This is a genomic window from Thermocrispum sp. (genome assembly GCF_002919275.1).
GTDB classification, from domain to species: Bacteria; Actinomycetota; Actinomycetes; order Mycobacteriales; family Pseudonocardiaceae; genus Thermocrispum; species Thermocrispum agreste.
On the sequence record NZ_PKFA01000059.1, the window covers coordinates 1 to 57,671 of the forward strand.

Annotated in this window: 52 protein-coding genes and 1 pseudogene (1 of these 53 running past the window's edge); 34 read left to right on the forward strand and 19 right to left on the reverse strand. The window is 70.7% G+C overall.

What is annotated here, in order from left to right:
* From sufB to CXP56_RS15345, 12 genes are all read left to right on the forward strand, one after another.
* Positions 1–843 (forward strand): Fe-S cluster assembly protein SufB (sufB, locus tag CXP56_RS15290; protein WP_286901627.1); only part of this gene is annotated, 843 nt, incomplete at its 5' end.
* Positions 843–2,033, forward strand: coding sequence for a Fe-S cluster assembly protein SufD (gene sufD, locus CXP56_RS15295; RefSeq protein ID WP_286901629.1), 1,191 nt, complete (start codon positions 843–845; stop codon positions 2,031–2,033). The genes sufB and sufD, both read left to right, overlap by 1 nt.
* A gap of 51 nt (positions 2,034–2,084) precedes the next feature.
* Positions 2,085–2,855, forward strand: coding sequence for a Fe-S cluster assembly ATPase SufC (gene sufC / locus CXP56_RS15300; protein ID WP_028846117.1), 771 nt, complete (start codon positions 2,085–2,087; stop codon positions 2,853–2,855).
* Positions 2,856–2,890: 35 nt separating this feature from the next.
* The gene (locus CXP56_RS15305; protein ID WP_286901632.1) at positions 2,891–4,177 is read left to right on the forward strand and encodes a cysteine desulfurase; all 1,287 of its coding nucleotides are present in this window, start codon (positions 2,891–2,893) and stop codon (positions 4,175–4,177) included.
* A 46-nt stretch (positions 4,178–4,223) separates the two neighbouring features.
* Positions 4,224–4,688, forward strand: coding sequence for a Fe-S cluster assembly sulfur transfer protein SufU (gene sufU, locus CXP56_RS15310; RefSeq protein ID WP_028846115.1), 465 nt, complete (start codon positions 4,224–4,226; stop codon positions 4,686–4,688).
* Complete coding sequence (locus CXP56_RS15315) at positions 4,685–5,089, forward strand: metal-sulfur cluster assembly factor (protein ID WP_028846114.1); 405 nt, start codon at positions 4,685–4,687, stop codon at positions 5,087–5,089. The genes sufU and CXP56_RS15315 overlap by 4 nt, the downstream gene beginning before the upstream one ends.
* A gap of 406 nt (positions 5,090–5,495) precedes the next feature.
* Positions 5,496–6,095, forward strand: a complete 600-nt coding sequence (locus CXP56_RS15320) for a LemA family protein (protein WP_028846113.1) — start codon at positions 5,496–5,498, stop codon at positions 6,093–6,095.
* A 45-nt stretch (positions 6,096–6,140) separates the two neighbouring features.
* Positions 6,141–8,246, forward strand: a complete 2,106-nt coding sequence (locus CXP56_RS15325) for a M48 family metallopeptidase (RefSeq protein ID WP_286901635.1) — start codon at positions 6,141–6,143, stop codon at positions 8,244–8,246.
* Positions 8,247–8,334: 88 nt separating this feature from the next.
* Positions 8,335–9,897 (forward strand): deoxyguanosinetriphosphate triphosphohydrolase family protein, encoded by a 1,563-nt coding sequence (locus CXP56_RS15330; protein ID WP_286901638.1) that lies wholly within the window; start codon positions 8,335–8,337, stop codon positions 9,895–9,897.
* Positions 9,894–10,565 (forward strand): acVLRF1 family peptidyl-tRNA hydrolase, encoded by a 672-nt coding sequence (locus tag CXP56_RS15335; RefSeq protein ID WP_286901641.1) that lies wholly within the window; start codon positions 9,894–9,896, stop codon positions 10,563–10,565. Before CXP56_RS15330 ends, CXP56_RS15335 begins: the two co-directional genes overlap by 4 nt.
* 224 nt (positions 10,566–10,789) lie before the next feature.
* Positions 10,790–12,418: an ABC-F family ATP-binding cassette domain-containing protein gene (locus CXP56_RS15340; RefSeq protein WP_028846109.1), complete on the forward strand. Its 1,629-nt coding sequence runs from the start codon at positions 10,790–10,792 to the stop codon at positions 12,416–12,418.
* Positions 12,419–12,878: 460 nt separating this feature from the next.
* Positions 12,879–13,091 (forward strand): helix-turn-helix domain-containing protein, encoded by a 213-nt coding sequence (locus CXP56_RS15345; protein WP_028846108.1) that lies wholly within the window; start codon positions 12,879–12,881, stop codon positions 13,089–13,091.
* 7 nt (positions 13,092–13,098) lie between these two features.
* On the opposite strand, the gene CXP56_RS15350 is transcribed toward CXP56_RS15345, so the two are convergent.
* Positions 13,099–14,343, reverse strand: a complete 1,245-nt coding sequence (locus CXP56_RS15350) for a glycosyltransferase 87 family protein (protein ID WP_286901647.1) — start codon at positions 14,341–14,343, stop codon at positions 13,099–13,101.
* Between the two features lie 253 nt (positions 14,344–14,596).
* Here CXP56_RS15350 and CXP56_RS15355 point away from each other — a divergent pair, with 253 nt between their 5' ends.
* The 3 genes from CXP56_RS15355 to CXP56_RS15365 all read left to right on the forward strand — a co-directional run bounded on the left by CXP56_RS15355 (position 14,597) and on the right by CXP56_RS15365 (position 18,538).
* On the forward strand, positions 14,597–16,468 hold the full coding sequence (locus tag CXP56_RS15355; RefSeq protein WP_286901649.1) for an ABC transporter ATP-binding protein: 1,872 nt from the start codon (positions 14,597–14,599) through the stop codon (positions 16,466–16,468).
* Positions 16,469–16,475: 7 nt separating this feature from the next.
* Entirely contained in the window at positions 16,476–17,177 is a 702-nt protein-coding gene (locus CXP56_RS15360) for an alpha/beta hydrolase (protein ID WP_028846106.1), read from the forward strand.
* 302 nt (positions 17,178–17,479) lie between these two features.
* The gene (locus CXP56_RS15365) at positions 17,480–18,538 is read left to right on the forward strand and encodes an LCP family protein (RefSeq protein ID WP_342665082.1); all 1,059 of its coding nucleotides are present in this window, start codon (positions 17,480–17,482) and stop codon (positions 18,536–18,538) included.
* 30 nt (positions 18,539–18,568) lie between these two features.
* On the opposite strand, the gene CXP56_RS15370 is transcribed toward CXP56_RS15365, so the two are convergent.
* From CXP56_RS15370 to CXP56_RS15380, 3 genes are all read right to left on the reverse strand, one after another.
* Positions 18,569–19,030, reverse strand: a complete 462-nt coding sequence (locus CXP56_RS15370) for a peroxiredoxin (protein ID WP_286901655.1) — start codon at positions 19,028–19,030, stop codon at positions 18,569–18,571.
* A gap of 293 nt (positions 19,031–19,323) precedes the next feature.
* Complete coding sequence (locus tag CXP56_RS15375; RefSeq protein WP_286901656.1) at positions 19,324–21,081, reverse strand: GGDEF and EAL domain-containing protein; 1,758 nt, start codon at positions 21,079–21,081, stop codon at positions 19,324–19,326.
* 252 nt (positions 21,082–21,333) lie between these two features.
* Complete coding sequence (locus tag CXP56_RS15380; RefSeq protein ID WP_502694578.1) at positions 21,334–22,755, reverse strand: cytochrome P450; 1,422 nt, start codon at positions 22,753–22,755, stop codon at positions 21,334–21,336.
* A 142-nt stretch (positions 22,756–22,897) separates the two neighbouring features.
* On the opposite strand from CXP56_RS15380, the gene CXP56_RS15385 reads away from it, so the two are divergent.
* From CXP56_RS15385 to CXP56_RS15425, 9 genes are read left to right on the forward strand one after another with little or no spacing between them, the layout of a single operon-like run.
* Complete coding sequence (locus CXP56_RS15385) at positions 22,898–23,689, forward strand: TIGR03084 family metal-binding protein (protein ID WP_028846103.1); 792 nt, start codon at positions 22,898–22,900, stop codon at positions 23,687–23,689.
* On the forward strand, positions 23,686–25,398 hold the full coding sequence (locus CXP56_RS15390) for an acyclic terpene utilization AtuA family protein (RefSeq protein WP_286901658.1): 1,713 nt from the start codon (positions 23,686–23,688) through the stop codon (positions 25,396–25,398). The genes CXP56_RS15385 and CXP56_RS15390 overlap by 4 nt, the downstream gene beginning before the upstream one ends.
* A complete protein-coding gene (locus CXP56_RS15395; RefSeq protein WP_028846101.1) occupies positions 25,395–26,543 on the forward strand; it encodes an acyl-CoA dehydrogenase family protein in 1,149 nt (382 codons plus the stop codon). The genes CXP56_RS15390 and CXP56_RS15395 overlap by 4 nt, the downstream gene beginning before the upstream one ends.
* Positions 26,540–28,138, forward strand: coding sequence for an acyl-CoA carboxylase subunit beta (locus CXP56_RS15400; RefSeq protein WP_286901659.1), 1,599 nt, complete (start codon positions 26,540–26,542; stop codon positions 28,136–28,138). Before CXP56_RS15395 ends, CXP56_RS15400 begins: the two co-directional genes overlap by 4 nt.
* Positions 28,119–30,143 carry an ATP-binding protein gene (locus tag CXP56_RS15405; RefSeq protein WP_245566510.1) on the forward strand — a complete coding sequence of 675 codons (2,025 nt, stop codon included), beginning with the start codon at positions 28,119–28,121 and terminating at the stop codon, positions 30,141–30,143. The genes CXP56_RS15400 and CXP56_RS15405 overlap by 20 nt, the downstream gene beginning before the upstream one ends.
* Entirely contained in the window at positions 30,140–31,300 is a 1,161-nt protein-coding gene (locus tag CXP56_RS15410) for an acyl-CoA dehydrogenase family protein (protein WP_028846098.1), read from the forward strand. Before CXP56_RS15405 ends, CXP56_RS15410 begins: the two co-directional genes overlap by 4 nt.
* Positions 31,301–31,335: 35 nt before the next feature.
* Positions 31,336–32,232 (forward strand): SDR family oxidoreductase, encoded by an 897-nt coding sequence (locus tag CXP56_RS15415; RefSeq protein ID WP_051309445.1) that lies wholly within the window; start codon positions 31,336–31,338, stop codon positions 32,230–32,232.
* A 1-nt stretch (position 32,233) separates the two neighbouring features.
* Positions 32,234–32,860 (forward strand): TetR/AcrR family transcriptional regulator, encoded by a 627-nt coding sequence (locus CXP56_RS15420; protein ID WP_028846096.1) that lies wholly within the window; start codon positions 32,234–32,236, stop codon positions 32,858–32,860.
* Between the two features lie 11 nt (positions 32,861–32,871).
* Positions 32,872–33,324, forward strand: a complete 453-nt coding sequence (locus tag CXP56_RS15425; protein WP_028846095.1) for a MaoC family dehydratase — start codon at positions 32,872–32,874, stop codon at positions 33,322–33,324.
* A 4-nt stretch (positions 33,325–33,328) separates the two neighbouring features.
* Here the strand turns inward: CXP56_RS15425 and CXP56_RS15430 are convergent, their stop codons facing one another.
* Entirely contained in the window at positions 33,329–34,306 is a 978-nt protein-coding gene (locus CXP56_RS15430) for a helix-turn-helix transcriptional regulator (protein WP_028846094.1), read from the reverse strand.
* A gap of 409 nt (positions 34,307–34,715) precedes the next feature.
* Between CXP56_RS15430 and CXP56_RS15435 the strand changes: the two genes are divergently transcribed.
* Both CXP56_RS15435 and CXP56_RS15440 read left to right on the forward strand, forming a co-directional pair.
* Positions 34,716–35,903 (forward strand): hypothetical protein, encoded by a 1,188-nt coding sequence (locus CXP56_RS15435; RefSeq protein WP_156899041.1) that lies wholly within the window; start codon positions 34,716–34,718, stop codon positions 35,901–35,903.
* A 96-nt stretch (positions 35,904–35,999) separates the two neighbouring features.
* Positions 36,000–36,269 (forward strand): annotated as a pseudogene (locus tag CXP56_RS15440) (helix-turn-helix domain-containing protein).
* 12 nt (positions 36,270–36,281) lie between these two features.
* On the opposite strand, the gene CXP56_RS19150 reads toward CXP56_RS15440, so the two are convergent.
* From CXP56_RS19150 to CXP56_RS15460, 4 genes are all read right to left on the reverse strand, one after another.
* Positions 36,282–36,560, reverse strand: coding sequence for a hypothetical protein (locus CXP56_RS19150; protein WP_286901662.1), 279 nt, complete (start codon positions 36,558–36,560; stop codon positions 36,282–36,284).
* 373 nt (positions 36,561–36,933) lie between these two features.
* Positions 36,934–37,365 carry a heavy metal-responsive transcriptional regulator gene (locus tag CXP56_RS15450; protein ID WP_028846091.1) on the reverse strand — a complete coding sequence of 144 codons (432 nt, stop codon included), beginning with the start codon at positions 37,363–37,365 and terminating at the stop codon, positions 36,934–36,936.
* Positions 37,366–37,400: 35 nt separating this feature from the next.
* Positions 37,401–39,512: an acyltransferase family protein gene (locus CXP56_RS15455; RefSeq protein WP_286901663.1), complete on the reverse strand. Its 2,112-nt coding sequence runs from the start codon at positions 39,510–39,512 to the stop codon at positions 37,401–37,403.
* Between the two features lie 88 nt (positions 39,513–39,600).
* Positions 39,601–40,677 carry an AraC family transcriptional regulator gene (locus CXP56_RS15460; protein ID WP_286901665.1) on the reverse strand — a complete coding sequence of 359 codons (1,077 nt, stop codon included), beginning with the start codon at positions 40,675–40,677 and terminating at the stop codon, positions 39,601–39,603.
* A gap of 106 nt (positions 40,678–40,783) precedes the next feature.
* On the opposite strand from CXP56_RS15460, the gene CXP56_RS15465 reads away from it, so the two are divergent.
* Both CXP56_RS15465 and CXP56_RS15470 read left to right on the forward strand, forming a co-directional pair.
* On the forward strand, positions 40,784–41,737 hold the full coding sequence (locus tag CXP56_RS15465; protein WP_028846089.1) for a beta-ketoacyl-ACP synthase 3: 954 nt from the start codon (positions 40,784–40,786) through the stop codon (positions 41,735–41,737).
* Positions 41,738–41,797: 60 nt separating this feature from the next.
* Positions 41,798–42,046, forward strand: coding sequence for a hypothetical protein (locus tag CXP56_RS15470; protein WP_156899039.1), 249 nt, complete (start codon positions 41,798–41,800; stop codon positions 42,044–42,046).
* 15 nt (positions 42,047–42,061) lie between these two features.
* On the opposite strand, the gene ligD (CXP56_RS15475) is transcribed toward CXP56_RS15470, so the two are convergent.
* Positions 42,062–42,973: a non-homologous end-joining DNA ligase gene (ligD, locus tag CXP56_RS15475; RefSeq protein WP_286901670.1), complete on the reverse strand. Its 912-nt coding sequence runs from the start codon at positions 42,971–42,973 to the stop codon at positions 42,062–42,064.
* Positions 42,963–44,381: a non-homologous end-joining DNA ligase gene (gene ligD, locus CXP56_RS15480; RefSeq protein WP_038044216.1), complete on the reverse strand. Its 1,419-nt coding sequence runs from the start codon at positions 44,379–44,381 to the stop codon at positions 42,963–42,965. Before ligD (CXP56_RS15480) ends, ligD (CXP56_RS15475) begins: the two co-directional genes overlap by 11 nt.
* Positions 44,382–44,565: 184 nt before the next feature.
* On the opposite strand from ligD (CXP56_RS15480), the gene ku reads away from it, so the two are divergent.
* Positions 44,566–45,438, forward strand: a complete 873-nt coding sequence (gene ku / locus CXP56_RS15485; RefSeq protein ID WP_028846085.1) for a non-homologous end joining protein Ku — start codon at positions 44,566–44,568, stop codon at positions 45,436–45,438.
* A 129-nt stretch (positions 45,439–45,567) separates the two neighbouring features.
* Here ku and CXP56_RS15490 read toward each other — a convergent pair whose 3' ends face one another.
* The 3 genes from CXP56_RS15490 to CXP56_RS15500 form a co-directional block, all read right to left on the reverse strand.
* Positions 45,568–45,768 (reverse strand): hypothetical protein, encoded by a 201-nt coding sequence (locus CXP56_RS15490; protein WP_028846084.1) that lies wholly within the window; start codon positions 45,766–45,768, stop codon positions 45,568–45,570.
* 81 nt (positions 45,769–45,849) lie between these two features.
* Positions 45,850–47,565 (reverse strand): GAF domain-containing sensor histidine kinase, encoded by a 1,716-nt coding sequence (locus tag CXP56_RS15495; RefSeq protein WP_286901672.1) that lies wholly within the window; start codon positions 47,563–47,565, stop codon positions 45,850–45,852.
* 90 nt (positions 47,566–47,655) lie between these two features.
* Complete coding sequence (locus CXP56_RS15500) at positions 47,656–48,129, reverse strand: tRNA (cytidine(34)-2'-O)-methyltransferase (RefSeq protein WP_028846082.1); 474 nt, start codon at positions 48,127–48,129, stop codon at positions 47,656–47,658.
* Positions 48,130–48,264: 135 nt separating this feature from the next.
* On the opposite strand from CXP56_RS15500, the gene fabG reads away from it, so the two are divergent.
* From fabG to CXP56_RS15515, 3 genes are all read left to right on the forward strand, one after another.
* Positions 48,265–48,969 carry a 3-oxoacyl-ACP reductase FabG gene (fabG, locus tag CXP56_RS15505; protein ID WP_028846081.1) on the forward strand — a complete coding sequence of 235 codons (705 nt, stop codon included), beginning with the start codon at positions 48,265–48,267 and terminating at the stop codon, positions 48,967–48,969.
* Positions 48,970–48,993: 24 nt separating this feature from the next.
* Entirely contained in the window at positions 48,994–49,764 is a 771-nt protein-coding gene (gene fabI, locus CXP56_RS15510) for an enoyl-ACP reductase FabI (protein WP_028846080.1), read from the forward strand.
* 119 nt (positions 49,765–49,883) lie between these two features.
* Positions 49,884–50,909: a ferrochelatase gene (locus tag CXP56_RS15515; RefSeq protein ID WP_286901674.1), complete on the forward strand. Its 1,026-nt coding sequence runs from the start codon at positions 49,884–49,886 to the stop codon at positions 50,907–50,909.
* Between the two features lie 239 nt (positions 50,910–51,148).
* Here the strand turns inward: CXP56_RS15515 and CXP56_RS15520 are convergent, their stop codons facing one another.
* From CXP56_RS15520 to CXP56_RS15530, 3 genes are all read right to left on the reverse strand, one after another.
* Positions 51,149–51,934, reverse strand: a complete 786-nt coding sequence (locus tag CXP56_RS15520; RefSeq protein WP_028846078.1) for an Rv1486c family protein — start codon at positions 51,932–51,934, stop codon at positions 51,149–51,151.
* A gap of 67 nt (positions 51,935–52,001) precedes the next feature.
* Positions 52,002–52,244 (reverse strand): hypothetical protein, encoded by a 243-nt coding sequence (locus CXP56_RS15525; protein ID WP_286901676.1) that lies wholly within the window; start codon positions 52,242–52,244, stop codon positions 52,002–52,004.
* 56 nt (positions 52,245–52,300) lie between these two features.
* Entirely contained in the window at positions 52,301–53,503 is a 1,203-nt protein-coding gene (locus CXP56_RS15530; protein ID WP_286901677.1) for a S8 family serine peptidase, read from the reverse strand.
* Between the two features lie 219 nt (positions 53,504–53,722).
* Between CXP56_RS15530 and CXP56_RS15535 the strand changes: the two genes are divergently transcribed.
* Positions 53,723–54,325, forward strand: coding sequence for a TetR/AcrR family transcriptional regulator (locus tag CXP56_RS15535; RefSeq protein WP_028846075.1), 603 nt, complete (start codon positions 53,723–53,725; stop codon positions 54,323–54,325).
* 111 nt (positions 54,326–54,436) lie between these two features.
* Positions 54,437–55,675 (forward strand): cysteine--1-D-myo-inosityl 2-amino-2-deoxy-alpha-D-glucopyranoside ligase, encoded by a 1,239-nt coding sequence (mshC, locus tag CXP56_RS15540; protein WP_028846074.1) that lies wholly within the window; start codon positions 54,437–54,439, stop codon positions 55,673–55,675.
* 6 nt (positions 55,676–55,681) lie between these two features.
* On the opposite strand, the gene CXP56_RS15545 is transcribed toward mshC, so the two are convergent.
* Both CXP56_RS15545 and CXP56_RS15550 read right to left on the reverse strand, forming a co-directional pair.
* The gene (locus tag CXP56_RS15545; protein ID WP_038044215.1) at positions 55,682–56,923 is read right to left on the reverse strand and encodes a GDSL-type esterase/lipase family protein; all 1,242 of its coding nucleotides are present in this window, start codon (positions 56,921–56,923) and stop codon (positions 55,682–55,684) included.
* A gap of 3 nt (positions 56,924–56,926) precedes the next feature.
* On the reverse strand, positions 56,927–57,671 hold the 3' portion of the coding sequence (locus tag CXP56_RS15550) for a PAC2 family protein (protein ID WP_028846072.1). Its footprint extends 131 nt past the window's final position; only the last 745 of its 876 coding nucleotides appear in the window; its start codon lies beyond the right edge, outside the window — the gene reads right to left on this strand; it ends in the stop codon at positions 56,927–56,929.

Genomic DNA, 57,671 nt, shown 5'->3' on the forward strand with positions numbered 1-57,671 from the left:
ATCTACGTGCCGCCGGGCGTGCACGTGGAGATCCCGCTGCAGGCCTACTTCCGGATCAACACCGAGAACATGGGCCAGTTCGAGCGGACGCTGATCATCGTCGACGAGGGTGCCTACGTGCACTACGTCGAGGGCTGCACCGCGCCGATCTACAAGTCCGACTCGCTGCACGCGGCGGTGGTGGAGATCATCGTCAAGAAGAACGCCCGGTGCCGCTACACCACGATCCAGAACTGGTCGAACAACGTCTACAACCTGGTGACCAAGCGGGCGCGCGCGGAAGAGGGCGCGACCATGGAATGGATCGACGGCAACATCGGTTCCAAGGTCACCATGAAGTACCCGTCGGTCTTCCTCACCGGCGAGCACGCCAAGGGCGAGGTCCTGTCGGTGGCGTTCGCCGGCGAGGGACAGCACCAGGACGCGGGCGCGAAGATGGAGCACCTGGCCCCGCACACGTCGTCGACGATCATGTCCAAGTCGGTGGCGCGCGGCGGCGGCCGGACGTCCTACCGCGGTCTGGTGCGAGTGGCCAAGCGTGCGCACCACTCCAAGTCGTCGGTGATCTGTGACGCCCTGCTGGTGGACACGATCAGCCGGTCGGACACCTACCCGTACGTGGACATCCGCAACGACGACGTGTCCATGGGGCACGAGGCGACGGTGTCCAAGGTGAGCGAGGACCAGCTGTTCTACCTGATGTCGCGCGGGCTGAGCGAGGAAGAGGCGATGGCGATGATCGTCCGCGGCTTCGTGGAGCCGATCGCGCGCGAGCTGCCGATGGAGTACGCGCTGGAACTCAATCGACTCATCGAACTGCAGATGGAAGGGTCCGTCGGCTGATGACGGTGGCAGAGAACACGACCGAGAACAACGTCCGCTCGGCCCTGCGCGAGGGCGCCGTGGTCCCGCCGAGCTCCCGCGGCGAGCGGTTCACCGGCTACGACGTGGAGGCCTTCGAGGTGCCCACCGGCCGCGAGGAGATCTGGCGCTTCACGCCGATGAAGCGGCTGCGCGGCCTGCACCAGGGCGGCGACGCCGTGGTGCCGACGGGCAAGGTGACGCTGTCGGTGGACGCCCCGCCGGAGGTCACCGTGGAGACCGTGGGCCGCGAGGACGAGCGGCTCGGCCAGGCGGGCGCGCCGGGTGACCGGGTGGCCGCGCAGGCCTACAGCTCGTTCACCGAGGCCACGATCGTCAGCGTCGGCGCGGAGACCACGCTGTCCCGGCCGGCCGTGATCACCGTGACCGGCCCGGGCAAGGACCTGCTGGCCTACGGGCACCTGCAGATCCGGCTCGCCCCGTACGCGCAGGCGTCGCTGGTGCTCGACCACCGCGGTTCCGGCACCTACGCGGACAACGTCGAGTTCATCACCGGTGAAGGTGCGCGGCTGACCGTGGTCAGCGTGCAGGACTGGGACGACGACGCGGTCCACGTCAGCGAGCACCACCTGCAGCTTGGCAAGGATTCCACGGTCAAGCACACCGTCGTGACATTGGGCGGTGATCTGGTGCGCCTGTCGCCGACGGCGCGGTTCGCCGCGCCGGGCGGTGACGTGGAGCTGCTCGGCCTGTACTTCGCCGACGCCGGCCAGCACCAGGAGCACCGGCTGTTCGTCGACCACGCTCAGCCGCACTGCAAGTCGCACGTGACCTACAAGGGCGCGCTGCAGGGCGAGGGCGCGCACAGCGTGTGGATCGGCGACGTGCTGATCCGGTCCGCCGCCGAGGGGACCGACACGTACGAGCTGAATCGCAACCTGCTGCTCACCGACGGCGCGCGGGCCGACTCGGTGCCGAACCTGGAGATCGAGACCGGCGAGATCGAAGGCGCCGGCCACGCCAGCGCCACCGGCCGGTTCGACGACGAGCAGCTGTTCTACCTGCAGTCCCGCGGCATCGACGAGGCCACCGCACGGCGGTTGGTGGTGCGCGGCTTCTTCTTCGAAATCCTCAACCGCATCGACGTTCCCGAGCTGCGCCAGCGGCTGGAAGCGGAGATCGACGAGGAGCTGCAGGCCATCGGCCACTGACCGGCCGCGTGACCCGACCACACCGCCCACGACAAGCAACAAAGGAACACCATGGCCACTCTGGAGATCAAGGACCTGCACGCGTCGGTCACCACCGACGAGGGCACCAAGGAAATCCTCAAGGGCGTCAACCTCACGGTCCGTTCCGGTGAGGTGCACGCCATCATGGGCCCCAACGGCTCCGGCAAGTCGACCCTGTCGTACGCCATCGCCGGTCACCCCAAGTACGAGGTGACCTCCGGCGAGGTGCTGCTGGACGGTGAGAACGTACTGGAGATGAGCGTGGACGAGCGGGCCCGTGCGGGTCTGTTTCTCGCCATGCAGTACCCGGTCGAGGTGCCGGGCGTGTCGATGTCCAACTTCCTGCGCTCGGCGGCCACGGCCGTCCGCGGCGAGGCGCCCAAGCTGCGCGAGTGGGTCAAGGAAGTCCGCGAGGAGATGGCGAAGCTGGACATCCCCAGCGAGTTCGCCGAGCGCAGCGTGAACGAGGGCTTCTCCGGCGGGGAGAAGAAGCGGCACGAGATCCTGCAGCTGGCGCTGCTGAAGCCGAAGATCGCGGTGCTCGACGAGACCGACTCCGGCCTGGACGTCGACGCGCTGCGGGTGGTGTCCCGCGCGGTGAACGAATTCACCGCCGGCAACGACGCTGGCGTCATGCTGATCACCCACTACACCCGCATCCTCAAGCACATCAAGCCGGACGTGGTGCACGTGTTCGCCGACGGCCGGATCGCCGAGTCCGGTGGCACCGAGCTGGCCGACGAGCTGGAGGAGCACGGCTACGTCAAGTACGTCGGCAAGGCGGAGGCGGCGGCGCTGTAAGTCCCGGGGCCGGCGAGGAAATGGAGGCACCTGCGATGACTGCGACACCACTTCGGGCGGCGCTGGACGTGGCCGCCGTGCGGGGCGACTTCCCGATCCTCACCCGCACGGTCCGCGACGGCAAACCGCTGATCTACCTGGATTCCGGGGCGACGTCGCAGCGGCCGCGGCAGGTACTGGAGGCCGAGCGCGCCTACGTGGAGAGGTCGAACTCGGCAGTTCATCGCGGTGCCCACCAGCTGGCCGAGGAAGCCACGGACGCCTACGAGCACGCGCGGGAACGCGTCGCAGCATTCGTCGGCGTGCAGCCCGGGGAAGTGGTGTTCACCAAGAACGCGACCGAGGGCGTGAACCTGGTCGCGTACGCGATGAGCAACGCGGCCACCGCGGGCAAGGAAGCGGAGCGTTTCCGCGTCGGCGAGGGCGACGAGATCGTGGTGACCGAGATGGAGCACCACGCCAACCTGGTGCCGTGGCAGCAGTTGTGCCAGCGCACGGGCGCCACGCTGCGCTGGTTCGGCGTCACCGACGACGGCCGCCTGGACCTGTCGGACATCGACACGCTGATCACCGAGCGCACCAAGGTGGTGGCCTTCACCCACCAGTCGAACGTGCTCGGCACGGTGAACGACCCCGCCCCGCTGGTGGAGCGGGCCCGCCGGGTCGGCGCGCTCACCGTGCTGGACGCCTGCCAGTCGGTGCCGCATCAGCCGGTGAACCTGCGCGAGCTGGGGGTGGACTTCGCGGTGTTCTCCGGGCACAAGATGCTCGGACCGTCCGGCGTCGGCGTGCTCTACGGCCGCCGGGAGCTGCTCGAGGCGATGCCGCCGTTCCTCACCGGCGGCTCGATGATCGAGACGGTGACCATGGAGCGGTCAACGTTCGCCCCGCCGCCACAGCGGTTCGAGGCCGGTGTGCCGATGACGTCGCAGGCGGTCGGCCTCGGCGCGGCGGTCGACTACCTGACCAAGATCGGCATGGGTGCGGTCGCCGAGCACGAGAAGCAGCTGACCGAAGCGGTGTTGTCCGCGCTCGGCGAGATCGACGGCGTGCGCATCGTCGGCCCGACGACGGCCGACTCGCGCGGTGCGGCGGTGTCGTTCGTGGTCGACGGCATCCACCCGCACGACGTCGGCCAGGTGCTGGACAGCCTGGGCATCGCGGTGCGGGTCGGCCACCACTGCGCGTGGCCGCTGCACCGGCGGATGGGAATACCCGCGAGCGTGCGGGCGTCGTTCTACCTGTACAACAGCGTGCACGAAGTGGAGGCGCTGGCGGCGGGTGTCCGCGAGGCCCAGCGGTTCTTCGGAGTGGGTAAGTGAACGCGGCGGCCCAGTGCCGTCCTGACAGCTGCCGGAGCCGACGGCGATGAACTTGGATGCGATGTACCAGGAGATCATCCTGGACCACTACAAGAACCCGCACGGCCGTGGCCTGCGTGAGCCGTTCGACGGCGAGTCGTACCAGGTCAACCCCACGTGCGGTGACGAGTTGCAGCTGCGGGTGCGGCTGGACGGCGAGCAGGTCGCGGACGTGTCCTACACCGGGCAGGGCTGCTCGATCTCGCAGGCGTCGGCTTCGGTGCTGACCGACCTGGTGGTCGGCCGTTCGGTGGACGAGGCGCTGAGCAAGCTCGCCGCGTTCACCGAGCTGGTCAAGGGCCGCGGCAAGGTGGAGCCGGACGAGGACGTTCTCGAGGACGGCGTGGCGTTCGCCGGGGTGGCGAAGTACCCGGCCCGGGTGAAGTGCGCGCTGCTCGGCTGGATGGCGTTCAAGGCCGCGCTGGTGCAGGCTGGAGTCGACAAGGCGCGAGAGGGAGCTGAGATTTCGTGACCGAGAACCCGACCCGCGACGGCCGGACCGCGGCCGATCTGCCCGAGCAGCAGGAGCCGGCCGCCGGCTCGCCCGGCGGTGTGGCCACGGTCGACGAGGTCGAGGAAGCCCTGCGCGACGTGGTCGACCCCGAACTGGGCATCAACGTCGTCGACCTCGGCCTCGTGTACGACATCCGGGTCGGCGAGGACAACGTCGCCACCATCGACATGACGTTGACTTCTGCGGCGTGCCCGTTGACCGACGTGATCGAGGACCAGACCCGGTCGGTGCTGCTCGGCGGGCAGAAGCCGATCGTGTCCGACTACAAGATCAACTGGGTGTGGATGCCGCCGTGGGGGCCGGAGCGGATCACCGACGAGGGCCGGGAACAGCTGCGCGCCCTCGGCTTCACGGTCTGACGGGGACCGCTCTCCGGCGAGCAGGCGCATCGGTAAGCAGGAAAGGCCCGCGCACCCGCGCACTGATCCCGTCCGGGCCCCATGGCCCCTGCGCCGCCTCGCCGAAAGGCCCGCGCGCCCGCGTACTGATCGGGCTGCGCGCTCGCCGGCATTCGCTTTCCGTTCAGTCGATGTGCGGTGGCTTCCGGTGCGCTGTCGTGCCGAACACCGCGGCGGCGATACCCCACGTTTCGGCGTGTGGCGCAGTCGCATTGCGGCAGGTGTACGTATCACCCAGCCGCGCAGATCACGATCTGGCGGTTCGTCCACCAACGCCCGGCCCGATGAGTATGCTGACGCCCGAATCCGGTGGGCCCGGGGCGCGGCCTGGGGGAAGCCGGTCCGGAATCGTTCAGGAGGGTCTTCGTTGAGTACCGGAGCGATCATCGCGATCGTCGTCGTGGCGATCTTGCTGATTCTGATCATCTATGCCATCTCGACCTACAACGGCCTGGTCAAGCGGCGCAACGCGTTCAAGAACGCGTTCGCGCAGATCGACGTGCAGCTGACCAGGCGGCACGACCTGATCCCGAACCTGGTCGAGGTGGCCAAGGGCTACATCAAGCACGAGCGCGAGACCCTCGAAGCGGTCATCGCCGCCCGCCAGGGCGCGGTGCAGGCGCAGCAGGTCGCGCGCGCCAACCCTGGTGACCCGCAGGCGATGAACCAGCTCGGCCAGCAGGAGAACATCCTCACCCAGACGCTCGGCAGGCTGTTCGCGCTGCAGGAGAGCTACCCCGACCTGAAGGCGAACCAGAACATGATGCAGCTGTCCGAGGAACTGACCTCGACGGAGAACCGCGTCGCGTTCGCCCGCCAGGCCTACAACGACTCGGTCATGGTCTACAACAACAAGCGCGAGTCGTTCCCGGCGAACATCTTCGCCGCCATGTTCGGCTTCCAGCCCGCGGCGCTGCTCGAGGTGGACCGCCCGGAGATGCGGCAGGCGCCGCAGATCTCGTTCTGACGTAGCGGTGCAGCGATCCCGGCTGCCGGGGGGAAGTAGTCCAGGATGAACTTCTTCGAGCGCCAGATCCAGGTTCGCAAGGCGTCCGGGCGCCTGGTGTTCCTCTTCGCCGTGGCCGTCGTCGGCATCGTCACGGTCATCGACCTGGTGGTGTGGCTGCTGATGCTGCGCGGCCTGCCGCCGGAGACCGTCGCGTCCGTGCTCGCCGTGCTCACCGTGGTCGTGGTGCTGATCATCGGATTGGCGTCGCTGTTCCGGCTGGCGAGCTTGAAGAAGGGCGGCGGCGGCAAGGTGGCCCGCGCGCTCGGCGGCGTCTACGTCCCGGAGGACACCACCGACCCGCAGCTGCGCAGGCTGCGCAACGTGGTCGAGGAGATCGCCATCGCGTCCGGCACGCCGGTACCGGAGCTGTACGTGCTGCCGCACGAGCCCGGGATCAACGCGTTCGCGGCCGGCTGGTCGCCCGCCGACGCCGCGGTGGCGGTCACCCGCGGGTGTTTGGAGCGGCTGAACCGCGACGAGCTGCAAGGGGTGATCGCGCACGAGTTCAGCCACGTGGTCAACGGCGACATGCGGCTGAGCATCCGGCTGATGGGCGTGCTGTTCGGCATCCTCGGCCTGGCCGTGGTCGGGCGGGTGCTGCTGCACACCCGCGGCGAGCGCAACCCGCTGCCCCTCGTGGGGTTGGTGCTGCTGGCCGCAGGCAGTATCGGCCTGTTCTGCGGCAAGCTGATCAAGTCCGCGGTGTCCCGCCAACGGGAGTACCTGGCGGACGCCTCCGCGGTGCAGTTCACCCGGCAGACCGAGGGCCTGGCCGGCGCGTTGAAGAAGATCGGCGGCCTGCCGGACGGCTCGCACCTGAACAGCGGCAAGAAGGACGACGTCAGCCACATGCTGTTCAGCGAGGGCTCGAAGTTCGCATCGCTGTTCGCCACCCACCCCCCGCTGGTGGAGCGGATCCGCGCGCTGCAGCCGAACTTCGACCCGCGCGAGCTCGAGGCGCTCAAGCAGCGGTGGTCGGCGGCGCCGCCGTCCGGCCTGCAGGAGGACGCGGCGATGGGGTTGGCCCCTGCTGCGCCGTCCGCCCCGCCGTCCGGTCAGCCGGTCGCCGGATTGGCCCCGCCTCCGCCGGCCGGGCAGCAGCCGGTGGCCAGGATGGCGCCGCCGCAGCAGCAACCGCAGCAACCGGCCCCCGGCGCCATGCCTCCGCCGAGCGGCCAGCCGGTGCCTGCGCCCCCGCCGTCCGGCGCGCCGGTGCCTGCGCCCGCCGCACCGCAGGGACCGATCACCATCCGTCCGGACCAGGTGGTCGCGGGCATTGGCGATCCGTCGGCGACGACCTACGAGCACGGCGAGAACCTGCTGCGCCGGATCCCGGAGGAGTTCAAGGCCAAGGCACGGCGGACCGACGCGGTGGTTCCGCTGGTGTTCGGCCTGCTGATGTCCGTCCACCCCGAGGTGCGGCAGCGCCAGCACCAGGTGCTGGTGCAGCGGCACGGCAAGCAGCTTGCGGACGCGGCCTGGAACGAAGGCGGCGCGCTGCAGCAGCTGGCACCCGACCTCCGGCTGCCGCTGTCGGAAATCGCCTTCTCCGCGCTGCGCAGGCGCAGCCCGCAGGAGCTGGAGCAGATCATGGGCAGCCTGGACGCGTTGATCAAGGCCGACGGCCGGGTCGACGTGTTCGAGTTCTGCCTGTCCACGCTGCTGCGTACCGAGCTGTACGAAGTGATCCACCACCGGCCGCCGTGGGGCAAGCAGCGCCAGACGCTGGCCAGTGCGGCGCAGCCGATCGCGACCCTGCTCGCCGTGCTGGCCAGGGTCGGCCACGACAATCCACGGCAGGGCGAGTCGGCGTTCCGTGCCGGGCTGTACCGGGTGCTGCCCGGTCACCATGTCCCGTTCGCGCCGCCGCAGCAGGGACTGTCCGCGCTGGACCCGGTGTGGCCGGCGTTGGACGGCCTGCAGGGGTCGGACAAGGCGGCACTGGTGGAGAGCCTGGTCATGGTGATCAGCCACGACGGCGTCATGACCACGCAAGAGGTCGAGTTGCTGCGCACGGTGTGCGGTGTGTTGCACTGCCCGGTCCCGCCGCTCGCCGGTCACCCGCAGGCAGCCGCCGGCACCCCGGCGCAGTCCGGCGGTCGCGGCTGAGCCCGTCCGGGCAGCCCGGCGCGGTGGGCGATGCACCGTCCCGCGCCGACCCCTGGCCTGGCCGACCTGAACGATTACGGTGAACGACATGCGGATCGACAGGACGCGTCGGCGGGACGCCGGGGAGAGCCCTGCCGCGTCGGTGCGGCGTGGCGGGTCCGGGCAGGCGGACGCCGCGGCCGAGTTCCGGGTGGACCGGGACCGCATCGCCGCGTCGCCGTTCTTCGCCCGGCTCGGCGGGGTCACCCAGGTCGTCAGCGCCGCCGACTCCGGGCTGCTGCACAACCGGCTCACGCACAGCCTGAAGGTCGCCCAGGTGGCACGCACCATCGCCGAGCGGCTGACCGCGTCGCCGGAGCACGCCCGCCTGTGCGAGAAGCTTGGCGGGTGCGACCCGGACGTGGCGGAAGCCGCAGCGCTGGCGCACGACCTCGGCCACCCGCCGTTCGGGCACCTCGGGGAACAGGTGCTGGACCGGATCGCCCGGCATCGGCTGGGGCTGGCCGACGGCTTCGAAGGGAACGCGCAGACGTTCCGCATCCTGACCACCACCGACGTGCGCGGCCCTTCCGGTGTCGGCCTTGATCTCACTGCGGCCGTCCGCGCGGCCGTGCTGAAGTACCCGTGGCTGCGGCTGCCGATCCACCGGCCGCATCCGTCGGAGATGGAGGTGCCGCCGCGGGGTGCGGCCGAGCCGGCCGATGCGCCGGGCACCGGCTCGAGCAAGTTCTCCGCGTATGTCACCGAGGTCGGCGACTTGCTGCAGGCGCGGGAACCGTTCGCCGACAAGATCGAGCCGTGGCAGCAGACGCTCGAGGCGTCGGTGATGGACACCGCCGACGACATCGCCTACGCCATCCACGACCTGCAGGACTTCCACCGCATCGGGGTACTGCAGCACGCCCCGGTGGCCGGTGAGCTCCGGGCGTGGGCGGAGCAGGCGCACCAGCTGCGCGAGCTGGACGACGCGCAGCTGGCCGGGTCGCGCAAGCCGGGGCATTCGCTGGAGCGCTTGCGGCGCCGGATGCACGTCAAGGACAAGCCACTGGTCGACGACGATGCTTTCCACGCCGCGGTGGCGCGCGTTCGCGAGACCCTGGTCGACGGGCTGCTGGCCAGGGCGTTCGACGGGTCGATCGAATCCGAGCAGGCCATTGCAGCCTTCTCCGAGCAGTGGCACGAACGCCTGGTGGACGGCGTCGAGGTGGTCGCGGCCCCGTCCACGCGCAGCGGGCACGTGACGCTCCGGCCCGAACAGTGGCACGAGGTCCAGGTGCTGAAGTTCGTGCACAAACGGTTCGTGCTGGAGCGCGCGGACCTTGCGCTGCACCAGCGCGGGCAGGCGTCGCTGTTGTCCACCCTGGTGGACGAGCTGCGGCAGTGGCTGCTGGACGAGCGCGAGGCGCATCGCATTCCGCGGCGGCTGCACGACCTGGTCGAGCTGGCCGAGGCGGAATACGCGCAGCTGGTCCGCGACCATCCTGATCTGGTGTCCGGGCCCGGTTCCGGTCCGGTGGACGTCCGATCGCTGGCGCGCGGCCGGTCGATCGTGGACTTCGTGGCATCGCTGACCGACAAGCAGGCCGTCGTGCTGCTCGACGCGCTCGCCGGGCGGTCGACGGCACCGTGGTCGGATTCGTTCGTGTTGTGAGCAGGGTCCGCCAGGTCGCCGGAGGAGGGCGCGCCGTCGAGGTCCCGCCGGAGCGGCTGTCCAGGTGGTTCGACGGCTTCGCCGAACGCAACGGCGGCGTGGCGGGCACGGTGCTGAGCGATCGGCGCGTGCTCGTCACCGCCGCGGACGGCACGACGGCGACGGTCGACCTGCCCTTCGAACCACTGGGCAGCCGGGCCGAGCACGCGGGCCTGGAGATCGCCCCGCTGGTCGAGTACGCCGTGCGCCCGCGTCGTCTCGGGCTGGTCCTGGTGCGCAAAGGGGCGCATTCGATCGGAATCGCCGAGGGCCCCCGGGTGGTCGTGTCACGCACCGACCGGCACCACGTGCAGGGCCGCACGGCAGCGGGCGGGTGGTCCCAGCAACGATTCGCCCGGCGCCGCCGTCGGCAAGGCGAGCAGGCGCTGGCCAAGGCGGCCGACGACGTGCTGAACGTCCTCGGGGATCAGCTGCCAGGGCTCGACGCCGTGGTCTTCGGCGGGGATCGCCGTGCGGTGGATCAGCTGCGTGCCGACCAGCGCCTGGCATCGGTGTTCGCCAAGGCCGTCGACCGGTTTCTCGACATCGGGGAGCCGCGCCGTGCCGTCCTCGACGTGGCAGCAGAGCGGGCACGCGCACTCGAGATCGTCGTGCGGGATCCGCGCTGAGCGCACGGGTGACCGGCGCGATGGCGTCTGGACACCACGAAAATCGCTGGCGGACGCCCCGTACCATGGGAAACGTGGTCGCCACGCCCAGGACAGCCAGATCACGCGTGCCGGAGCGGTCCGCCGCGGCGCGCGGGTGGCTCGTTGCACGCTTGGAGTGACGCGCGCGGGCCCCTGTCGTCCTGTGCACCTTCGATTGTTTCTCTCGACCACGGAGCCTCATCGTGATCACGGCTACCGGCCTCGAGTTGCGCGCGGGTTCGCGCACCTTGCTGGCCGACACCACCCTCCGCGTCCAGCCCGGCGACCGCATCGGCCTCGTCGGCCGCAACGGCGCGGGCAAGACGACCACCCTGAAGGTCCTCGCCGGCGAAGGCCAACCGCACGCGGGAGACGTGCGCATCAGCTCACCGATCGGCTACTTGCCGCAGGACCCGCGGGAAGGCGACCTGTCGGTGACCGCGAGGGACCGGGTGCTGTCCGCCCGCGGCCTGGACGTGATCGCCCGCGACATGGAGAAGGCGCAGATCGCCATGGCCGAGCTGGCCGACGGCCCGGAGCGGCGGAAGGCCATCGCCAGGTACGGCAGGCTGGAGGAGCGCTTCGCCGCGCTCGGCGGGTACACCGCGGAGAGCGAGGCGGCGCGCATCTGCGCGAACCTGGGGCTCGAGCAACGGGTGCTCGGCCAGCCGTTGTCGACGCTGTCCGGTGGCCAGCGGCGGCGGGTGGAGCTGGCCAGGATCCTGTTCGCCGCCTCCGAGGCCGGACCGGACGGCAAGTCCGACCGCATCCTGTTGCTGGACGAGCCGACCAACCACCTGGACGCCGACTCGATCTCCTGGCTGCGCGGTTTCCTCAAGCAGCACACCGGAGGGTTGGTGGTGATCAGCCACGACGTCGGCCTGCTCGCCGAGGTCGTGAACAAGGTGTGGTTCCTCGACGCAATGCGCGGCGAGCTGGACATCTACAACATGACCTGGCAGCGCTACCTGGACGCGCGCGCCACGGACGAGAAGCGCCGCAAGCGGGAACGCGCCAACGCCGAGAAGAAGGCCGCCGCGCTGCTGCAGCAGGCCGCCAAACTGGGCGCCAAGGCCACCAAGGCGGTCGCCGCCAAGAACATGGCCCGCCGGGCCGAGCAGATGCTCGCCGCCCTGGAGCCGGAGCAGCGCGCGGAGAAGGTCGCCAGGATCAGCTTCCCGGCCCCCGCGCCGTGCGGGCGAACTCCGCTGACCGCGGCGGGCCTGTCGAAGAGCTACGGCTCGCTGGAGGTCTTCGCCGGGGTGGACCTGGCCATCGACCGGGGATCCCGGGTGGTGGTGCTCGGCCTCAACGGTGCGGGCAAGACGACGCTGCTGCGGTTGCTCGCCGGCCTGGAGCAGCCGGACACCGGCACCGTCCGGCCCGGACACGGCCTGCGCATCGGCTACTACGCGCAGGAGCACGAAACACTCGACCACGACGCCACGGTCTGGGAGAACATCCGGCACATGGCGCCCGACGCGAGTGACCAGGAACTGCGCACGTTGCTCGGCTCGTTCCTGTTCGGCGGCGAGCAGCTCGACCAGCGGGCGGGCACGCTGTCCGGTGGGGAGAAGACCAGGCTGGCGTTGGCCGGGCTGGTCTCCAGCGCGGCCAACGTGCTGCTGCTCGACGAGCCGACGAACAACCTCGACCCGGCGTCCCGGGAGCAGGTGCTGTCCGCGCTGCGCAGCTACACCGGCGCCGTCGTGCTGGTGACGCACGACCCGGGCGCGGTCGACGCGTTGGAGCCGGAGCGGGTGATCGTGCTACCGGACGGCACCGAGGACCACTGGTCGGACGACTACCGCGAGCTGGTCGAGCTGGCCTGAGGTCGGACGGCGGCGAGTCGGCGCGCCGCGGGCTGTCGCGGTGGCGGGGCCGACCGGGCACGGCCCCGGTACGCCCGATCCGCACGAACCATCTGGACGAAAGCCGCCGGGTTCGCGCAGCTCGGGCACCCGGCGAACAGGGGAGTCGGTACGGGCGCGGATCGGGGGGCCGATCCGGGCCCGGCGACACCGGGTTCCGATGTGCGGCCGGGTGACAAGGCTGCGTCGGCGGCGTCACGATCGCCCGCTTCCGGACCGTGCCTGCCGTGCCCCGCAGGCCGGGCCCGCTTGATCGTTTCGGGTGAGGCGAAGATCGTCCTTTTGGCGGGTGGGTTAGGCCGTCCGTGGCGGCTTTCCGGCGATTTTGTCCTCCATCTGGCGTTCCGTCGCCTCCTGTTCGATCATTGGCCACAAGGGGCTTGTGTGGCCCAGAACACTCTCCGGCGAGGAGGCGTGAAGAGTGGCTGACTTGAAGAAGGGCGCGCGCGTCACCGGTAGCACGCGCACCAAGCTTGCCAACGACCTGCGGAAGAAGTACGAGAAGGGCGCGAGCATTCGGGCCCTGGCGGAGTCGACCGGTCGTTCGTACGGCTTCGTGCACCGGGTGCTGTGCGAATCCGGGGTGCAGCTGCGGGGCCGTGGCGGCGCGACCACCAGGAAAAAGAAGAAGTAGCGCGCCGTCATCCTTCGGCGTCGTCTTCCTGGGGGAAGCACCACCGCGCGCCGAGCAGGGCGAGCGGATAGACAACGTAGCCCCAGCGCGTCGCTGGGGTGAGCATGATCGCCGCGCCGAGGCCGACGGCGAGTCGTAGTGCGGCGTCCGCGCCCGTTCGTGGCGGGCGCAGCACCACCCACAAGCCGATGACCACCGCCGCGGCGGCGAGCAGCCCGAGCGCGACGGCGTGGCCGACGGGCCCGGTCTCGGCGATCAGGTGACCCGGCAGGGGGCTGGCCGCGGGGGAGGGCACGGCGCCACGCCCGGCCGGGAAGGCCAGCACGTGCTCGGCGAACGCGGCCGGGTCGACCAGCACCGGGACGTGTACCACGGCGGTGGTGCCGGTGAATGCCGCCGTGAACCGGCCAAGGCTCGCCCAGCCACCGCGAGCGACGATCAGCGCCCCCGCCACCACGACGGCGGGTGCGGCGGTGAGCTTGGCGCCCACGACCACGGCCAGCAGCACCCCGGCGGCCACGTAGTTGGCTCGCACGGCCAGTACCAGGGCCAGGATCAGCATGCCGATCACGGCCAGGTCCGGCCCGGCCACCGCGAACGTCATCGCGGTGGCCGGGCACAGCACCGCGATCTGTGCCGCGGCGATCGGCACGGGAGGGCTGCCGAGCAGGCGCAGGCCGAGCCAGACGCACAGGGCCGCCACGGCCACGAACCACAGCCGGGCGTCGGTGATCACCTGCACCACCGCGAGGTCGCTGACGCCGAGCTGGGTCGCCACGGCCCTGGGCAGCCCGAACAGGGCCATCGCCGGGCCGTAGGGCGTGTAGTCGTCGACCTCGGGCGGCCTGCCGAGTGCGAACACGTCGACGTACGGGGTGCCGGTCTCCAGCAGCAACAGCCCCGAGCGTTCGATGACCCAGACCTCAGGCTGGGCCGCCCAAGCCGCTGGGCTGTCCACCCAGTCGCCGCCGTCGAGCCGGGCGGCCACCAGAAAGCCGAGCGGTGCAAGCATGCCGACCACGAACGCGGCGGCCGCGCCGGTCCATCGCGAGCCCCACCAGCCGGTCCGGGCGCCGGAGGCCAGCAGGACCACCGTGTGCGCCGCGGCCAGCAGGTATCCGGCGGTCGCGAAGGCACCCCAGATGCTGTGCGTGCGATAACCCGACGCGAGCGCGGTGATCAGGGCGAACGCCGCGAAACCCACGTACACCGCAAGGTCGAGGCGCAGTGGGCGAGTGATCGGCGAGAACATGGTCGCCGCATTATCGCCGATCTTCCTCCGCGGATGCCCGCCGCGTGCTCCTTTGCCCGGTGTCCGGCAGGCGGCCGGCCGGTGCCGTCACGCCTGCCCGGAAGGGACCGGATGGACCCCGGCGGCGCCCGGCATGCCCTCCCGGTGCCGTTCCGCTCACGGCGAACAGCAGAAGGCGCGGGAATGATCGCGTCGGAGGGTGGCGTTACGCTGGGGAGACAGCTGCGAAACCTCCACTATAGATGAGGTATTCATGGACAACACGTGGCATCTGCTGCGCAGCAGCATGCACGCGGAGGAGGCGCCGAAAGGGCTGGCGCCCGGAACCGTGCGGCGGGTGGTGCGCTTCGCGCGGCCGCACTGGCGGCGGCTGGCCGTCTTCGGCCTGCTGACCGTCGTCGCCGCGGTGCTGGCGGTGAGCACGCCGTTGCTCGCCGGGCGGGTCGTCGACGTGATCGTCAGCGGTGAGTCCGCTGAGACGGTCGTGACGTTGGCTCTGATCATCGCCGGGGTCGCGGTGGCGGACGCGGCGGTCGGTCTGGCGGAGCGCTGGCAGTCGGCGCACATCGGCGAAGGCATCATCTTCGACCTGCGGCGGGCGGTGTACGAGCACGTGCAGCGCATGCCGATCGCGTTCTTCATGCGGACGCGCACCGGCGCGTTGGTGAGCAGGCTGAACAACGACGTCATCGGGGCGCAGCGCACGTTCACCGCGACGTTGTCCGGCCTGGTCACCAACGTGGTCCAGCTGGCGCTGTCGCTCGGCGTGATGGTGGCCCTGTCCTGGCAGGTCACGCTGCTGGCGCTGGTGCTGTTGCCGGTCTTCGTGCTTCCCGCGCGGCGGATCGGGCGGCGCATGGCCAACCTGCAGCGGGAGGCGTCCCGGCACAACGCGACCATGACCACGCAGATGACCGAGCGGTTCTCCGCACCAGGTGCCACGCTGGTCAAGCTGTTCGGCCGGCCGGATGCCGAAGCGGAGGAGTTCGCCGAGCGAGCGGGCCGGGTGCGCGACATCGGCGTGCGCACCGCGATGCTGACCCGCTGGTTCATGACGTTGTTGACGTTGGTGTCGGCGCTGGCGCTCGCCCTGGTCTACGGCCTGGGTGGCTGGCTGGCCATCGCCGGGACGCTGGACGCGGGCACGGTCGTCTCCTTGGCGCTGCTGCTGACCAGGCTGTACTCGCCGCTGACCGCACTTGCCAACGTCCGCGTCGACGTGATGACGGCGCTGGTGTCCTTCGAGCGCATCTTCGAAGTGCTGGACCTCAAACCGATGATCACCGAGAAGCCGGCCGCGGTCGACGTGCCCGCGGGGCCGGTCTCGGTGGAGTTCGACGACGTGCGCTTCTCCTATCCGTCGGCGGACAAGGTGTCGCTGGCGTCGCTGGAGGAGGTCGCGACGCTCGACACGCGCGGCGGCGAGGAGGTCCTGCACGGCATCAGCTTCACGGCGGCGCCCGGCCAGATGGTCGCCCTGGTGGGATCCTCCGGCGCGGGCAAGTCCACGATCGCGTCGCTGGTTCCCCGGCTCTACGACGTCGACAGCGGCGCCGTGCGGCTGAGCGGTGTCGACGTCCGGGACCTGACGTTCGCCTCGTTGCGGTCCACGGTGGGGGTGGTGACCCAGGACGGCCACCTGTTCCACGACACGATCCGGGCCAACCTGGCCTACGCCGCGCCGGAGGCCACCGATGCGGAGATCTGGGCCGCGCTGGAGCGGGCTCGCCTGGCGGACTTGATCCGCAGCCTGCCGGATCAGCTGGACACCGTGATCGGCGAACGGGGCTACCGGCTGTCCGGCGGTGAGCGGCAGCGGCTGACCATCGCCCGGCTGTTGCTGGCCAAGCCGAGGGTGGTGGTGCTGGACGAGGCCACCGCGCATCTGGACTCCGAGTCGGAGGCCGCGGTGGGCGAGGCGCTGGCGGACGCCCTCGACGGGCGAACCGCCCTGGTGATCGCCCACCGGCTGTCCACGGTCCGCGCCGCGGATCAGATCCTGGTGGTCGAGGGCGGCCGCATCGTCGAGCGCGGCACCTACGACGAACTGCTCGTCGCCGGCGGCCGGTTCGCCGAACTGCACCACACCCAGTTCGCCGACAAGGACGCAGCGGCTGCGGCATGATGGCGGCATGACCGACGCCGCGATCAAGCCTCCTGGGCTGCGGACGCTGGCGCCACCCGGCCGGGTGAACGCGGTGGTCATGCTGCTGCACGGCGGCGCGGAGTCCAGCCACGAGCCGATCCGCTGGTGGTCCGGGCCCTGCCTGCGGATGACCGGCTTCGGGGTGGACGTGGCGCTCACCGGCCGGTCGTACGGCGTCGCGGCCGCCTTGGTACGGAACCGGGTGCGGGGATGGAACGCACCGGCGCTTGATCCAGTGCACGACGCCCGGTGGGCGCTGGAGCGGATTCGCCAGCGCTACCCGGACACGCCGGTCGTGCTGGTCGGCCACTCCATGGGCGGCCGGGTCGCCATGCACGTGGCCGACGACGAGGCCGTGGTCGGCGTCGCCGCGCTGGCCCCGTGGACACCGGCCGAGGACGGGGTCGGCGCGCTCCGTGGCGTGCCGGTGCTGATCGCCCACGGTCTGGAGGACACCATCACCAAGCCCGCGGATTCGCTCGACTTCGCCCGGCGCGCCACGGCTGTCACCGACGTCGTGCGGTTCGAGCTGGCCGGGGAGACGCACGCGCTGGTGTGGCGGGCGCCGACCTGGCACCGGCTCGTCCGTTCCTTCGTGCTGCACGTTCTCGGCAAGCGGGAACCGGCGGGCCCGCTGCGCTACGGGCTGAGCCTGTCGGGTGACCGCAGGCTACGCGTGCGGGTGTAATCGGCCGGCGCGCGGCGGGGTCGTCACATCGGGCATATGTCGGCAATGCGATGATGCCGGGCAACCGCAGTGCACATGTCACGAGGTAACGAGAGACGGGCGAGCGCATGGTCGAGCCACAGGGACCGGGAGCCAACCGTCCACCTGGGCGGGATCCACGCCGACCGGGAAGCGGCGGCAGGCCGCCGCACCAGTCGACCCGGATGATGCCGTTGCCGGGTGGCCCCGGCGGGCCACGGCGGCCCGGGGTCAGGCCACCGGGCCCGGCCGCGGGCGCGAACGCCCACCGGCCCACGGAGCCGATGCCTGCCCGGCCCCGTCCGCAGCGGCCGGGACCGGAGCGGTCACGGCCGGAGCCGCCGCAGCGCGCGGAACCGCGTCCTCGGCGCCGCCGCCGGGTGACGTTCGGCAAGGTCCTCGGGATCTTCGCGCTGGTGCTTGTGCTGTTCCTGGTGGGCGTGTGGATCTACCTGGACGTGTCCATCCGGCGGGTGAACGCCATCGGCGACTATCCCGGCCGCCCGGCCGCCGGAGAGGGCACGAACTGGCTCATCGTCGGGTCGGACAACCGCAAGGGCCTGTCCAAGGAGGAGATCAAGCGGCTGCACGTGGGCAGGCCGGACAGCAACGCCACCGACACGATCCTGCTGGCCCACTTGCCGGACAACGGCACCAAGCCGACGCTGGTGAGCTTCCCGCGCGACCTGATCGTCACCACCCCGGACTATCCGAACGGCATCAAGATCAACGCCGTGTACGCGTCGGGCAAGGGCCCGCGGCGGCTGGTGAAGACCATCGAGCAGGTGACCGGCCTGCGTATCGACCATTACGCCGAGATCGGCCTCGGCGGCTTCGCCACCATGGTGGACGCCATCGGCGGTGTGGAGATGACCATCCCGAAGGACATGGTCGACAGGTCCAACGGGCAGCGGCTGAAGGCCGGTACCTACAAGCTGGACGGGGCGCAGGCGCTGACGTTCGTGCGTATGCGCAAGAGCGACGCAACGCCGCGGTCGGACCTGGACCGGGTGGCCAACCAGCGCAAGTTCATCGGGGCGCTGGCCAACGAGATCGCCAGCCCCGGCACGCTGCTGAATCCGTTCGACGTCTTCCCGCTGCTCGGCGAGATCCCGGACGCGCTGAGCATCGACGAAGAGGACCACCTGCACCACCTGTTCTGGCTGGCGTGGGCGGCACGTGGCATCTCCGACGGCGGCATGGTGACCACCACGGTGCCGGTGACCGGGTGCGACGCCACGACGACCGACGAGGCCAAGGCGAAGCAGATGTTCGACGCGTTGCGCAACGACCAGGAGCTGCCGGACAGCGTGATCAACGCGACCGACACCAACTGCGGGTGACCGCGCACGCGGCCAGGCAGTCGTGCCGGTTCAGTCGCGGCTGCGCGCCCGGCGCAGCACCTCCAGTGCTCGGTCGGCGTGCACGTTCATCCGCACTTCGCTCTTGATGACCTCGAGCACCGACCGGTCGGTGTCGATGACGAACGTCTGGCGCTTGACCGGGAGGATCGCCAGCTTGCGGTCCACGCCGAACTGCCTGGCCACCGTGCCGTCGGCGTCGGACAGCAGCGGGAAGTCGAACGAGTTCTGCTCGGCGAACCGGGCCTGCTTGCCGACCGGGTCGCGGCTGATTCCGACGCGCTGTGCCCCGACGGCGGCGAACTCGGCCGCCAGGTCGCGGAAGCGACAGCTTTCCGCGGTGCATCCCGGTGTCATCGCCGCCGGGTAGAAGAACAGCACGACCGGGCCGCCGGCCAGGAACTCGGACAGGCTGCGCGGCCGGCCGGTGTGGTCCGGCAGGGTGAAGTCCTCGACGATGTCGCCCGGTTTCATGCCGTCATCATGCCTCAGCCGCCTTGGTGACGCTCGGGCACGCGTTGGTGTCCGCTGGCACGTAAGCGCGGGTCCGTGCTGCTTGCCGGTGGCACCCGTGGCCGGTGCGTGGTGACGTATGGCCGCGGGCCAGCTGGTTCCCGGTGACGCGTGGCCGCGCGTCCTGGCGGGCCGCTGGTCGTGGACACATCCGCCCGGCCGCCGCTGCTCTTCCCGTGAGTGGGAATCGAAGCCGCGACGGCCCTGCGGGTCACCGGCGGCTCGTCCCGCCGGTTCGAGCAACTTGCGCTTGGTCACGTGTCGTGCTGCGGGCCGGCGGAGACGTTGGCGGGGTCACCGGCCTCGGCCAGCAGCTTCTCCATCGCCGACGCGGTGAGCGGCTGATGAATCGCCGGGCCGCGCACCGCGCTGACACCCAGTTCGGCCAACCGCTGCATCTGATCCCGGCTTTCCACGCCCTGGGCGGACACCCGGATGCCCTGCTCGAACGGCTTGGCCAGGAAGTCGTGCAGACCGCGCATGGTCGCGCTGGTCTCCACCGGGTAGTCCGCCGAGACCAGCTCCACCATCGACTCGGCCAGGATCACGTCGTGCAGGGGCAGGTCGCCGGTGAACACGTCGAACTGCGACGGGTGGGTGATGAGCAGACCGACGCGGACCCCGAGATCCGCCAGCAGCGCGTAGGACTCGCGCACGTCACCGCGCTCGTCGTCGAGCGTCGTCGCCTTCGTCCACACGCTCAGCGACTCGGCGGGCAGCTGGTGCTCGTCCAGGGCGGACCGCACCATGCCGACCAGGTCCTGGTCGATGGCCAGGCGGGACGGCAGCCGGACGGCCAGCTCGGCCACCGCCGGGCCGAACTGGGCACGCCAGCGCGCCAGCGTGGCCACCGCGTCGTCGATCATCCACCGGCCGATCGGCACCGTCATGCCGGTCAGGTCGGCCATCGGGATGAACTCGTGCGCCTCGAGCACACCGTCGTCCGGGTGATTCCACACCAGCTCGGCCTGGATCAGCACCAGTTCGCCGGAGCCGTCCGGGCGCACCGTCGGCTGGTAGCGGAACTCGAACTCGCCGGTCTCCAGCGCGCCGCCGAGCACCGCACCGCGCTTGGCGAGGTGCCGTTCCCGCCGGTCCTGTTCGGCGTCGAACATCATCCACTGCGCCCGCCCCGCGGATTTCGCCCGGTGCACGGTGATCTCCGCGGCGCGCAGCAGATCGTCGGCGGAACCACCGGTCGAGCGCACCACGATGCCCACGCTCGCACTGAGCGCGATGCCGTTGCCGTCGAGGTAGAGCGGTTCGGCGAGTTCCTTCAGCACTTCCTCGGCCTGCCTGGTCAGCGCCTGGCCGGTGAACGAGCCGCGGAGCAGCACGCCGAACCGGTCGCCGATCATCCGGCCGATCACCGCCTCCGCCGGGAAGATCTCCCGCAGCTTGTCCGCGACCCGGCTGAGCATCCGGTTGCCCACCTCGGGGCCGAGGCCGTCGTTGATCAACCGGAACCCGTCCAGGTCGAACACGATGAGCGCCAGCTGCGGGTGGGTGCGATCCACCATCGCGGCTTCGACCTTGCCGCGGAAGCTGTCGGCATTGGGCAGCCCGGTCAGCGGGTCGTGCACGTTCTGGTGGCGCAGCATTTCCTGTAGCAGGTGCAGTTCGCTGGTGTCGCGCACCACGACGGCCGGGTAGCGCTGCTTCGGGTCGTCGCCGGGCAGCGCGATCACGGTGAGCTCGGCGTGCATCGGGCCGTCGGTGGCGTGCTCCATGACCGCGGGGACGGTTCGCCCGGTCGGCGGCGGGTTGTCCGGGTCGGCGATCAGGCCACGGATCATCGCCGCGTCGCCGTCGCCGGTGAGGATCTCGACGAAGGGTTTGCCACGCAGCTCGGCGGGGTCGACCCCGAGGAACCGGCCGAGGGCCTGGTTGGCCTCGGCGATGATGCCCTGCCGGTCGGTGAGCGCGATCCCGAACGGCGCCGCGGCGAACAGGGCGACGAACCGATCGGCGGACGGGGTCGCCGAGCCTGGCTGTTCACCAGGAGAAGTCAAGGAAGCACCTCGTGTGCAGTAGTCGTCGACGCCAGCACACGGGCCCCGAACACCATGTGCCGGCACGGATGGGACGGGATGGGGGGTTCTGCCAGTAAACATCCGGTCGCACCCCGCGATCAAGCCGCCATGCCACCCTCGGCCGCTCCGAGGCAAAAAAACCTTCACGAACGGCTCCGCGTCGCCGTGGGTGGTTCACCCGGCTTGGTGGTCGTATCACCGGGTGGAGCTCTTGGGCGCCGGGCGTGATGATCACCGTCGGTACAGGCGGACCGGAAGGCCGTCGGCGGGCACGGGCAGCGCGGTGTGGTCCCAGCGCAGCTGGTACGACTCCGGCAGCCACCATCGGTAGCGCATCAGCATAGCGTGCAGCAGTGCCTTCACCTCGTACATTCCGAAGTGCATCCCGATGCACTTGTGCGCCCCTCCGCCGAACGGGACCCAGGCGAACCGGTGCGAGCGGTCCTCCCGGCGCGGTTCGGCGAACCGCATCGGGTCGAACGCGTGCGGATCCGTCCAATATTCACTCAAGTAGTGGTTGAGTGTGGGGGAGAGCACGACGAGGGTGCCGGCCGGGACGTAGTGCCCCATGAGGTCGGTATCCCGCACGGTCTTGCGCATCAGGCTGGGTACCGGAGCCGCCAGGCGCAGCGATTCCTTGATCACCAGCTCCAGCGTGCTCAGCGCATCCAGCTCCGCCAGGCCGAGCGGCCCGGGGCCGACGGTGCGCGCTTCCTCGCGCACCCGCTCCTGCCAATCCGGGTGTTTCCCCAGGTAGTACACCGTGGCGGTGGTGGTGATGGTGGCCGTGTCGTGCGCCGCCATCATCAGGAAGATCATGTGGTTGACGACGTCGGTGTCGGTGAACCGGGCGCCGTCGGCGTCCTCGGCGTGGCACAGGGCCGCGAACAGGTCGGACGAGTCCGAGGCCCGCTTGGCGGGCAGCCGCTCGGCGAAGTAGCGCTCCAGCAGCTCGCGGCCACGCACGCCTGCCCACCAGCGGCCACCCGGGATCGGTGCGCGGACGAACGACGTGGTGGCCCGTACCGCGTCGACGAACGCCTTGTTGATCTCCTTGGACGCACCGCTGGGTGTGTCCATGAAGACGCGTGCGGCCACGTCCAGGGTCAGCTGCTTCAGCTTCCAGTACAGCCGGACCGGGCGGTCCGTCGGCAGTGCGGTGACCCCGCGGTCGACGACCGGTCCGAACTGCTCGGCGTAGCCGGCCAGGCGCTCGCGGGTGAACGCATGGTTCATGATCCGGCGGTGCCGCAGATGCTCGTCGAAGTCGAGCAGCATCAGGCCGCGGTGGAAGAACCGGTCGATCAGCGTGGCCCAGCCCTGCTGGGAGTACACCCGGTCCTTGTTGACCAGCACGACCTGGGTGGCGTCCGGGCCGGCGGCGGCCGCCACACGCCGGCCGAGCATGCCGCCCCACGACACCGGGCCCAGGCGCCGGTAGCGGGCCAGGGCGAAGTCGACCGGGTGGCGCATGTGGGCCAGCGTGTGACCGATGAACGGCAGGCCGAAGTCGCCGAGCACCGGTTTCAGGCCGCTGCCCGCGGGCGGGGTGGCCAGCGGGGTGGGGGAGGCGTGCCCGTGCAGCAGCTTGCGGTCCACCATGCCGGGCAGGCTCACGGTGGCGAGGGTGGGTTTGTGCTGCCGAAGCACCACGGCTGCCTCCGTGCGGACGGACTGGACAAGCGTCCAACTCACCGTCCACCGGTGCCGCCTGGGCTGTCAATGCACCAAAGCGGTCATGCTGAAACAATCAAGCACGCTTGATTTTTGTTGCCGGGGATGCGAGGCTGGCCGCATGGTGGACGTTGCCGCGGTGGTGCGCGACTTCGAAGCCGAAGCCGCGGAGCTGGACGGGGTGGTGAACCGGCTGACGCCGGAGCAGTGGCAGCTTGCCACGCCCGCGCCCGGCTGGACGATCGCGCACCAGATAGCGCACCTGGCGTGGACCGACGAGATCGCCGTGGTGGCGGTCACCGAGCCGGAACGATTCTCCACCATGGCCGAGCGGGCCGCGGAGAACGTGGACGAGTATGCGGACCGGTCCGCGCACGAGGGGGCCAAGGCGCCTCCGGAGGAACTGCTGGCGCGCTGGCGCGCGAGCAGGAGGAAGCTGGCCGATGCGCTGCTTGCGCTGCCTGCCGGGCGCAAGATCCAGTGGTTCGGCCCGCCGATGAGTGCGGCGTCGATGGCCACCGCTCGCCTGATGGAGACGTGGGCCCACGGCCAGGACGTCGTCGACACGCTGGGGATCGAGCGCGTTCCGACCGAGCGCCTCCGGCACGTGGTGCACATCGCCGTGCGTACCCGGGACTTCGCGTACTCGATCAACGGGCTCACGCCGCCCGGCGAGCAGTTCCGGGTGGAGCTGACCGGGCCCACCGGCCAGGTGTGGACCTGGGGGCCGGAGGACGCCGGGCAGCGCGTCACCGGCAACGCCCTGGACTTCGCGTTGCTGGCCACCCAGCGACGGCACCGGGACGACTGTGCCGTGCACGCGGTCGGCCCGGACGCCGAGCGCTGGCTGGAGATCGCCCAGGCGTTCGCGGGCCCGCCGGGCAAGGGACGACAGCCGGGGCAGTTCGCATGAGTGCGCAACGACCGGTGCGGATCGGCAACGCCTCCGGGTTCTACGGTGACCGGTTCGCGGCCGTGCAGGAACAGCTGACCGGCGGGGAGCTGGACTACCTGACCGGTGACTACCTGGCCGAGCTGACGATGCTGATCCTCGGCCGCGACCTGCTGAAGGACCCCAGCCGCGGGTACGCCAGGACGTTCCTGCGGCAACTGCGGGAGAACCTGGCCTTGGCGAAGGACCGCGGGGTGAGGATCGTGGTCAACGCCGGGGGCCTGAATCCGGCCGGCCTGGCCGACGCCGTGCGGTCGCTGGCGCGGGAGCTCGACGTCGACGCCGCGGTCGCCCACGTCGAAGGGGACGACCTGCGGGCCCGCGCGGGGGAACTGGGATTCGGCAAGCCGCTGACGGCGAACGCCTACCTGGGCGCGTGGGGGATCGTCGAGTGCCTGCGCCAGGGAGCCGACGTGGTCATCACCGGCCGGGTCACCGACGCCTCGCTGGTCGTCGGCCCCGCCGCGGCCCACCACGGCTGGGGCCGCGAGGACTACGACGCCTTGGCCGGTGCCGTCGTGGCCGGGCACGTGGTGGAATGCGGTGCCCAGGCCACCGGCGGCAACTACGCGTTCTTCGACGATCGGTCCGAGGTGCCGGATCTGCGGCACCCCGGTTTCCCCATCGCGGAGGTCTACGCCGACGGATCGAGCGTCATCACCAAGCATCCAGGCACGGGGGGAGCGGTCACCGTCGGCACCGTGACCGCGCAGCTGCTGTACGAGATCGCCGGTGCGCGTTACGCCGGTCCGGACGTGACCGCGCGATTCGACACCATCCGGCTCAGCAGCGACGGTCCGGACCGGGTACGCATCAGCGGGGTGCGGGGCGAGCCGCCACCCCCGGAGCTGAAGGTCTGCCTGAACTCGCTCGGCGGGTACCGCAACGCGACGACGTTCGTGCTCACCGGCCTGGACATCGAGGCCAAGGCCGCCCTGGTACGCGACCAGATGGAGCAGCTGCTGGCGAAGGCGCGCCCCGCCGAAGTGCGGTGGACGCTGGCTCGCACCGACAAGCCGGATGCGGCCACCGAAGAAGAAGCCAGCGCGTTGCTGCACTGCGTGGTCAAGGACACCGACCCCGCGAAGGTGGGCAGGGCGTTCAGCGGCGCGGCCGTGGAACTGGCGCTGGCCAGCTATCCGGGCTTTCACGTCACCGCGCCGCCGGGCGATGGCAGCCCGTATGGCGTGTACACGCCCGCCTACGTCGACGCGCGCAAGGTGCCGCATGTTGCGGTGTTGCCCGATGGGGCACGCGTCGAAATCGCCCCGGCGCAGCGGACGCAGGAGCTGACCGACCTGCCGGAGCCGGAGCTCCCCGAACCGTTGCGGCCGCAGTCGTACCGCCGGGCGCCGCTCGGCCTGGTCGCCGGTGCCCGCAGCGGTGACAAGGGTGGCGACGCCAACGTCGGGGTCTGGGTCCGCACCGAGGCGGCGTGGCGATGGCTGGCCACCACCCTGACCGTGGACGAGTTCCGGCGGCTGCTCCCGGAAACCGCCGACCTGCCCGTCCGCCGGTACCTGCTGCCGAACCTCAAGGCGATGAACTTCGTGGTCAGCGGCCTGCTGGGGCAGGGGGTCGCGTCGCAGGCCCGCTTCGACCCGCAAGCCAAGGCGCTCGGCGAATGGTTGCGCAGCAGGCACGTCGACATTCCGGAGGAACTGTTGTGACCAGCCCGTTCGACACCCCGGAACGCAAGGCACTGCGGGAGATGACCGCCCGGTTCGCCGAGGAGCACATCCTGCCCTACCAGGACCAGTGGGAGCGCGACGGCGAGTTGCCGCGCGAGCTGCATCGCAAGGCCGCCGAGGTCGGACTGCTCGGGGTGCCGTATCCGGAAGAGGTCGGAGGCGGTGGCGGCGACATCATCGACGCGACCGTGGTCGCCGAGGAACTCGGCTACCGGGGCGTCGCCGGTGGCGTGCAGGCGTCGCTGTTCACGCACAGCATCGCCCTGCCGCACATCATCGCCGCGGGCAACCCGGCTCAGATCGACCGCTGGGTACGCCCGACGCTGGCGGGCGAGAAGATCGGCGCGCTGGCGATCACCGAACCCGACGGCGGCTCCGACGTGGCCAACCTCCGCACCACCGCCCGCCGCGACGGTGACCACTACGTGGTCAACGGGGCCAAGACCTACATCACCTCCGGAGTCCGCGCGGACTTCGTCACCACGGCGGTGCGCACCGGTGAGCCCGGCGCCCACGGCATCTCGCTGCTGGTGATCGAGAAAGGCACGCCGGGGTTCACCGTCAGCCGCAAGCTCGACAAGATGGGGTGGCTGTCCTCGGACACCGCGGAGCTGTCGTTCGCCGACTGCCGGGTGCCTGCGGAGAACCTGATCGGGGTGGAGAACACCGGATTCGCACAGATCGCGCAGCACTTCGTCACCGAACGGCTGTCGCTGGCGGTCCAGGCCTACGCCGCCGCGCAACGCTGCCTGGATCTCACGGTGCAGTGGTGCCGCGACCGGTCCACCTTCGGCCGCCCCCTGATCTCCCGGCAGACCGTGCAGCACAGGCTCACCGAGATGGCCAGGCGGGTCGACGTCGCCCGGGTGTACACCCGGGACCTCGCGGTGCGCTACGCGGCGGGGGAGAACGTGCTGGTCCAGGTGGCGTTCGCGAAGAACACCGCGGTGGAGGCCGGCCAGTGGGTGGCCAACGAGGCGGTGCAGCTGCACGGCGGGATGGGGTACATGCGGGAGAGCGAAGTGGAGCGCCAGTTCCGCGACATGCGCATCATCGGCATCGGCGGCGGCACCAACGAGATCATGCTGCAACTGGCCGGAAAACTGCTGGGATACTCGGCATGACCGTTCTGACCACCCGCGTCGACACCCGCAGCGACGAGTTCGCGGCCAACCGCGACGCGATGCTGGCCAAGCTCGACGAGCTGGCCGCCGAGCACGCCAAGGCCGTCGCGGGCGGCGGCGAGAAGTACGTCGAACGCCACCGGAAACGGGGCAAGCTGCTCGCCCGGGAACGCATCGAGCTGCTGGTCGACGAGGACTCGCCGTTTCTGGAGCTGAGCCCGCTGGCGGCATGGGGGACCGACTTCGCCGTCGGCGCCAGCATCGTGACCGGCATCGGCGTGGTCGAAGGCGTGGAATGCATGATCATCGCCTCCGACCCGACGGTGAAGGGCGGCACCTCGAACCCGTACACGCTGCGCAAGTCGTTCCGCGCCGCCGACATCGCCGCGCAGAACAACCTGCCGACCATCAACCTGGTCGAATCCGGTGGCGCCGACCTGCCCACCCAGAAGGACATCTTCATCCCGGGCGGGCGCATCTTCCGTGACCTCACCAGGGCCTCGGCCGAGCGGCGCCCGACGGTGGCCCTGGTGTTCGGCAACTCGACCGCGGGCGGCGCCTACCTGCCGGGCATGTCGGACTACGTGGTGATGGTCAAGGAGCGCGCCAAGGTGTTCCTCGGCGGCCCGCCGCTGGTGAAGATGGCCACCGGGGAGGAGGCGGACGACGAATCGCTGGGCGGCGCGGACATGCACGCCCGCCAGTCCGGCCTGGCCGACTACCTCGCCGTGGACGAGCAGGACGCCATCCGCCTCGGCAGGCGCATCATCGCCCGGCTCAACTGGCGCAAACAGGGGCCGGCGCCCAAGCCGGACTACGCCGAGCCGCTGGCGGACCCGGAGGACCTGCTCGGCATCGTGCCCACGGACCTGAAGGTGCCGTTCGATCCGCGCGAGGTGATCGCCCGCGTGGTGGACGGCTCGGAGTTCGACGAGTTCAAGCCGCTCTACGGGACGTCGCTGGTGACCGGCTGGGCGGACGTGCACGGCTACCCGGTCGGCATCCTGGCCAACGCCCAGGGGGTGCTGTTCAGCGAGGAGTCGCAGAAGGCCGCCCAGTTCATCCAGCTGGCCAACCAGACCGACACCCCGCTGATCTTCCTGCACAACACCACCGGCTACATGGTGGGCAGCAAGTACGAACAGGGCGGGATCATCAAGCACGGCGCGCAGATGATCAATGCGGTGTCCAACTCGAAGGTCCCGCACATCTCGATCCTCATGGGCGCCTCCTACGGCGCCGGGCACTACGGCATGTGCGGCCGCGCCTACGACCCGCGGTTCCTGTTCGCGTGGCCGTCGGCGAAATCGGCGGTGATGGGCGCCCAGCAGCTGGCGGGCGTGCTGTCGCTGGTGGCGAGGGCGGCCGCGGAAAGCCGCGGCACACCGTACGACGAGGACCAGGACGCGGCCATGCGGGCGATGGTCGAGCAGCAGATCGAAGCCGAGTCCATGCCGTTGTTCCTGTCCGGGCTGCTCTACGACGACGGGATCATCGATCCCCGGGACACCCGGACGGTGCTGGGCATGTGCCTGTCGGTGATCCACAACGCGCCGGTGAAGGGGGCGGACGGCTTTGGCGTCTTCCGCATGTGAGCCCGGGGAGCTGACCTCGGTGCTGGTGGCCAACCGCGGCGAGATCGCCAGGCGGGTGTTCCGCAGCTGCCGGGCACTCGGCCTGTCCACCGTGGCGGTCCATTCCGACGCCGACGCCGATCTCCCGCACGTCCGCGAAGCCGACGCCGCCATCCGGCTCCCGGGCAACACACCGGCCGAGACCTACTTGCGCCCGGAACTGATCATCGAAGCGGCGCGGGCGGCAGGCGCCGACGCCGTGCATCCCGGCTACGGCTTCCTGGCGGAAAACGCCGAGTTCGCGCGCGCCGTCGTGGACGCGGGCCTGACCTGGATCGGGCCCAGCCCGGAGGCGATCGCCGCGATGGGGTCGAAGGTGCGGGCCAAGCGGCTGATGGCGGAGGCCGACGTGCCGGTACTGCCCGAACTCGACCCGGCGTCGGTGACCGCGGACGACCTGCCGGTGCTGGTGAAGGCCTCCGCCGGAGGCGGCGGCCGCGGCATGCGGGTGGTGTCCGACCTGTCCGCGCTGCCGGACGCGATCGCGGCGGCGCAAGCGGAGGCGGGTTCGGCGTTCGGCGATTCGACCGTGTTCTGCGAGCACTACCTGACCTCGGGCAGGCACATCGAGGTGCAGATCCTGGCCGACCGGCACGGCACGGTCTGGGCGGTGGGGGAGCGGGAGTGCTCGATCCAGCGGAGGCACCAGAAGGTCGTGGAGGAGGCCCCCTCGCCGCTGGTGGACGCGGTGCTGCGGGCGGAGCTGTTCGAGGCCGCGCGGGCCGCGGCGAAGGCGATCGGCTACGTCGGCGCGGGCACGGTGGAGTTCCTGGCCGCCGAGCGCGACGGGCGGGTGGAGTTCTTCTTCCTGGAGATGAACACCCGCTTGCAGGTCGAGCACCCGGTCACCGAAGCGACCACCGGGCTGGACCTGGTGGCATGGCAGCTGCGCATCGCACGTGGCGAGCGGCTTCCTGCGGAACCGCCTGCCACTCGCGGCCACGCCATCGAGGTGCGACTCTACGCCGAGGACCCGGCGAAGGACTGGCAGCCGCAGAGCGGCACGCTGCACCGGTTGTCCGTGCCGGACGCGGTGGAGTTCACCAACCCCGGTGAGGCGGGCCTGCGGCTCGACTCCGGCTTCGCGGGCGGTGAGCGCATCGGGGTGCACTACGACCCGATGATCGCCAAGCTCGTCGCCGTCGCGCCGACCCGGCACGAGGCGGCCACCCGGCTGGCGGGTGCCCTGGCCAGGGCGCAGATTCACGGCGTCACCACCAACCGCGACCTGCTGGTCCGCGTGTTGCGCCATCCGGCGTTCCTGGCGGGTGAGACGGACACGGCGTTCTTCACCAAGCACGACCTGGCCACGCTGGCCACGCCGCTCGCCGGCCCCGAGGTCCGCGACCTGTCGGCCCTGGCCGCGGCGCTGGCCGACGCCGCGGAGAACCGCCGCGCCGCCCGGGTGCTCGGCAGGCTGCCGAGCGGCTGGCGCACGGTCCCGTCGCAGCCGCAGCGCAAGGTCTACACCGACGGTGAGCGGGACATCGAGGTCACCTACCGGTGGGGGCGGCACGGGCTGACCGACCTGCCGGAGTGGGCGGCCGGCCGTGGCGTCGAGGCGGTGTCGGCCGAGCCGCACCGGGTCGTGCTGATCGTCGACGGGGTCCGACGCACCTTCTCGGTGGCCCGGTACCCGGACGGCCTGGTGTGCGTGGATTCGCCGCTGGGCTCGGTGAGCCTGCGGCGCCGTCCGCGCTTCGCCGAGCCGGAGCATGCCGCGCCGCACGGGTCGTTGCTGGCGCCGATGCCGGGCTCGGTGCTGCGCGTTGCGGTGGCCGTCGGCGAACGCGTCAAGGCAGGCCAGCCGCTGTTGTGGCTGGAGGCGATGAAGATGGAGCACCAGATCTCCGCCCCGGGTGACGGGGTGGTCACCGAACTGCACGTCGCGCCGGGTGAGCAGGTCGACGTCGGCACGACCCTGGCGGTCGTCCAGGAAGACGAACAGGGAGGGACGGACGCGTGAGTTTCGTCGAGAGCGCCGAACGCCAGGCGCTGCGAGCCGCGGCATTCGAACTGGCCAGCAAGTACGGGCACGAGTACACCCTCAAGCAGGCCCGGTCGGGCGGGAAGACCAGCGAGATGTGGGCAGAGGCGGGCAAGCTCGGCTATCTCGGCGTGGCCGTGCCCGAGGAGTACGGCGGCGGTGGCGGCGGGATCGGCGACCTGGCCGCGGTGTGCGAGGAGTTCTGCGCGGCAGGCGTGCCGCAGCTGCTGATGGTGGTCTCCCCGGCCATCTGCGCGACGGTCATCGCCCGCTACGGCACCGAGCGGCAGAAGCAGCGGTGGCTGCCCCGGTTCGCCACCGGCGAGCTGAAGATGGCCTTCGCCATCACCGAACCGGACGCCGGGTCGAACTCGCACCGGATCGCCACCGTCGCCCACCGCGACGGCGACGACTGGGTGCTCAACGGGCAGAAGGTGTTCATCTCCGGGGTGGACGAAGCCGAAGCGGTGCTGGTGGTCGGCCGCACCGAGGACGCCCGCACCGGCAAGTTGCAGCCGGCGCTGTTCGTGGTGCCCACGGACACCCCCGGCTTCACCGCCCGCAAGATCGAGATGGACATCGTCTCGCCCGACTGGCAGTTCGAGATCTTCCTGGACGACGTGCGGCTGCCCGCGGACGCGCTGATCGGGGAGAGCACCGACACCGCGTTGCTGCAGCTGTTCGCCGGGCTCAACCCGGAGCGCATCATGGGCGCGTCGTTCTCCATCGGCATCGGCAGGCTCGCCCTGCGCAAGGCCGTCGACTACGCCAACACCCGCAAGGTGTGGGACGTGCCCATCGGGGCGCACCAGGCCATCCAGCACCCGCTGGCCAAGGCCAAGGTGGAGCTGGAGCTGGCCAAGCTGATGACCCAGAAGGCCGCCTGGTTGTACGACTCGGGCGACGACATGGCGGCAGGCGAGGCGGCCAACATGGCCAAGTACGCGGCCGCGGAAGCCGCCGTGCACGCGGTCGACGCGGCGGTGCACACGCACGGCGGCAACGGGCTGACCGCCGAATTCGGACTCGGCGCACTGGTCACCGCCACCCGGGTCGGCCGGATCGCCCCGGTGAGCCGGGAGATGATCCTCAACTTCGTGGCGCAGCACTCGCTCGGCCTGCCCAAGTCCTACTGACACGTCCACGCAAAGTCCCGGCGAAGGAGCGCACCATGACGTCCAGCACCGACACGGCGCAGGCAGGCGAACGGGCCGAACGCACACTGGCCGGCAAGACGCTGCTGATCTCGGGAGGCAGCCGCGGCATCGGCGAGGCCATCGCGGTGCGCGCGGCGGCCGACGGCGCGAACGTGGCGTTGATCGCCAAGACCGCCGAGCCGCACCCGAAACTGCCCGGCACCATCTACACCGCGGCGGAGGCCATCGAGCGGGCGGGCGGCCAGGCGTTGCCGATCGTCGGTGACATCCGCAACGACGAAGTGGTCGAGAAGGCGGTGGCGCAGACGGTCGAGCGGTTCGGCGGCATCGACATCGTGGTGAACAACGCCAGCGCCATCAACCTGTCGCCGACCGAGCACATCCCGATGAAGGCCTACGACCTGATGCAGGACATCAACACGCGCGGGGCGTTCCTGCTGTCGAAGGCCTGCATCGAGCACCTGCGCCGCTCCGCGGCCGCCGGCCGGAACCCGCACATCCTGACGCTGTCGCCGCCGATCCGCACCGAGCCCAAGTGGTTCGGCACGATCGGCACCGCGTACACCATCGCCAAGTTCGGCATGAGCCTGGTGACGCTGGGACTGTCCGAAGAGCTGCGTGCGGACGGCATCGCGGCCAACTCGCTGTGGCCGCGCACGACCATCGACACCGCGGCGGTGCGCAACCTGCTGTCGGACATGGCTGCGACGTCGCGCACTCCGCAGATCATGGCGGATGCCGCGCACGCTATCCTCACCAAGCCGTCGACCGAGGTCACGGGGCAGTTCTTCATCGACGACGAGGTGCTGCGCGCGGAAGGGATCACCGACTTCGCGCAGTACCGGTTGTGCGAGCGCGAAGAGGATCTGTCCCTGGACCTGTGGGTCGATCCACCCGCCGTGAAGTCGTGACGTGACCAGAGTTCGCCAACCGCAGCAGGAGCGCAGCATCCAGACGCGCAGGCGGCTGCTCGAGGCCGCCGTGGCCGCGCTGGGGGAGCTGGGCTGGTCCGGCACGACCGTGGCCGTGGTGGCCGAACGCGCAGGCGTGTCCCGCGGCGCCGCGCAGCACCACTTCCCGACCAGGGAGGACCTGGTCACGGCGGCGATGAACTACATGTCCGAGGCGCAGCACGAAGACCTCGAGCGACGAGCCGCCGAGCTGCCGACCGGCCCGGGGCGCCGTCGCGCGGTCATCGAGATGTTGCTGAACCTCTACGCCCAGCCCGCGTTCGTGGCCGCCTTGCACCTGTGGGTGGCCGCGGCCACCGACGAGCGGCTCGCCGAGAAGATCAAACCGCTGGAGCGGGAGGTCGGCAGGCGCGCGCACAAGAAGGCCGTCGAGCTGCTGGAAGTGGACGAGTCCAAGCCAGGGGTACGGGAGACCGTGCAAGCCACCCTGGACCTGGCGCGCGGACTGGGGCTGGCGAACCTGCTGACGGATGACACCGCGCGCCGGGCACGCATCGTGCGGCAGTGGACGGCGATGGTGGAAGCGGAGCTGTACGGCGAGAAATCCGACGACCGACCAGGCAAGTGAGGGCGAGCAGCATGCGCACTTTCTCCACTCCCGACGACCTGCTGGACGCGGTGGGCGAGCAGCTGGGCACCAGCGACTGGCTGGAGATCACCCAGGAGCGGGTGAACCAGTTCGCCGACGCCACCGACGACCACCAGTGGATCCACGTCGATCCGGAACGGGCCAAGACAGGGCCGTTCGGCCGCACCATTGCCCACGGCTACCTGACACTGTCGCTGCTGCCGGTGCTGCTGCGGCAGATCTACCGGGTCGAGAACACCAGCATGGTGATCAACTACGGGCTGAACAAGGTGCGCTTCCCCGCCCCGGTCCCGGTCGGATCGCGGATCCGGGCCACCTCGACGCTGTCCGACGCCAAACCCGTCGACGGCGGCGTGCAGGTGGAGCTGACCACGACCGTCGAGGTCGAGGGCGGCAGCAAGCCCGCCTGTGTCGCGGTGAACGTGGTCCGGATCTACCGCTGACGGCTCAGATCCAGCCGTTCCGGCAGGCGTAGACGGCCAGCTGGAAGCGGTTCACCACGCCTGCCCGCGTGGTGAGGTTCTCCAGGTTGCGGGACAGCGTGCGGCGGCTGATGCCGAGCAGTTCGGCGATGGCGTTGTCGGTGATCCCGCTGGCCAGCAGCTCGATGATCTTGCGCTCGATCGGCCGCAGCGACGACGGTTCCTTGGTGCCGAGGTGCATCGGCAGTGCCGACCGCCACGACGTCTCGAACAGCCCGATGAGCGCGTCGAGCAGGCTGGACTGCCGGATGATCAGCGACGACCGGATGATCTCCGCGTTGGTGTCGGTCAGCGCCACCATCGCCAGCTGGCCGTCGAAGATGCTCAGCTTGACCGGCACCTCGGGCATCACCCTGGCCTCTTCGCCGGCGGCGATGCACGGTTGGATGTTCTGCGCGTAGTAGTCCGGCTGCTGGACGGCGGCCTTGGCGTAGACGCACCGGTAGCGCACGCCGCGCTTGAGGTTCTCCACCTCGATGTCGTTCGGGCCGCGCTGGGTGGTGTACGGGGGAGAGTCGAACCGCAGCACCTCCTTGGTCGCGGCCGACTCCTCGAGCTTGACCCGCTCGGCGATGTGCGGCGCGGTGACCACCTCGACCAGGTCGTCCGGCGACTGCTGCGACACCGTGCGCCGGTACACCCGATAGGCGTTCGCCGCGGCCAGCTCGGCGGCCTTGACCTCGGCCTCCCTGGCCCTGGCCAGCCGCTGCAGGCCGGTGGTCGGCTCGATGGGGGCGACCTCGTCGGAGTTGGTCCTGCCGACCATGCCGAAGTTGGTCAGCGACTCGACCCGCTCGGCGACCTGCTCGGTGGTCAGCCCGAGCTCGTCGCCGATGGCCTGCGGCGTCATCGGGCCCTTGTCCAACAGCAGCAGGTACATCTCGGTGTCCGCCGCGGGCAGGCCGAGAAGTTGCAGATGCTCGGAAAGCTGCTGGTCAGCCATGCACCCTCACCACGCGTTGCGGGTCCGACGAGGATCATCCTACGTGGGAAGGCAAGCACGCGACCACCGCCCCGCCTGCTCGCGGCGACGGGGCGGCGATGCGGTTCTCGGGCAGGCGCGCCGCAGGGCCTGCCGGGGCTTGGCTCGAGTACGTGTCTACCCCAGCGGGTGCGGTGACGGTGGCCAGTCGCGGTCACTGTCCGCCATTCGCCACGTCGGCGTAGCCGGTTCGGCAGGCTCGGGGCGGGTCGGCTACCCGTGGCTCGGCGCATAGGGAACGATGGACCCAGCTGCCGAGTCAGAAGGACACCGGGCTCGGACGACGGGCGCGAGGAACCCTGGAGGCGACCCGGACGGTCCTGACCGGGGCCGGTCACCTGCCGGGCGCGCTGGTGGAAGTGAGGCGATGATGGCACGGGCTCTCGGCAAGCGGGCCGCGGTCGTTGCGGCGGTGTTCGGGCTCGCCGCGACGGCGTGCGAATCGACGGTGCCCGGAACGCCCACCGCGGGTGACGACAAGGTCGAACTGCTCGCCCAACGGGCGTTCGACGAGGCGGTCGGCGCGCTGGCCGCCCGGCCGCTGATGCGCTACGTCAGCACCGTGGCGGGAGCCGACGGCGAGGAGGTCAGCGTCGCGGTGACACGCTCCGGCTCGGTCTACGGCACGTCGACCATCGACGGCCGCAAGATGACCTTCGCGGCCCTCGGCGGGAAGCTGTACGTGCGGACGAGCAAGCAGGTGTGGCAGGACCTGGGGGCCAAGCCGAACGAGGCGAACCAGTTCGCCAACCGGTTCGTGGTGACCGATCCGGCGGACGTGGGCTTCGATCCCGGTGCGCTGCTTCCGCCGGAGAAGGTGGCCGCGCGGCTGCGGGAGGAAGCCGCCACGCAGCAGGGTCAGGACGGTGCGCAGCCCGGTGAGCCGCCGCCGTCGGGCGAGCCGCAACTGAACCGCAAGCGCGTCGAGCAGATGAAGCTCGACGACGGGACCGAGGTGTACCGGATCCCGGTCGGCAAGTACACCGCGGACGTCACGGTCGCCCAGCCGCACCGGCTGGTGAGCACCGACGTCCCGCTCGGCCAGGCAGGCGGCAACCCGCTCCTGCCCAGCGGCGCGCGCACCTTGTTCACCGAGATGGGAGAGCAGCAGGTACGTCAGCTGTTCGCCTCGCTGTCCAAGGCCGCACGCGGGGTGCGGAACGCGGGCGTCCTGGTGCCGAACTTCGAGCTGCGCCAGGGCAACGGGAAGCTCAACTGCGCGGTGGGGGGCAAATGCACCGCGAAAGTCCCGGTGTCCAACTCGTACTCGGGCGGAAAGAACGTGCCGGTCACCCAGTTCGACGTGACGATGCGGGTGACCATGAGTGCCAGCGGCCTGGGCACGCGGACCTGCTCCGACCGGGCGGGGATGAAGCCGAACTCCAGCATCACCATGGCCTGCACGGCGGACTTCAAGCTGGAGCCGAGCTACACCCCGCGTTCGTACCCGGTGCGCGCCACGTGGCGGATCAGCGCGACGGCACGGTACAAGCCGCAGGTGGCCAAGCTCGAGGCGGCCGTGCAGCGAGAGCTGAAGGACCTGCTCGAGGACATCTGACGGCGGGCCGGCTCACCGTGCGGGGAGCTTCGCCGGGCGGCACGACGCGTGTCGACTTTGGCTGACGCATCGGAAGTGTCAACGTGGGTTGACGCCATGGGGGAGGCGACGGACCTGGCAACGGCAGCGGGCGCCGACGATCCACGGGTGGACTGCGCGCTGTGGCGGCCTTGCGCAAGCTGCTGGAACGCCTGGAGGCGGTGCAAGTACGCAACGCACGGGTGCACGCGCTCCGATGGCGCCGCGGACCAGGTCGTCCCAGTGCAAGCACGCAACGCACGGGTGCAGGGCTTGTCGTGGCAGGAGATCGTCAAGGAGCTCGGCGTCACCAGGCAGGCCGTGCACAACAAGTACGGGAGGCGCTGATGGTCGAGAGGTTCACCAAGGTGGCGCGCCGTCGTCGACGGTGCGGTCCACCACGCCGAACGCGCGGGTGATGCCGAAGTCGAACCGGCGCACCTGCTGACGGCCGTGGTGGGATCGCAGGACGGCCGGGCGGCCCAACTGCCGGCCGGGCGCGGGCTGACGCCTCGGATGGTGGCCGCGGAAGCTGCGGAGGCGGCGCGCCGCGCCGGGCTGTAGGAGGAAGAAGTGGCCGCACTGCGTCGCATGGGCATTGACGTGGAGCAGGTTGCCGACCACGTCGAGCGCGTGCACGGACGGGAGCCTTACGGGCGCCGTGGGGAACGCGGCGGAAGGCGCCCGGGTTCAGCCAGGCAGCCGAGGAGATCCTGGCGAAGGCGCTGCGGGAAGCGATCGATCTGCGCAACGACGACATCGGCAGTGGGCATCTGCTGCTGGCCACGGCAGCGGTGCCGGGGGCAGGGAGATCCTGCTCGAGCACCGGGTGACCGACCAAGCGCTGCGCGCGGCCCACGCCAGGGCGAGCTGACCGCCCTCGGGCACGGCCCGGTGGGCGCCGCACCGGGCCTGTCACGGCGAACGCGCGCGGTCAGCAGCAACCGCATTCGGCGCCGCAGTCGCAGCAGCCGTCACAGCAGCCATCGCAGCAGGCGCAGGTCATCGTCGCTCACCTCCTCTCGGCGGATGCGGGTTCGGGACACCATTCGCCGGGGCTGATGTCCGGGCAGCGGCCGCGCGGCAGGTCGCGGACCATGCCTGCCAGGGTGTCGCGGAGCGCGGTGAGCCGAGACAGTTCGGCGTCGAGCTCGGCGATCCTGCGCTGCAGAAGCGTCTCGGCGGGCTCGCACGGGCACACCCCGGTGTCGCGCACCGCCAGCAGGTCGCTGATCTCGCGCAGGCGCAGGCCGAGGCGACGGCACCCCTGGATGAACCGCACGCGGTCGACCGCCGACGGGGGATAGGCCCGGTACCCCGAGGATGTGCGCGGCGGCGGGGGGAGCAGGCCGACGCGCTCGTAGTAGCGGATGGTGTCCGGGCGTACACCGGTGGCCTTGGCCAGATCGGCGACGCGCAGCCCGGCGGCAACGGTCGTGCTCATGTCCACGACGGTAGACCTTGGACCCGGCTCCAAGGTCAAGTCGCCGACCTGCTCCTGGCCACCAGGGGTGCGAGCTTTTTCGCCAAGCGCGGCTCGAGGGTCTCCACGTAGGTCCGGGTCAGGTGGGCACCTTGGCGGTAGACCAGCACGTTGCCGATGACCGGCGGGCACACCTCGCCCGGGCAGATGTAGTCGTTGAGGTCGACGATGTGCACGCCGCGCAGCCCGCGCGCGGCCTCGGTCTGGGCGGGCTGCCCGCTTTCCCGCTCGCCGAGCGAGCGCGGGAACACACACGGCGTCAGGTCGTCACGGTTGGCATCCACGCACTCGTACACCGGCTGCAGGCTCTCCGGCGGCTTCGGGTTGTCCCGCAGCACCACCACCGTGCTGCCCGCTTCCACCAGGCGCGACCAGCGTTCCCGCAGCGCCGAGGACATCGCCTCGCGGGTCGCTGCGGAGTCCGGGTCGGCCGGGTCGATCAGCGCGGTCGACCGGATCTGCGACGTCAGCACCAGGTCAGGCGGATCACGCAGCAGCTCGGCTTCGACGTTGTGACCCCATTCGGTGCAGTTGACGTAGGGGCGGCCGTCCAACGCGATCGTCGCTGGCGTGAACGGGCACGACGACTTGGTGTAGGTGCGCACCCGCCAGCCGCGCTCCTCCGCGATGGTGTCCAGTGCGGAGATCCATTGCAACGCCTTGGAGTCACCGACCAGGGCCATGTCGACCCTGCCGTCCGGGTCACCGTACGTGCAGGAGATCGGCTCGGAGGAGGCCTGATCGACCTGACAGCCCCGGTCGTAGGCGTCGGGGACGTCCTCGGCCGCCTCGAGCGGGTCCGGGCTGACGCCGTCGGCGACGGTCGGGAAGCGATAAGTGTCGGCGGAACGGATGGCCGCGGCGCCGAGCGGGTTGGCCACCGGCTCGTCGGTGGCCAGCTCGGTCGCCCCGATCAGCCCGGATCCGCAGGCCAGGCCGAACGTGGTGAGCAGCGCGCCTGCCCGCAGCGTCAGCATCGGGCGGGCGGAGAACCGCGGGTCGAACCGCACCGGGTTCTCCACCACGCGCAGGGTCAGCCAGGCGGGCAGGATGCTGACCAGCGCCACCGCGAGCCCTTCGGCCTGCGTCAAGCCGCCGAAGGCCTCCGCGGCGACGACGATGAGCGGCCAGTGCCACAAGTACAGCGAGTAGGAGATCCCGCCGATCCACGTCCACGTCGGACGGCCCAGCAGCGCGACAGGTCCACCAGGTCCTGCCGCGGGTCCGGCGGCGATGACGGCGGCGGTACCGAGCGTCGGCAGCAGCGCGTGGTACCCCGGCCAGGGTGTGCTGGTGGTGAGCACCACGGCGGAGGCGACCACGGTCAGCAGGCCCGCCCAGCCCAGCACCAGTGCCACGGGGCGCGGAAGTCTGGCCAGCCGGGCCGCGCCGAGCGCGATCGCGGCTCCGACGGCCAGCTCCCACATCCTGGTCGTGGTGACGAAGTAGGCCTGCTGCGGGTCGGCGGCCGTGTAGTAGACGGACCAGGCGAACGACGGCAGGGCGACCACGGCCAGGCCCGCGCACATCGTCCGGCGCAGACCGGAGCCCAGCCGCCGAGCGGTGACGACGGCCAGGACGACCAGCACCGGCCACACGAAGTAGAACTGCTCCTCGACCGCCAGCGACCAGAAGTGCTGCACCGGGGTGACATCGGAGTCCTCGGCCAGGTAGTCGACCTCGTTGGCGGCCAGCCGCCAGTTGACGAAGTACAGCGCCGCTGCAGCGATGTCTCCGCCGATGTCGGTCCACCGGGTACGCGGGATCACCAGGAACGTCAGCAGCACGGTGACCGCGAGGACGAGGGCGGCGGCGGGCAGCAGCCGCTTGACCCGGCGGGCGTAGAAGCCGGCCAGCGACACGCGTCCGCTGCGCTCCGCTTCCTTGACCAGCAACCCGGTGATCAGGAAGCCGGAAATCACGAAGAAGACGTCCACGCCGACGAACCCGCCGGGCACGAACGGCAAGCCCGCGTGGTAGAGCAGCACCGAGCCGACGGCGACGGCCCGCAAGCCTTCCACGTCGGGGCGGAACCCCGGCGCCGGTCGGGTGCGCCGTGCTGGGGTCGCACTGCGCCGTGCGGTGGCCTGGCCGGATGGCGGGATCACTGCTCTCCTTCTGCTGCGGATCCTTCCTCGTGCAAGTGGGACGACTTACGCAAATCTCCACGGTAGCGGCGCGGCGGTCGTGCCCGGCTTACCGGGTACCCCGCGACCGGGCCCGGTCAGGCATGGGCTGCGCGCGCCGCACGGCAGACGGTGCACCGGAGGGCTGCCCGTTGGCGGCACGATACGACCCGGGCGAGCTTCCGGTCCACCGCTTGAACGCCCGGTGGAAGGCGCTGGAGTCGGCGAAACCCAGCCGGGCCGCGATGTCCTCGACGGTGTCGTCGGTGCTCGTGAGCGCGTCGATGGCGGCATCGCGTCGAACCTCGTCACGCAGCTGCCGGAACGACATGTCGTCCTCTGCCAGCCGCCGGCGCAACGTCTGCGGGCTGATGCTCAGCCGGCTGGCCACCGCGTTCACCGACGGCAGGGCCGCCGGGGAAGCCGTGGCCAGGATGCTGCGTACGGCTTCGGAGGTGGATGTGGCGTAGTCGGGCGGCGAGGCCAGATCGGCGGGCGCGTCGCGAAGGAATTCGCTCAGCGCACGGCTGTCCCTGATCACCGGCATGTCCAGGTACTTGCGGTCGAACGTCGCCGCCGTGACCTTGCTGCCGAACTCCGAGCGGCACCCGAAGGCCAGGTCGTACTCGGTGGCGTGCGGTGGCCGCGGATAGCGGAACTCCATGCGCAGCAGCGGGATGCGCTGCCCGATCAGCCAGCTGGAGAACCCGTGCCAGATGAGCATGATGCCTTCGCACATGAAGTGGTCCGGGTCGCGCACGCCGCGGATGTCCAGCTGCACTTTGGCCGTACCGCCGGTGTAGCGGATACGGAAGCGGGGCGTGCCGGGAAACAGCTCGTAGAACTTCGTGGCCCGCAGCAGCGCCGAGCGCAGTGTCTTCGAGTGCACCGCCGCGTGGCACATCATCGCGAAGGTGCCGCGTTTGCTGGGGTACGGGCCGAGGCCGAGGAATTCGTCGTCGAGCGCCGCGACGAGCACGCGCACCAGACGTGCCGCTTGCTGGCCCGTGACCCGGGAGCGCGGGTCCTGCAACAGTGCCGGGGCGATGCCTGCGGCGTGCAGCAGCGCGTCGAGGTCCAGGCCGGCACGACGCGCACCCGCGAGCGCACCCCGGATGTGGTGGATGGATATCGTGCGCGCGTGCATGTCAGGAATGAACGGTACTCATCGTGGTCGCGTGAGCGCTTCGGACACCAATACCGAGCAGTAGTGCCGTGGCTACCGGCGCGGGGATTCGGTGAGGGTTGACAGCATGCGCATGACCCAGGGGAGCAGGGCCGCCAGGATGATCGGCGTCGGCGGGTTCGTCCCGCAGGGCGTGGTGGACAACGAAGAGCTCGCCGCGCGCTTCGGCAAGCCGCCGGAGTGGTTCGAGTCCCGCACCGGGATGTCCACCCGGGCCAGGGCGGGCGAGACGACGCTGACCGAGATGGCGGTCGAGGCCGGAGCCGCCGCGCTGGCCGACGCCAAGGTGGACCCCGAGCAGATCGACCTGGTCATCACCGCCACCTGCAGCGCCGACGCGCCGATCCCCGCGGTGGCCTACGAGGTCATCCGCGACCTGGAGATCAAGTCCGCGGCGGCATTCGACCTGAACACCGCGTGCTCGGGGTTCTGCTACGCGCTGACCGTGGCCAACGATCTGATCCGCGCGGGCACGGCGAACACGGTGCTGATCACCGCGGCGGAACGGATGACCGCGATCACCGACCCGGACGACCTGCCGACCTCGGTGGTGTTCGGCGACGGCGCCGGGGCCGCGGTCGTCACTGGCTCGGACGAGCCGGGAATCGGGCCGGTCGTGTGGGGCAGCGACGCCTCGGGGACGGATCTGATCGTGCAGGACCCGGGCGACCGGTATCTGCGGATGGAAGGCCAGAAGGTGTTCCGCTGGGCCACCACCCAGATCCACCCGATCGCGCTGAGCGCCTGCGAACAGGCCGGGGTGCATCCGAGCGAGCTGGCGGCGGTGGTGCCCCACCAGGCCAACCTGCGCATCGTGGACGCGCTGGCGAGCAAGATCGGCGCGACGAACGCGGTGGTGGCCAGGGACGGCGCCCAGACCGGCAACACGTCGGCGGCGTCGATCCCGCTGGCGCTTCGTCGGCTGATGGACACCGGCCAGGTGGCCTCGGGGGATCTGGCGCTGCTGGTCGGTTTCGGCGCAGGCCTGTCGTACGCCGCACAGGTGGTCCGGGTGCCCTGACCGGTTTGCTTCCGGCCGGAAGTCGGGCATTCTGGACTCCTCCGGCGGAAGGAGGCGGCGATGTCGGCTGCCGCAGCGAACCACGTGGGGCCGGGACGTGCCGTGTCCGTCCGGTATGCCCGGGAGCAGTACGCCATCGGCTACTTGCAAGGACGGGGAGACGCCCGCTTCACCGACGAGGCGCTGGACTTCGCCAGGTTCTACGGCGCCCGATGTGAACGGGCGGGCCGGCTGGTGGACGTGGCCGAGGCATACCGGCAGTGGCGGACGCGCACCCAGTCCGCGCAGCTGCCGTTGCTCGCCGGCTGACCCGGCGAGCGGCTTTCAGCCGGCGAGCAACGGCTCGAGCAGGTCGCCGTGCTCGGCGGCGCGGTCCAGGACCTCGTCACTGGTGAAGCGCAGCTGGTGCTCCGCCCGGCAGGCGGCGACCTCGTCCCAGGTCACCGGGGTCGACACGGTCGGTTCGCTGCGGGCACGCAGCGAGTACGGCGCCACCGTGGTCTTGAACGCGTTGTTCTGGCTCCAGTCGATGAAGACCTTGCCGGTGCGCAGCCGCTTGGTCATCTTCGCGGTGACCAGGTCCGGGTGCGCCGCGGCCAGTTCCTCGGCGACCTCCTTGGCCAGCTCGCTGGCCTGCGCAGAACTGTGCCCGCTGATCCTGGCCAGCAGCTGCATGCCCTTGTTGCCGGACGTCTTGGCCAGCGGGTCCAGCCCGCGGGCGGTCAGCGCCGGCCGCAGCAGCTCGGCGACCCGGCAGCACTCCACGATCGTGGCGGGCGGTCCCGGGTCGAGGTCGAACACCACCAGGTCCGGGTCGGGTGTCCGCTCCACCGCGCGGACGTCGCCGGGGAGCCGCCACTGCGGGGTGTGGATCTCCAGGTTGGCCAGGTTGGCCGCCCAGATCAGCGTGGGCAGGTCATCCGCGACGACGTAGGTCACCTGATCGCGGTTCATGGTCGATCCCGGTGCCGGGACGCGGGCGGTGCGGACCCAGTCCGGCGTGCCTTGCGGGACGTTCTTCTGGTAGAAGAACTCGCCGTCCACGCCGTCCGGGTAGCGCTTGAGCGTCAGCAGCCTGCCCGCGATGTGCGGCAGCAGCACCGGGGCGATCTTCACGTAGTACTCGATGACCTGCGCCTTGGTGAACCCGGTGGCCGGATAGAGCACCTTGCCCAGGTTCGACACCACCAGTTGGCGGTCCGCCACCCGGACGCGCACCCTTTCCTCATTCGGCACGGCGCACCTGCTTGGGGTCGACGTCCGGGCGCAGACCGCGATACGTGGCGTGCCGTAGCCGGTTGTCCGAGGTCCACGAGCCGTAGGTGACTTCGGCGACCAGCTCCGGGCGGACCCAGCGAGCGTCCCGCAGGTGCTCGCGTGGCACGTCGTTGGTGAACGGGTTCACCGTCGTGGCCAGCGGGGCGAGGCGGGTGGCGAGGGTGTCGAGTGTCCGCTCGTCGAATCCGGTGCCGACCCGCCCGGCGTAGGCCAAGCCGTCGTCGGTCTGCACCCCGACCAGCAGGGAACCGATCCGCCCCGACCGGCTGCCCTGACCGGGGCGCCAGCCGCCGATCACCACCTCCTGGTGCTTGGCGTGCTTGATCTTGCGCCAGTCGGGCGAGCGGGTGCCCGGCCGGTAACGCGACGCCAGCCGCTTCGCCACGACACCCTCCAGACCCTGCTGCAGCGAGGCAGCCAGCACCGCGTCCCCGCCGGCGTCGACGAACGTCGGCGGCGTCAGCCAGGACGGGCCGGACAGGTTCAGCCCGGTCAGGATGTCCCTGCGCTCGGCGAACGGCAGGTCGACCAGCGGCCTGCCGTCCAAGAACAGCACGTCGAAGATCAGGTACGTGGCCGGGTAGGTGTCCATGAGCCGGGACGCCTCGGTGGGGGAGGAGTTCATCCGGTGCTGCAATGCGCCGAAGTCGGGGCGCCCGGAGACGAACACGACCACCTCGCCGTCGAGCACGGCCGATCGCGGCGCCAGTGCACGCCCCAACGGCGCCAGCTCGGGGTAGGTGGCGGTGATGTCCCGGCCGGTCCGGGACTGCAGCCTGGCCCGGACTCCGTCGACGAACGCCAGCACCCGCTGGCCGTCCCACTTCATCTCGTAGGCCCAGCCGTCGTCACCCGGGGGCATCCCGGTGCCGCCGGCCAGCATGGGAAGCATCGTGGCCGGCAAGGGCTCCCGCTCGCGGTGGATCATCCAGGTGTCGCCGTCGGTCCGGAACAATGCCCAGCGGCCCCGCAGCTTGCGTCCGTGCAGCGCGAACTTCACGTCGGAGTCGGACCACTTCGAGCACTCGTAGCGGCCGGTGTCGTAGATCCGCATCCGGCCGCCGCCGTACTCGCCCGCCGGGATCTCGCCTTCGAACTCGGCGTACGCCAGCGGATGATCCTCGGTGTGCACCGCCAGGTGGTTCACCGCCGGGTCGAGCGGTAGGCCCTTGGGAATGGCCCACGACACCAGCACGCCGTCGCGTTCCAGCCGCAGGTCGTAGTGCTTGCGCCGCGCGTGATGCTCCTGGACGACGAACAGCCCGCCGCCCGGGTCGCCGGGGGAGCCGTCCAGTTCGGCGTCGGACGGCCACGGCTCCGTGGTGCGTTCCCGGTTCCGCTTGCGGCGGTAGGCGTGCAGGCTCACGGGTCCAACGTAGTGACTTCGCCGCACTTGGCGCAGGTCGGCGCGGTGCAGGTCGCCGGGCACGGGCAGGTCACCCGGCGCCGGTGAAGACCTCGATCCCGGCCGTGCGCTGCAGTAGCGTCGTGCTTGGGTGCTTCACCTGGCGTACGGTGATCACCAGCGACTCCGGCTGGAGGTGGGCGCGGTGCGGGCGATGTGGAAGGGCAGCATCAGCTTCGGGCTGGTCTCCATCCCGATCAAGCTCTATGCCGCCACCGAGGCCAAGAACGTCTCGTTCCGGCAGGTGCACGCCGCCGACGGCGGCCGGATCCAGTACAAGCGGGTGTGCACCGTGTGCGGCGAGGAAGTGCCCTACTCCGACATCGCCAAGGGGTACGAGCTGGCCAACGGCGACATGGTGGTGCTCGACAACGAGGATCTGGCGAGCCTGCCGCTTGCCTCGACCAGCGGCATCGAGGTGCTGGAGTTCGTCCCGCTGGAGTCGGTCGACCCGATGTACTACGACCGCGGCTACTACCTGGAGCCGGACAAGGGGGCGGCCAAGCCGTACGTGCTGCTGCGCGATGCGCTGCACAAGTCCGGGCGGGTGGCCATCGTCAAGGTGGCGTTGCGGCAGCGCGAGACGCTCGCCCTGCTCCGGGTGTGGTCGGACGTGCTGGTGCTGCAGACCATGCTGTGGCCGGACGAGGTGCGGGCCGCCGACTTCGACTTCCTGCACGAGGACGCCCCGCAGTTGCGGCAGGAGGAGATGTCGATGGCGGGCATGCTCATCGAGTCGCTGTCCGAGGACGTCTTCGAACCGGACAAGTTCCACGACGACTACCGCGAGGCCGTCCTCGAGCTGATCGACGCCAAGGCCGAGGGCCAGACCGTCACCCAGCCGGCGAAGGAAACGACCGGCGAGGTCGTCGACCTGATGGCCGCGTTGCAGGCCAGCGTGGAGAGCGCCAAGAAGGGCGACAAGAAGATGGCCGCGGAGGGCGCCGGGGGAACGGCGGCCAAGGGCGGGAAGAAGCCGGCCAAGCGTGGCAGGGCGAAGAAGAAGGAGACCGCCTGACGGGGCGGCGACCGGGTCAGGTGAACGCGGTCAGGTGAATGCCGCCGGCTCGGGTGCCGGGGCCGCCCGGCCCAGGCGGCGGGGCTCCGGCCGCATGCCGGTCCGAATCGCCTCGGGTCCCGGTTCGGCTCAGGCAGCGGCTACCTGGGCCAGGCGGGCGCAGTCGCAGCCGCCCATCACCGAGCCGCAGTCGATCCGCAGGTCGTGCCTGGCTTCGTCGGTGTCGGTGCAATCCGGCTGGGTGCAGTCCGCAGGGCCGGTGGCGTGCACGACCAGCGTCCCGTGGCAGTGGTCGACCCCAGTGGCGCAGTGGGTACACGGCGTGCTCATGACCCTTGGGTACCACTTGCGGGCAGGCGAGTGTGGGAGGTCACGGCTCGCGTGTCGCCGTGCCGTCCCTGTCGTGGCCGCTCACGGGAGGGGAGCCGACCAGACCAGCCGGGTTCCGCCGGCGGCCTGCTGGTGCACGTCCAGCGTTCCCTGCATGGCTTTGGCCCGTTCGGCCAGGTTGTGCAGGCCGGAGTGGGCGACCCGGTCCGGGATGCCCCGGCCGTCGTCGCTGACGTCGATGGTGAACTCGTCGCCGACCGAGATGGTCACGACGACGTTGCTGGCGTCGGCGTGCCGGACCACGTTGCTCACCGCCTCGCGTAGCACGGCTTCGGCGTGCTCGGCCAGGTCCGGCGTGATCACCGACAGTGGCCCGGACATCCGGACCGTGGTGCGCAGGTCGCTGTGGTCGGTCAGCTCGTTGATCGCGTCGGTCAACGCGTCCCGCAACTGCCTGCCGTCGGCACCTTCGTGCAGGTCGAAGATGGTGCTGCGGATGTCGCGCACGACGTCGTGCAGGTCGTCCACCGCCCGGCCGAGCTTGCTCTGCAGGCCGGGGTCGGTGCTGCGCTGCAACGTGCCGTTGAGCGACAACCCGACCGCGAACAGCCGCTGGATGACGTGGTCGTGCAGATCGCGGGCGATCCGGTCGCGGTCGGCGAGGATTTCCAGCTCGCGGGCGCGCCGCTGGGCGGAGGCCAGTTCGAGCGCGATCGCCGCTTGATCGGCGAAGGTGGCGGCCAGCGGCAGCTGGTCGTCCTCGAACGGCGAGGCGTGCGCGGCGCGGAACGCCAGCAGCACGCCGGTCACCTTGTCCCCGGTGCGCAGCGGCACGGCCAGTGTGGGCCCGAGTTCCACAGCCAGCTCAGGGGTGGGGGCGTAGTCCGGCCGGTCCACGCGCAGCGGGCTGCGCTCCCGGTACGCCCTGCCCGCGGTGGACTGCGCGACCGGCAGATGATGGCCGGTGACGATCTCCGCCAGCCGCCCGGAGGCCACCCGCACGACGAGTTCGGTGACCTCTTCCGACGGTGATGCCGGGGGTTTGGGCACCGCCAGCGCGGTCGTGGTCGCCCCGGTCAGCTCCAGCGCGCTGTCGGCGATGAGTCGCAGCACGTCCACCGGATCGGCGCCGGACAGCAGTTCGGTGGTGATCCGCCCGGTGGCTTCCAGCCACATCTGCTGGGTCAGCGCCGTCTCGTACAGCCGGGCGTTCTCCACCGCGATCGCGGCCGCCGCCGCCAACGCCTGCAGCACCAGCTCGTCGTCGGCGGTGAAAGGGGCGCCGTGCGCCTTCTCGGTCAGGTAGAGGTTGCCGAAGATCTCGCCCCTGATCCGGATCGGCACGCCGAGGAACGTCCGCATCGGCGGATGATGCTCCGGGAAGCCCACCGAGTCGGGATGCTTGCTCAGATCGTCCAGCCGCAACGGCCCGTGGTGCCTGGTGACCGCGCCGAGCAGCCCGTGGCCCTCCGGCAGCCTGCCGATCAGCCGCCGGGTCTCCTCGTCCATGCCTTCGTTGATGAAGGCGGTGAGCTTGCCGTCGGGGCCGCGGATGCCCAGTGCGCCGTAGCGGGCGTCGACCAGGTCGACCGCGGCGCGCACGATGCGGCGCAGCGTCGCGTCCAGGTCCAGCCCGGAATTGACCGCGAGCATCGCCTCGGTGAGGGCGTCGAGTTGATCACGCGTGTCGGAGATCTGGTCGATGCGGCGCTGGACCCCGGCCAGCAGCTCGCGCAGACGTGGTTCGGCCAGCGGGCTCCGTGACGGAACCCCGTACTCGCTCGCCCCACCCGTCACCCCAACGATGCTCGCACTGGTTACCGTGCGTTGCAACGATTTGCGGCTTTGTGGGTTATTTGCGATGTTCACCGTTCCGTTCAGTGACGGTCACCGGCCCGATGCGGCGCCGGCGAATCCGTGCTGCCGCCACGCCTCGTACACCGCCACCGCGGCCACGTTGGACAGGTTGAGCGAGCGGGACCCGGGCACCATCGGCACCCGGACCCGGGCGGTGACCCGGGGATGCCGCTGCACCTGTTCGGGGAGGCCGGTGGACTCCGGCCCGAACATCAGCACGTCGCCCGGCTGGTACGCGACCGAGGTGTAGGTCAGGTCGGCGTCGGTGGTGAAGGCGTAGACCGCGGCGTCGCCGCACGCCCGCAAGGCGGTGTCCAGGTCCGGGTGGACATGGGTCGACGCCAGCTCCGCGTAGTCCAGCCCGGCGCGGCGCACCGGTTTGATGTCCAGCGAGAAGCCGAGCGGTTCGACCAGGTGCAGTTCGCAACCGGTGTTGGCGGCCAGCCGGATGGCGTTGCCGGTGTTGGGCGGAATCTCCGGCTGGAAGAAAAGAATGCGGAACATGGCGGTCATGGCGGACATCATCGCGACCCGGCCGGGCGGGTGCTGCGTGCCACTCGCTGATCCCGACTGATCGGTAACTCGCTAGCCTCTGCCTGGTAACGGCACGGCAGGAGACTGTGGCTTAAGGAGACACACGTGGCACGTTCGGTACTGGTCACCGGAGGCAACCGGGGGATCGGCTTGGCGATCGCACGCAGCCTGGCGGAAGCCGGCCACCGGGTGGCGGTGACACACCGGGGGTCCGGTGCCCCGGAGGGGCTGTTCGGCGTGCAGGCCGACGTGACCGACACTGAGCAGATCGATGCCGCGTTCAAGCAGGTGGAGGAGCACCAGGGGCCGGTGGAGATCCTGGTGGCCAACGCCGGGATCACCGACGACACCCTGCTGATGCGCATGTCCGAGGAGCAGTTCACCCGGGTCGTGGACACCAACCTGACCGGGGCGTACCGGGTGGCCAAGCGCGCCAGCCGGGGCATGCTGCGGGCCAAGTGGGGGCGGTTCATCTTCATCTCGTCGGTGGTCGGGCTCTCCGGTTCGGCCGGCCAGGTCAACTACGCGGCGAGCAAGGCGGGCCTGGTGGGGATCGCGCGGTCGCTGGCACGGGAGCTGGGCTCGCGCAACATCACCGCGAACGTGGTGGCGCCGGGCTTCGTCAAGACGGACATGACCGACGTGCTGACCGACGAGCAGAAGCAGTCCGTGCTGGCGCAGATCCCCGCGGGCCGGTACGCCGAACCCGCGGAGGTGGCGGCCGCCGTCGCCTTCCTGGCGTCGGAGGAAGCGGGCTACATCAACGGTGCCGTGCTGCCGGTCGACGGCGGGCTCGGCATGGGGCACTGAAGCGGCGAGAACGGAGCAGGAGACGTGGCAGGACTTCTCGAGGGTAAACGGCTGTTGATCACCGGGGTGATCACCGACGCGTCCATCGCGTTCCATGCGGCCAAGGTCGCGCAGGAGCAGGGCGCGAAGGTGGTGCTCACCGGGTACGGGCGGCTGCGCCTGGTGGAGCGGATCGCCCAGCGGTTGCCGCAGGCGGCCCCGGTGATCGAGCTGGACGTGACCAACCAGGAACACCTGGACACCCTCGCCGAACGAGTCAGCGAGCACGTCGACGGGCTGGACGGCCTGCTGCACTCGATCGGGTACGCCAACCCGGAGACCTGCCTGGGCGCGCCGTTCCTGGACGCCCCGTGGGAGGACGTCGGCCCGGCGCTGCAGATCTCCGCGTACTCGTACGCCTCGCTGGTCAAGGCGGTCGCGCCGCTGCTGGCTCCCGGTGCCTCGGTGCTGGGCATGGACTTCGACGCGCGGGTGGCCTGGCCCGCCTACAACTGGATGGGCGTGGCCAAGGCGGCGCTGGAGTCGGTGAACCGCTACCTGGCCAGGGAGCTGGGACCGCGCGGGGTGCGCGCGAACCTGATCGCCGCCGGGCCGGTGAAGACGATGGCGGCCAAGTCGATCCCCGGCTTCTCCGAGCTGGAGTCCGGCTGGGGCGACCGCGCTCCGCTGGGCTGGGACAGCTCCGACCCGACGCCGGTGGCCAAGACGATCGTGGCGCTGCTGTCCGACTGGCTGCCCGCCACGACCGGCTCGATGATCATGGTCGACGGCGGGGTGCACGCGCTCGGGCAGTGAGCCGCGCCGGGCGCGGACGGCGGGAGTCCGCCTGGCGCCCGGAACCGCTCGGGTAGGCGCACGTCACGTCGGGGTCGGTGCCCGGCAGCGGGACGTGTCCGGTCGAGTACCGTCGGGGCATGGACTTCGACGCGCTGCTGTGGCTGTCCTTCGGCGGCCCGGAGGGCCCCGACGACGTGATGCCCTTCCTGGAGAACGTCACCCGAGGGCGCGGTGTGCCGCGGGAGCGGTTGCTCGAGGTGGCCGAGCACTACCACCACTTCGGCGGTGTCTCACCGATCAACGAGCTGAACCGGGCGGCGATCGCCAACGTCGAGGCCGAGCTGGCCAAGCAGGGCATCGACCTGCCGGTCTACTTCGGCAACCGGAACTGGACCCCGTACGCCGAGGAAGCCGTGGCGGCGATGCACCGCGACGGGGTGCGCCGGGCCCTGGTGTTCGCCACCAGTGCGTACGGCGGCTACTCGTCGTGCCGTCAGTACGACGAGGACATCGTGCGAGCTCGGGCGTCGGTCGGGGAAGACGCCCCCGAGCTGGTGAAGCTGCGCCAGTTCTACGACCACCCGTTGTTCGTCGAACTGTTCGCCGAAGCCACCCGCAGCGCCCTGGCCACCGTGCCGGACGGCGCGCGGCTGGTGTTCACCGCGCACTCCGTCCCGATCGCGGCGGACCGTGCGGCGGGCCCGCCGGAACTCGGCGGCGAGCTGTACTCGCGGCAGATCTCCGAAGCGGCAGCGCGGGTCGCCGAGGCCGTCGGGGTGTCCGAGTACGACGTGGTGTGGCAGTCCCGTTCCGGGCCGCCGTCGGTGCCGTGGCTGGAGCCGGACATCGTCGATCACATCGACGCGCTGCACGCCGCCGGTGTGCGGGCGGTCGTGGTGTGCCCCGTCGGCTTCATGTCGGACCACCTCGAGGTGATCTGGGACCTGGACAACGAGGCGGCCGACCGGGCCAAGGAGCTCGGCATGGGCTTCGCCAGGGCGGCGACCCCCGGGCAGCATCCGCGCTTCGCCGAACTGGTCGTGGACCTGATCCGGGAGCACCTGGAGGGCAGGGACACCGCCCGCGGGCTGGGATGCACGGTCAACGGCGAGCCGTGCGCGGTGGGGTGCTGCGCGCCTGCCCGGCCGAAGGCGCACGCCTGAGGGCACCTGGCAGGCACGGCGCAACCAGGCGCGATCGAGTAAAGGCCGACCGCATCCCCTGTGCGCGGACGCCTGCGTCGCGGGCGAGCCGGGCGGGCCAGCGGGCCCCCGCATCCCCTGGGCGCGTGGACGCCTGTGGCCAGGGCCGGATCCGGCACTACGCGAATATCCGCATCCCCTGGGCGCGCGGACGCCTGGCCGTGCTGCATCCGGCCCCACTGGCGCAGCGGCCGCGGAGATCAACGGCGATTCGGCTGCTCGGACAGGATGCGGACGGCTTCCGCAATAGCTGCCGTACGGGCCATTCGCACCGCGGCGGCAGGCCGGCGAAGCGCCGCCGCTCGCATGGCAGCAGCGCTCGCCGACAGCGCGCCGCCAGGGTTGTCCGCGTCCGCCAGCGCCAGGATCGCCGCGACTTCGTCCGCCTGCTGCAACACCCGCAAGCTCCGGCCGGGCATGGCATCGGGCCAGCTCAGCGGAGGGCGAGCACGCAGATGCGCGCGCAGCGCCTCGTGCGCGTCGGGCCGCTCGTTGGCGACTTGCAGCGCGGCCAGCTCGGCCGCACTGTCCCGGACGGCCACAGTCAGCTCTTCCTCGGCCTGCGCCAGCGTGACGTGGTCGAAGACCGGGGTGGCCAGCAGCCGATGGACGCGCCAGCGCATGACGTCCTCGGCTGTCGCCTGCGGAACCAGGCCGATGCCCGCGTCGGCGAGCACGACCGCTTCGCCTGCGCGCAACGCCTCCTTGGTGAACGGGCCGCCGGCATCGAGCCCACGCGGATCACCCGGGGCAGGCAGCACCAGCGCCGGCGGGCTGCCGAACGTGCGCAGCACCGGAAGGAGGCCGGCGGGTGAGGATGTCCGTGTGGCGGGCAGGCCGGTGATGTCGGCCGCCTGGTGATCGGCGACCTCCAGCTCGTGCCGAGCCGCCCAGACCTGCATGGCGTCCAGGACGTCGTCCGACGCGGCACGCCCGGCCAGCCACGCAGAGGACCACACCACCAGGGTCGCACTCGCTACGCACACGCTTGACCACGTTACCGATGCGGGCCGGTGGCCCGTCGGCGGTGCCGGGCGTGTGGTGGCGGGGCGGTCACTGCACGTCGGACTCGGGGGGCGCGATGCCGACCGAGCGCTGCCGCTCGATCTCCACGACGCCCGGGATCTGCTCCAACGCCCCGATGACGTCCTCGTCCGCCGTTCCGGTGATGACGGAGATCGTGTCGTGGACCGCGGACACGTCGAGCCCTGCCGCGGCGAGGCGGGCGGCGATGTCGCTGATCTGTTCGGGAACGTCGGTGTCGACCGAGATCAGGACCTGCTGCTGCGCGGCCACCACCACCTCCAGACTGCTGGAACGACGGGCAGCGGCCGGGTGCCGCATCCGGCGCGCTAGCCGGGCGCCTGGACCAAGCCCGCCCCAACATCGGTCGAAGGCAATGGTAATCGCATTGCGGACTGGGTCAATCGGGCCCAAAGCGCCCATCCGGCACAGTGGTACTTCTCGGCCAGCAGCGCGGCCACGCCGGTCACGTGCGGCGTCGCCATGCTCGTGCCGCTGATCGTGTTCACCCGTTGCGGCATCGGCCAGGCGGACAACACGTCGACGCCGGGCGCGACGACGTCCACCGCGCCGGTCCGCTCGACGGTGCCGCTGGAGAAGTCCGCCACCGCCAGCTCGGCGTCGATCGCGCCGACCGCCATGATCGACGGGCAGTTCGCCGGGTGGCTGACCGGCGCGATCAACCCGCTGGTGCGCTTGCTGTCGTTGCCCGCCGCGGCGACGATCAGCGTGCCTTTGTCCAACGCGCGCCGTGCCGCTCGCTCGAACGTCACCGAGTACGGCTGGCCGGGCCGCACCGGGGCGCCGAGCGACATCGACACCACCGCGCAGCCGTTCTGCAACGCCCACGCGATTCCGGCCAGGATGCTCCCGTCGGTGCCTGCACCGCTGTTGTCCAGCACTTTTCCGACGTAGATCTCGGCGCCGGGCGCCACGCCGTAAGCCGGATAGTCGGCAGGTTGTCGCGGCCCGCACACCGTGCCGGTGACATGCGTGCCGTGCCCGTGGACGTCCGTGGTGTCCTCTCCGTCGACGAAGGACTTGGCGACGATCATGCGATCGGCGAAGTCCGGGTGGTCGATGTCGAACCCGGTGTCCAGCACGCACACCCGCACACCTGCACCGGTCACCGTGCTGACGTCCGCGCGCACCGCACGCAGGCCCCACGTGTAGGACTCCTCCGTGACGGTTCTGGTGGGAGGATGCGGCGCCGTCAGCGCCAGCGCATAGACCGCTCGCTCCGGCTCCACCATCGTGATCGGGCCAAGCGACCCGGTGACCTCGCCCAAGGCGCTGATCTGATCGCTGGCCGCGCTCACCACCGCGACACCGAGGTCCTCCCACAGCACCCCGTCGACGTCGGTGTCGGTCTCCACGTGCGCCTGGGCGGTGAACTCCGCGCCGCGCATCGTCCTGATTCCCGCGACGGACGTCATGGTCCGTGCGCCGTCTTCCACTGCGTCGTCGGCGAAGAGCACCAGGTAACGCCCGGGCTCGCTCGCCGAACCGATTGCCGGCCCCGTTGCCGTCATTTCCAGCCACCCCCGTCGTCAGGCGTCACCGGCAGTGCGCCGTCAGGGACCTGATGAGTCGATCACCACCCGCCTGCCGCTGGTCCGGTCGCGCAGCATCACCCGTCTGACGGGCCCCCTCCCGGTGTTCCTGTATCACTACAAATAGTGATTTTACCGCACCTGAGAGTAATCGTCGGTCACGGCTGAATCACTCATGCCGAGGTTTACCCTGGGCAGGTGGGACATCGTGAACAGCTGCTCGCCGCCGCCCGGCGCCTGCTGGAGGACAAGGGCTACGCGCACATCACCGCGCGGGACCTGGTCGCCGCCTCCAACACCAACCTGGCGTCGATCGGGTACCACTTCGGGTCGAAGGCCGGCCTGCTCAACGAGGCGATCGGGGAGATCTACCGCGAGTGGGCCGAGCAGCTGACCGAGATCGCGCTGCACGCCGAAGTGCGCAATCCCGTGGAGCGGGCGCATGTGACCTGGTCCGCGTTCCTGGAGACGCTGGACGAGAAGCGCGCACTGCTGGTGTCCTTCCTGGAAGCGTTCACCCAGGCCGAGCGCACCCCTGAGCTGCGTGAGCAGCTGGCCGGGCACTACCGCAGGACACGCAGGCACGTCGCCCGGCTGGTGGCCGAGGAGCTGGGTGGTGACGTGCCGCCGGACGATCCCAGGGTCGAGGCGGTGGCCAGCTTCGTCATCGCGGTCTGCGACGGGCTGGCCGTACAGTGGCTGCTCGACCCGTCGCGAACACCGAGCGGCGACGAGCTGGTGGCCGGCCTCGACATGATCTGGGCCCGCTCGACCGCCGGGAAGCATCCGCGCGACGAATGACGCCTGCGGCACGCGGGCCTGCTGGGGGAGCGGCCTCGAATAGTGAGGGTCACAGAACCGTCCGTCGGTGATTGCGGCGGACGAACCCGGCGGACGGATACGCTCGGGGTCATGCAGACATGGGCTTCGACCGCGGTGCCGCGAGTTCCTGGACAGCCACGCCCGCTGCGGCTGTACGACACGGCGAGCGGCTCGGTGCGCCCCACGGCGCCGGGTCGTGTCGCGCGGATGTACGTCTGCGGCATCACGCCGTATGACGCGACCCATCTTGGTCACGCGGCCACCTACCTGGCCTTCGACCTCGTCCACCGGCTCTGGCTGGACGCCGGCCACGAGGTCGAGTACGTGCAGAACGTCACCGACGTCGACGACCCGCTGCTGGAACGCGCCGCGCGGGATCAGCAGGACTGGACCGTGCTGGCCATGTGCGAAACGGCGCTGTTCCGGGAGGACATGGAGGCGCTGCGGGTCCTGCCGCCACAGCACTACGTCGGCGCGGTCGAGTCCATCCCGACGATCGCCGAGGCGGTGGAGAAGCTGCTCGCCAGTGGCGCCGCCTATCGCATCGACGACCCCGAGTACCCGGACGTGTACTTCGATCACACCGCGACCGGCCGGTTCGGGTACGAGTCCAACTACGACGAAGCCACGATGCTCCGGCTGGCGGCCGAGCGCGGTGGTGACCCCGACCGTCCCGGCAAGCGGCACCCGCTGGACGCGCTGCTGTGGCGGATGGCGCGGGACGGTGAGCCCTCCTGGCCGTCACCGCTGGGGGAGGGCAGGCCCGGCTGGCACGTCGAGTGCAGTGTCATCGCGCTGGAACGCCTGGGCAGCGGGTTCGACGTGCAGGGGGGCGGGTCGGACCTGATCTTCCCGCACCACGAGTTCAGTGCCGCACACGCCGAAGCCCTGTCCGGGGACTACCCGTTCGCCAGGTTCTACGTCCACACCGGCATGATCGGCCTGGACGGCGAGAAGATGTCCAAGTCCAAGGGCAACCTGGTGTTCGTGTCCAAGCTGCGGTCGCAAGGGGTGGACCCGGCCGCGCTGCGGCTGGCCCTGTTCGCCGGGCACTACCGCAGCGACCGCTCGTGGACCCAGCAGCTGCTGGAACAGGCGGAGGCGCGGCTGGCTCGCTGGCGGGAGGCGGTGTCGCTGCCTGCCGGACCGCCCGCCGAGGAGACCGTGGCGCGCCTGCGGGACCGGCTGGCCGACGACCTCGACACGCCGCGTGCCCTGGACGTGATCGACGCCTGGGCGTCGGCGGCGCTGAACCGCTCGGGCACCGACACCGAGGCGCCGCGCCTGGTGCGCGACGCGGTCGACGCGCTGCTCGGCGTGCAGCTGTGATCGCCGTCAGCTCCCGATGAGCACGTCGGCCGGCATGGCCCTCGCGATGCGCCACATGCCCGCTTGATTGGGGTGAAGCCCGTCGCCGGAGTCGTACCGGGGATCCAGGCATGCCGGTCGTGACGGGTCACGCATCACCGCGTCCAGATCCGCGACCGCGTCGAAGTCCGGTGCCACTCGCAGCCAGTCGTCGACCGCCCGCCGGTGCTTCTCCGCGGCCGGAGACCACAAGCCGCCGCATGCGCGCGGCAAGATGGTCGCACCGACGACGGTCAATCCGGCGCGTCGAGCGCGTCGGGCGATGAGCCGAAGTCCGTCGATGACGTCCTCCGCCGACGCGCCGGCCGCCAAGTCGTTGGTCCCCTCCAGCAAGACGAGCGCACGCACGCCCGGCTGGCCGAGCACGTCACGCTCGAACCGCATCGTCGCCGGATCGCCACCACCCGGCCTGCTGCCGATCGCCGTCACGGCATTGGCCGAGATTCCGGCGTTGAGCACACCGACGTCGTGACTTGCCAGCCGGCGGGCGAGAACGTCCGGCCAGCGCCCGTGAGTGCCGGGTGTCGACGACGACCCGTCGGTGATGGAGTCACCGAGCGCGACGACCGCCCCACGGGAGTGCGGCGCCCACACGTCGATGCCGGTCAGGAAGTAGGTGCTCGACACCTGGCGGGTGAACTGCGCGCCCCGGGCGTCCGTGGTGACGTCGCCGGAACCGGGTGGGCTGAGGTAGTTGGTCACGAATGCCAGCGGATGCCTGGTCGCCACGCCCGAGACCACGTGCAACGACACGGCCACTTCGGTTCCCGCCCGCACCGGCAGATCGACCGGGTCACTGACCACCCCTCGCCCTGCTGGGACGGTGATCTGCGCCCGTCCCGCGAAACGCACGACGCGGTCGGTGGCGGGGGCGACCGCCGCCCCGGTCATGCGCCGCGCGACACGCACGTGGCCGAAGGTGACCGGGCCGGATCCGTACAGGTTGGACAGCCGCACTCGGAGGCGGGATCCGCCCAGCGTCAACCGGGCGATCATCCGGTACGACTGGTCGCGGACGAGCAGATGCGCGAGCTGCAGCTCGCGGACCGGCGCCGTCGCCCATGCACCCACCCAGTGCCGCTGGTCCCCGGCGCCCAGCGGTGGGTGAGCGGCGTCGTCAGCCGATTCCACCGGTGGCGCGGGAGCCGCCGACGATGCCAGGACGAGCACGCCGGCGACGACGGCGAGCAGCCGGCTCGCGCGCCGCACCGCTCACCGGGAGCCCGGCCGGCGGCGGCGCAAGTACCGCTCGATGTCGGCCGCGATCTGTTCCCCGGTCATCTGCGACAGGTCCAGCTCCGCGTCGTCCCGCTCCTCCAGCGTGCGGACGTACTCGATGACTTCCTCGTCGTCCTCGGCCAGCTCGGTCACCGTGCGCTGCCACTCGTCCGCCTGCTCGGGCAGGTCGCCCAGCGGGATCTCCCGGTCGAGGATGTCCTCGAGCTTGCGCAGCAGCGCCAGCGTCGCCTTGGGCGAGGGGGCGTGCGAGACGTAGTGCGGTACCGCGGCCCACACCGAGATCGCCGGGATGCCCGCCTGCACGCAGGCGTCCTGGAACACCCCGGTGATGCCGGTCGGTCCTTCGTACTTGCTGTGCGCGATGCCGAATCGCTTGGCCGCGTCCAGGTCGTACGCCGTGCCGGTCACCGGGACCGGACGGGTGTGGGCGGTGTCCGCCAGCAGCGCGCCCAGCGTGACCACGGACTCCACCCCCAGGCGGTCGGCGTGCTCGAGCAGCTCGTCGCAGAACTTCCGCCAGCGCATGTTGGGTTCCGGGCCGCACACCAGCACGACGTCGTCGGCGCTGCCCGGTGGGCGGCAGATCGACAGCGTGGTGGTCGGCCATTCCACCCGGCGGGTCACCCCGTCCACCATGTGGACAGTGGGCCGGGTGACCTGGAAGTCGTAGTAGTCGTCCGGGTCGAGCTCCGCGACCTTGGTGGCCTGCCAGCACCGA

Excerpts from the sequence above, each read along its gene's own strand:
- sufD (WP_286901629.1), top strand. The coding sequence starts at position 843 with ATGACGGTGGCAGAGAACACGACCGAGAACAACGTCCGCTCGGCCCTG.
- sufC (WP_028846117.1), top strand. The coding sequence starts at position 2,085 with ATGGCCACTCTGGAGATCAAGGACCTGCACGCGTCGGTCACCACCGAC.
- CXP56_RS15305 (WP_286901632.1), top strand. The coding sequence starts at position 2,891 with ATGACTGCGACACCACTTCGGGCGGCGCTGGACGTGGCCGCCGTGCGG.
- sufU (WP_028846115.1), top strand. The coding sequence starts at position 4,224 with ATGAACTTGGATGCGATGTACCAGGAGATCATCCTGGACCACTACAAG.
- CXP56_RS15325 (WP_286901635.1), top strand. The coding sequence starts at position 6,141 with ATGAACTTCTTCGAGCGCCAGATCCAGGTTCGCAAGGCGTCCGGGCGC.
- CXP56_RS15330 (WP_286901638.1), top strand. The coding sequence starts at position 8,335 with ATGCGGATCGACAGGACGCGTCGGCGGGACGCCGGGGAGAGCCCTGCC.
- CXP56_RS15350 (WP_286901647.1), bottom strand. The coding sequence starts at position 14,343 with ATGTTCTCGCCGATCACTCGCCCACTGCGCCTCGACCTTGCGGTGTAC.
- CXP56_RS15355 (WP_286901649.1), top strand. The coding sequence starts at position 14,597 with ATGGACAACACGTGGCATCTGCTGCGCAGCAGCATGCACGCGGAGGAG.
- CXP56_RS15360 (WP_028846106.1), top strand. The coding sequence starts at position 16,476 with ATGACCGACGCCGCGATCAAGCCTCCTGGGCTGCGGACGCTGGCGCCA.
- CXP56_RS15365 (WP_342665082.1), top strand. The coding sequence starts at position 17,480 with ATGCCTGCCCGGCCCCGTCCGCAGCGGCCGGGACCGGAGCGGTCACGG.
- CXP56_RS15370 (WP_286901655.1), bottom strand. The coding sequence starts at position 19,030 with ATGAAACCGGGCGACATCGTCGAGGACTTCACCCTGCCGGACCACACC.
- CXP56_RS15385 (WP_028846103.1), top strand. The coding sequence starts at position 22,898 with ATGGTGGACGTTGCCGCGGTGGTGCGCGACTTCGAAGCCGAAGCCGCG.
- CXP56_RS15390 (WP_286901658.1), top strand. The coding sequence starts at position 23,686 with ATGAGTGCGCAACGACCGGTGCGGATCGGCAACGCCTCCGGGTTCTAC.
- CXP56_RS15400 (WP_286901659.1), top strand. The coding sequence starts at position 26,540 with ATGACCGTTCTGACCACCCGCGTCGACACCCGCAGCGACGAGTTCGCG.
- CXP56_RS15415 (WP_051309445.1), top strand. The coding sequence starts at position 31,336 with ATGACGTCCAGCACCGACACGGCGCAGGCAGGCGAACGGGCCGAACGC.
- CXP56_RS15425 (WP_028846095.1), top strand. The coding sequence starts at position 32,872 with ATGCGCACTTTCTCCACTCCCGACGACCTGCTGGACGCGGTGGGCGAG.
- CXP56_RS15430 (WP_028846094.1), bottom strand. The coding sequence starts at position 34,306 with ATGGCTGACCAGCAGCTTTCCGAGCATCTGCAACTTCTCGGCCTGCCC.
- CXP56_RS15435 (WP_156899041.1), top strand. The coding sequence starts at position 34,716 with ATGGCACGGGCTCTCGGCAAGCGGGCCGCGGTCGTTGCGGCGGTGTTC.
- CXP56_RS15450 (WP_028846091.1), bottom strand. The coding sequence starts at position 37,365 with ATGAGCACGACCGTTGCCGCCGGGCTGCGCGTCGCCGATCTGGCCAAG.
- CXP56_RS15460 (WP_286901665.1), bottom strand. The coding sequence starts at position 40,677 with ATGCACGCGCGCACGATATCCATCCACCACATCCGGGGTGCGCTCGCG.
- CXP56_RS15465 (WP_028846089.1), top strand. The coding sequence starts at position 40,784 with ATGCGCATGACCCAGGGGAGCAGGGCCGCCAGGATGATCGGCGTCGGC.
- CXP56_RS15470 (WP_156899039.1), top strand. The coding sequence starts at position 41,798 with ATGTCGGCTGCCGCAGCGAACCACGTGGGGCCGGGACGTGCCGTGTCC.
- CXP56_RS15490 (WP_028846084.1), bottom strand. The coding sequence starts at position 45,768 with ATGAGCACGCCGTGTACCCACTGCGCCACTGGGGTCGACCACTGCCAC.
- CXP56_RS15500 (WP_028846082.1), bottom strand. The coding sequence starts at position 48,129 with ATGTTCCGCATTCTTTTCTTCCAGCCGGAGATTCCGCCCAACACCGGC.
- CXP56_RS15515 (WP_286901674.1), top strand. The coding sequence starts at position 49,884 with ATGGACTTCGACGCGCTGCTGTGGCTGTCCTTCGGCGGCCCGGAGGGC.
- CXP56_RS15530 (WP_286901677.1), bottom strand. The coding sequence starts at position 53,503 with ATGACGGCAACGGGGCCGGCAATCGGTTCGGCGAGCGAGCCCGGGCGT.
- mshC (WP_028846074.1), top strand. The coding sequence starts at position 54,437 with ATGCAGACATGGGCTTCGACCGCGGTGCCGCGAGTTCCTGGACAGCCA.